General features: G+C 66.4%; 54 protein-coding genes and 1 tRNA gene (2 of these 55 only partly in view). 18 read left to right on the plus strand and 37 right to left on the minus strand.

Going from position 1 to position 55807, the window contains the following annotated elements; all coding sequences use genetic code 11:
• From NF551_RS15870 to NF551_RS15880, 3 genes are all read right to left on the minus strand, one after another.
• A protein-coding gene (locus tag NF551_RS15870) for a catalase (protein ID WP_227896042.1) crosses the window boundary here: on the minus strand, nucleotides 1–1370 show its 5' portion. Its footprint begins 853 nt before the window's first position; the window shows 1370 of its 2223 coding nt (coding positions 1–1370); its start codon is at nucleotides 1368–1370; the stop codon falls past the left edge of the window.
• Between the two features lie 299 nt (nucleotides 1371–1669).
• Entirely contained in the window at nucleotides 1670–1882 is a 213-nt protein-coding gene (locus NF551_RS15875; protein WP_227896043.1) for a hypothetical protein, read from the minus strand.
• 28 nt (nucleotides 1883–1910) lie between these two features.
• Nucleotides 1911–2870 (minus strand): lantibiotic dehydratase C-terminal domain-containing protein, encoded by a 960-nt coding sequence (locus tag NF551_RS15880; RefSeq protein WP_227896044.1) that lies wholly within the window; start codon nucleotides 2868–2870, stop codon nucleotides 1911–1913.
• A gap of 513 nt (nucleotides 2871–3383) precedes the next feature.
• Here NF551_RS15880 and NF551_RS15885 point away from each other — a divergent pair.
• Together NF551_RS15885 and NF551_RS15890 are read left to right on the plus strand one after the other, a co-directional pair.
• Nucleotides 3384–4352 carry a helix-turn-helix transcriptional regulator gene (locus NF551_RS15885; RefSeq protein WP_227896045.1) on the plus strand — a complete coding sequence of 323 codons (969 nt, stop codon included), beginning with the start codon at nucleotides 3384–3386 and terminating at the stop codon, nucleotides 4350–4352.
• 45 nt (nucleotides 4353–4397) lie between these two features.
• A complete protein-coding gene (locus NF551_RS15890) occupies nucleotides 4398–5684 on the plus strand; it encodes an aminotransferase-like domain-containing protein (protein ID WP_227896046.1) in 1287 nt (428 codons plus the stop codon).
• A gap of 35 nt (nucleotides 5685–5719) precedes the next feature.
• On the opposite strand, the gene NF551_RS15895 is transcribed toward NF551_RS15890, so the two are convergent.
• The 5 genes from NF551_RS15895 to NF551_RS15915 all read right to left on the minus strand — a co-directional run bounded on the left by NF551_RS15895 (nucleotide 5720) and on the right by NF551_RS15915 (nucleotide 10957).
• Complete coding sequence (locus tag NF551_RS15895) at nucleotides 5720–5923, minus strand: hypothetical protein (protein WP_227896047.1); 204 nt, start codon at nucleotides 5921–5923, stop codon at nucleotides 5720–5722.
• Between the two features lie 29 nt (nucleotides 5924–5952).
• Nucleotides 5953–7443 carry a dihydrolipoamide acetyltransferase family protein gene (locus NF551_RS15900; RefSeq protein ID WP_227896048.1) on the minus strand — a complete coding sequence of 497 codons (1491 nt, stop codon included), beginning with the start codon at nucleotides 7441–7443 and terminating at the stop codon, nucleotides 5953–5955.
• A gap of 61 nt (nucleotides 7444–7504) precedes the next feature.
• Complete coding sequence (locus tag NF551_RS15905; RefSeq protein WP_227896049.1) at nucleotides 7505–8479, minus strand: alpha-ketoacid dehydrogenase subunit beta; 975 nt, start codon at nucleotides 8477–8479, stop codon at nucleotides 7505–7507.
• Nucleotides 8476–9675 carry a pyruvate dehydrogenase (acetyl-transferring) E1 component subunit alpha gene (gene pdhA, locus NF551_RS15910; RefSeq protein WP_227896050.1) on the minus strand — a complete coding sequence of 400 codons (1200 nt, stop codon included), beginning with the start codon at nucleotides 9673–9675 and terminating at the stop codon, nucleotides 8476–8478. The genes NF551_RS15905 and pdhA overlap by 4 nt, the downstream gene beginning before the upstream one ends.
• 142 nt (nucleotides 9676–9817) lie before the next feature.
• Nucleotides 9818–10957 (minus strand): histidinol-phosphate transaminase, encoded by a 1140-nt coding sequence (locus tag NF551_RS15915; RefSeq protein WP_227896051.1) that lies wholly within the window; start codon nucleotides 10955–10957, stop codon nucleotides 9818–9820.
• Nucleotides 10958–11060: 103 nt separating this feature from the next.
• Between NF551_RS15915 and NF551_RS15920 the strand changes: the two genes are divergently transcribed.
• Nucleotides 11061–11456 carry a phage holin family protein gene (locus tag NF551_RS15920; RefSeq protein WP_227896052.1) on the plus strand — a complete coding sequence of 132 codons (396 nt, stop codon included), beginning with the start codon at nucleotides 11061–11063 and terminating at the stop codon, nucleotides 11454–11456.
• On the opposite strand, the gene NF551_RS15925 is transcribed toward NF551_RS15920, so the two are convergent.
• Nucleotides 11453–12820, minus strand: a complete 1368-nt coding sequence (locus NF551_RS15925; protein WP_227896053.1) for an alpha/beta hydrolase — start codon at nucleotides 12818–12820, stop codon at nucleotides 11453–11455. The genes NF551_RS15920 and NF551_RS15925 overlap by 4 nt on opposite strands.
• Nucleotides 12811–13092, minus strand: coding sequence for a hypothetical protein (locus tag NF551_RS15930; protein WP_227896054.1), 282 nt, complete (start codon nucleotides 13090–13092; stop codon nucleotides 12811–12813). Before NF551_RS15930 ends, NF551_RS15925 begins: the two co-directional genes overlap by 10 nt.
• A gap of 213 nt (nucleotides 13093–13305) precedes the next feature.
• Here NF551_RS15930 and purB point away from each other — a divergent pair, with 213 nt between their 5' ends.
• Complete coding sequence (gene purB / locus NF551_RS15935) at nucleotides 13306–14730, plus strand: adenylosuccinate lyase (protein WP_227896055.1); 1425 nt, start codon at nucleotides 13306–13308, stop codon at nucleotides 14728–14730.
• Between the two features lie 104 nt (nucleotides 14731–14834).
• Nucleotides 14835–15248, plus strand: coding sequence for a VOC family protein (locus NF551_RS15940; protein WP_227896056.1), 414 nt, complete (start codon nucleotides 14835–14837; stop codon nucleotides 15246–15248).
• A gap of 18 nt (nucleotides 15249–15266) precedes the next feature.
• Here the strand turns inward: NF551_RS15940 and rlmN are convergent, their stop codons facing one another.
• On the minus strand, nucleotides 15267–16490 hold the full coding sequence (gene rlmN / locus NF551_RS15945; RefSeq protein ID WP_442860593.1) for a dual-specificity RNA methyltransferase RlmN: 1224 nt from the start codon (nucleotides 16488–16490) through the stop codon (nucleotides 15267–15269).
• A gap of 135 nt (nucleotides 16491–16625) precedes the next feature.
• On the opposite strand from rlmN, the gene NF551_RS15950 reads away from it, so the two are divergent.
• On the plus strand, nucleotides 16626–17180 hold the full coding sequence (locus NF551_RS15950) for a GNAT family N-acetyltransferase (protein WP_227896058.1): 555 nt from the start codon (nucleotides 16626–16628) through the stop codon (nucleotides 17178–17180).
• On the opposite strand, the gene NF551_RS15955 is transcribed toward NF551_RS15950, so the two are convergent.
• Together NF551_RS15955 and NF551_RS15960 are read right to left on the minus strand one after the other, a co-directional pair.
• Nucleotides 17177–17998 (minus strand): DUF1295 domain-containing protein, encoded by an 822-nt coding sequence (locus NF551_RS15955; RefSeq protein WP_227896059.1) that lies wholly within the window; start codon nucleotides 17996–17998, stop codon nucleotides 17177–17179. The genes NF551_RS15950 and NF551_RS15955 overlap by 4 nt on opposite strands.
• A gap of 65 nt (nucleotides 17999–18063) precedes the next feature.
• The gene (locus NF551_RS15960) at nucleotides 18064–18726 is read right to left on the minus strand and encodes a GntR family transcriptional regulator (protein ID WP_227896060.1); all 663 of its coding nucleotides are present in this window, start codon (nucleotides 18724–18726) and stop codon (nucleotides 18064–18066) included.
• A gap of 70 nt (nucleotides 18727–18796) precedes the next feature.
• Here NF551_RS15960 and NF551_RS15965 point away from each other — a divergent pair, with 70 nt between their 5' ends.
• Both NF551_RS15965 and NF551_RS15970 read left to right on the plus strand, forming a co-directional pair.
• Nucleotides 18797–19681 (plus strand): NAD(P)-binding domain-containing protein, encoded by an 885-nt coding sequence (locus NF551_RS15965; RefSeq protein ID WP_227896061.1) that lies wholly within the window; start codon nucleotides 18797–18799, stop codon nucleotides 19679–19681.
• Nucleotides 19671–20645: a DUF6282 family protein gene (locus NF551_RS15970; protein ID WP_227896062.1), complete on the plus strand. Its 975-nt coding sequence runs from the start codon at nucleotides 19671–19673 to the stop codon at nucleotides 20643–20645. The genes NF551_RS15965 and NF551_RS15970 overlap by 11 nt, the downstream gene beginning before the upstream one ends.
• Here NF551_RS15970 and NF551_RS15975 read toward each other — a convergent pair.
• Nucleotides 20626–21096: a nucleoside deaminase gene (locus NF551_RS15975; protein WP_227896063.1), complete on the minus strand. Its 471-nt coding sequence runs from the start codon at nucleotides 21094–21096 to the stop codon at nucleotides 20626–20628. The two genes, NF551_RS15970 and NF551_RS15975, sit on opposite strands and share 20 nt — an antisense overlap.
• 171 nt (nucleotides 21097–21267) lie before the next feature.
• Between NF551_RS15975 and NF551_RS15980 the strand changes: the two genes are divergently transcribed.
• Nucleotides 21268–22107 (plus strand): SMP-30/gluconolactonase/LRE family protein, encoded by an 840-nt coding sequence (locus tag NF551_RS15980; RefSeq protein ID WP_227896064.1) that lies wholly within the window; start codon nucleotides 21268–21270, stop codon nucleotides 22105–22107.
• A gap of 6 nt (nucleotides 22108–22113) precedes the next feature.
• On the opposite strand, the gene NF551_RS15985 is transcribed toward NF551_RS15980, so the two are convergent.
• The 7 genes from NF551_RS15985 to NF551_RS16015 all read right to left on the minus strand — a co-directional run bounded on the left by NF551_RS15985 (nucleotide 22114) and on the right by NF551_RS16015 (nucleotide 30298).
• A complete protein-coding gene (locus NF551_RS15985) occupies nucleotides 22114–23334 on the minus strand; it encodes an MFS transporter (protein WP_227896065.1) in 1221 nt (406 codons plus the stop codon).
• Between the two features lie 178 nt (nucleotides 23335–23512).
• The gene (locus NF551_RS15990; RefSeq protein ID WP_227896079.1) at nucleotides 23513–25231 is read right to left on the minus strand and encodes a CocE/NonD family hydrolase; all 1719 of its coding nucleotides are present in this window, start codon (nucleotides 25229–25231) and stop codon (nucleotides 23513–23515) included.
• A gap of 16 nt (nucleotides 25232–25247) precedes the next feature.
• Nucleotides 25248–26180 (minus strand): MBL fold metallo-hydrolase, encoded by a 933-nt coding sequence (locus NF551_RS15995; RefSeq protein ID WP_227896080.1) that lies wholly within the window; start codon nucleotides 26178–26180, stop codon nucleotides 25248–25250.
• The gene (locus NF551_RS16000) at nucleotides 26177–27109 is read right to left on the minus strand and encodes an alpha/beta hydrolase (protein ID WP_227896081.1); all 933 of its coding nucleotides are present in this window, start codon (nucleotides 27107–27109) and stop codon (nucleotides 26177–26179) included. The genes NF551_RS15995 and NF551_RS16000 overlap by 4 nt, the downstream gene beginning before the upstream one ends.
• A 13-nt stretch (nucleotides 27110–27122) precedes the next feature.
• Nucleotides 27123–28244, minus strand: a complete 1122-nt coding sequence (locus NF551_RS16005) for an FAD-dependent oxidoreductase (RefSeq protein ID WP_227896082.1) — start codon at nucleotides 28242–28244, stop codon at nucleotides 27123–27125.
• A gap of 57 nt (nucleotides 28245–28301) precedes the next feature.
• Nucleotides 28302–29255 carry a phosphotriesterase family protein gene (locus tag NF551_RS16010; RefSeq protein ID WP_489886055.1) on the minus strand — a complete coding sequence of 318 codons (954 nt, stop codon included), beginning with the start codon at nucleotides 29253–29255 and terminating at the stop codon, nucleotides 28302–28304.
• A gap of 44 nt (nucleotides 29256–29299) precedes the next feature.
• Nucleotides 29300–30298 (minus strand): phosphotriesterase family protein, encoded by a 999-nt coding sequence (locus NF551_RS16015; RefSeq protein ID WP_227896084.1) that lies wholly within the window; start codon nucleotides 30296–30298, stop codon nucleotides 29300–29302.
• Nucleotides 30299–30541: 243 nt separating this feature from the next.
• Between NF551_RS16015 and NF551_RS16020 the strand changes: the two genes are divergently transcribed.
• The 5 genes from NF551_RS16020 to NF551_RS16040 are packed head-to-tail and all read left to right on the plus strand — an operon-like array spanning nucleotide 30542 to nucleotide 35488.
• Complete coding sequence (locus NF551_RS16020; protein ID WP_227896085.1) at nucleotides 30542–32266, plus strand: MFS transporter; 1725 nt, start codon at nucleotides 30542–30544, stop codon at nucleotides 32264–32266.
• A gap of 37 nt (nucleotides 32267–32303) precedes the next feature.
• Nucleotides 32304–33476, plus strand: a complete 1173-nt coding sequence (locus NF551_RS16025) for a cytochrome P450 (protein ID WP_227896086.1) — start codon at nucleotides 32304–32306, stop codon at nucleotides 33474–33476.
• Nucleotides 33473–33664 (plus strand): ferredoxin, encoded by a 192-nt coding sequence (locus NF551_RS16030; protein ID WP_227896087.1) that lies wholly within the window; start codon nucleotides 33473–33475, stop codon nucleotides 33662–33664. The genes NF551_RS16025 and NF551_RS16030 overlap by 4 nt, the downstream gene beginning before the upstream one ends.
• Nucleotides 33661–34821, plus strand: coding sequence for an NAD(P)/FAD-dependent oxidoreductase (locus NF551_RS16035; protein WP_227896088.1), 1161 nt, complete (start codon nucleotides 33661–33663; stop codon nucleotides 34819–34821). The genes NF551_RS16030 and NF551_RS16035 overlap by 4 nt, the downstream gene beginning before the upstream one ends.
• Before the next feature lie 52 nt (nucleotides 34822–34873).
• Complete coding sequence (locus NF551_RS16040; RefSeq protein ID WP_227896089.1) at nucleotides 34874–35488, plus strand: TetR/AcrR family transcriptional regulator; 615 nt, start codon at nucleotides 34874–34876, stop codon at nucleotides 35486–35488.
• Between the two features lie 107 nt (nucleotides 35489–35595).
• On the opposite strand, the gene NF551_RS16045 is transcribed toward NF551_RS16040, so the two are convergent.
• The 7 genes from NF551_RS16045 to NF551_RS16075 form a co-directional block, all read right to left on the minus strand.
• Complete coding sequence (locus NF551_RS16045; protein ID WP_227896090.1) at nucleotides 35596–37119, minus strand: GMC family oxidoreductase; 1524 nt, start codon at nucleotides 37117–37119, stop codon at nucleotides 35596–35598.
• A 43-nt stretch (nucleotides 37120–37162) separates the two neighbouring features.
• On the minus strand, nucleotides 37163–38587 hold the full coding sequence (locus NF551_RS16050; protein WP_227896091.1) for an aldehyde dehydrogenase family protein: 1425 nt from the start codon (nucleotides 38585–38587) through the stop codon (nucleotides 37163–37165).
• Nucleotides 38588–38708: 121 nt separating this feature from the next.
• Nucleotides 38709–39668: an AraC-like ligand-binding domain-containing protein gene (locus tag NF551_RS16055; protein WP_227896092.1), complete on the minus strand. Its 960-nt coding sequence runs from the start codon at nucleotides 39666–39668 to the stop codon at nucleotides 38709–38711.
• Between the two features lie 72 nt (nucleotides 39669–39740).
• Nucleotides 39741–40754 (minus strand): NAD(P)-dependent alcohol dehydrogenase, encoded by a 1014-nt coding sequence (locus tag NF551_RS16060; RefSeq protein WP_341482271.1) that lies wholly within the window; start codon nucleotides 40752–40754, stop codon nucleotides 39741–39743.
• Nucleotides 40751–41644, minus strand: coding sequence for a carbohydrate ABC transporter permease (locus NF551_RS16065; RefSeq protein WP_423721792.1), 894 nt, complete (start codon nucleotides 41642–41644; stop codon nucleotides 40751–40753). The genes NF551_RS16060 and NF551_RS16065 overlap by 4 nt, the downstream gene beginning before the upstream one ends.
• A gap of 2 nt (nucleotides 41645–41646) precedes the next feature.
• Nucleotides 41647–42522 carry a carbohydrate ABC transporter permease gene (locus tag NF551_RS16070; protein ID WP_331460470.1) on the minus strand — a complete coding sequence of 292 codons (876 nt, stop codon included), beginning with the start codon at nucleotides 42520–42522 and terminating at the stop codon, nucleotides 41647–41649.
• Between the two features lie 68 nt (nucleotides 42523–42590).
• On the minus strand, nucleotides 42591–43970 hold the full coding sequence (locus tag NF551_RS16075) for an ABC transporter substrate-binding protein (protein WP_227896094.1): 1380 nt from the start codon (nucleotides 43968–43970) through the stop codon (nucleotides 42591–42593).
• 80 nt (nucleotides 43971–44050) lie between these two features.
• Between NF551_RS16075 and NF551_RS16080 the strand changes: the two genes are divergently transcribed.
• The 3 genes from NF551_RS16080 to NF551_RS16090 all read left to right on the plus strand — a co-directional run bounded on the left by NF551_RS16080 (nucleotide 44051) and on the right by NF551_RS16090 (nucleotide 46755).
• Entirely contained in the window at nucleotides 44051–45055 is a 1005-nt protein-coding gene (locus tag NF551_RS16080) for a sugar-binding transcriptional regulator (RefSeq protein ID WP_227896095.1), read from the plus strand.
• Between the two features lie 55 nt (nucleotides 45056–45110).
• Nucleotides 45111–45187: transfer RNA gene (locus tag NF551_RS16085), tRNA-Met, on the plus strand.
• A 164-nt stretch (nucleotides 45188–45351) separates the two neighbouring features.
• A complete protein-coding gene (locus tag NF551_RS16090; protein ID WP_227896096.1) occupies nucleotides 45352–46755 on the plus strand; it encodes an APC family permease in 1404 nt (467 codons plus the stop codon).
• Here the strand turns inward: NF551_RS16090 and NF551_RS16095 are convergent.
• From NF551_RS16095 to pstS, 3 genes are all read right to left on the minus strand, one after another.
• On the minus strand, nucleotides 46752–48248 hold the full coding sequence (locus tag NF551_RS16095) for a mannitol dehydrogenase family protein (RefSeq protein ID WP_227896097.1): 1497 nt from the start codon (nucleotides 48246–48248) through the stop codon (nucleotides 46752–46754). The two genes, NF551_RS16090 and NF551_RS16095, sit on opposite strands and share 4 nt — an antisense overlap.
• A 96-nt stretch (nucleotides 48249–48344) precedes the next feature.
• Entirely contained in the window at nucleotides 48345–48545 is a 201-nt protein-coding gene (locus NF551_RS16100; protein ID WP_227896098.1) for a hypothetical protein, read from the minus strand.
• A 167-nt stretch (nucleotides 48546–48712) separates the two neighbouring features.
• Nucleotides 48713–49828: a phosphate ABC transporter substrate-binding protein PstS gene (gene pstS, locus NF551_RS16105; protein ID WP_227896099.1), complete on the minus strand. Its 1116-nt coding sequence runs from the start codon at nucleotides 49826–49828 to the stop codon at nucleotides 48713–48715.
• A gap of 241 nt (nucleotides 49829–50069) precedes the next feature.
• Between pstS and NF551_RS16110 the strand changes: the two genes are divergently transcribed.
• Nucleotides 50070–50453 carry a DUF1304 domain-containing protein gene (locus NF551_RS16110; RefSeq protein WP_227896100.1) on the plus strand — a complete coding sequence of 128 codons (384 nt, stop codon included), beginning with the start codon at nucleotides 50070–50072 and terminating at the stop codon, nucleotides 50451–50453.
• Between the two features lie 29 nt (nucleotides 50454–50482).
• Here NF551_RS16110 and NF551_RS16115 read toward each other — a convergent pair whose 3' ends face one another.
• The 6 genes in view from NF551_RS16115 to NF551_RS16140 are tightly spaced (at most 49 nt apart) and all read right to left on the minus strand, a layout consistent with a single transcriptional unit that may run on beyond the window.
• On the minus strand, nucleotides 50483–51391 hold the full coding sequence (locus tag NF551_RS16115) for a DNA-3-methyladenine glycosylase family protein (protein ID WP_227896101.1): 909 nt from the start codon (nucleotides 51389–51391) through the stop codon (nucleotides 50483–50485).
• Nucleotides 51388–52074 (minus strand): alpha-ketoglutarate-dependent dioxygenase AlkB family protein, encoded by a 687-nt coding sequence (locus NF551_RS16120; RefSeq protein WP_227896102.1) that lies wholly within the window; start codon nucleotides 52072–52074, stop codon nucleotides 51388–51390. The genes NF551_RS16115 and NF551_RS16120 overlap by 4 nt, the downstream gene beginning before the upstream one ends.
• Nucleotides 52071–52679, minus strand: a complete 609-nt coding sequence (locus NF551_RS16125; RefSeq protein ID WP_227896103.1) for a methylated-DNA--[protein]-cysteine S-methyltransferase — start codon at nucleotides 52677–52679, stop codon at nucleotides 52071–52073. Before NF551_RS16125 ends, NF551_RS16120 begins: the two co-directional genes overlap by 4 nt.
• Entirely contained in the window at nucleotides 52676–53149 is a 474-nt protein-coding gene (locus tag NF551_RS16130) for an RNA polymerase sigma factor (RefSeq protein ID WP_423721798.1), read from the minus strand. Before NF551_RS16130 ends, NF551_RS16125 begins: the two co-directional genes overlap by 4 nt.
• Before the next feature lie 49 nt (nucleotides 53150–53198).
• Nucleotides 53199–54647, minus strand: coding sequence for an AAA family ATPase (locus tag NF551_RS16135; protein ID WP_227896105.1), 1449 nt, complete (start codon nucleotides 54645–54647; stop codon nucleotides 53199–53201).
• 48 nt (nucleotides 54648–54695) lie between these two features.
• A protein-coding gene (locus NF551_RS16140; protein ID WP_227896106.1) for an acyl-CoA synthetase crosses the window boundary here: on the minus strand, nucleotides 54696–55807 show its 3' portion. The gene runs 457 nt beyond the window's last position; the window shows 1112 of its 1569 coding nt (coding positions 458–1569); its start codon lies beyond the right edge, outside the window; it ends in the stop codon at nucleotides 54696–54698.

The raw sequence follows: 55807 nt of genomic DNA on the forward strand, positions 1-55807 counted from the left end.
GGACATCCGCCGTCGAGCGAGTTGGGCTGGTACGGAGCCACGCCGCTGTGCACGGCATCCTGGTGGAAGCCGTCCCGCAGCATGTCGTTGACCGGCGCGTGCGGACGGTTGATCGGGATCTGGTGGAAGTTCGGTCCGCCGAGCCGGGTCAGCTGCGTATCGATGTAGGAGAACAGCCGGCCCTGCAGCAGCGGGTCGTTGGTGACGTCGATCCCCGGAACCAGATGGCCCGGATGGAACGCGACCTGCTCGGTTTCGGCGAAGTAATTCGTGGTGTTCCGGTTCAGTGTCATCGTGCCGATGATCTGGACGGGTGCCAGTTCTTCGGGAACGATCTTGGTCGGATCCAGCAGGTCGATGCCCGCGAACATCTCTTCCTCGGTATCGGGGAAGACCTGCACGCCCAGGTCCCACTCGGGGTAGGCGCCGGCTTCGATGGCATCGGCGAGGTCGCGGCGGTGGTAATCGGGATCCATGCCGTTGATGATCTGTGCTTCCTCCCATACGAGGGAGTGCACGCCCAGCCGGGGCTTCCAGTGGAACTTGACCAGGGACGTCTCACCCTTGGCGTTCACAACGCGGAACGTGTGGACGCCAAATCCTTCCATGGTCCGGTAGGAGCGGGGAATGCCGCGGTCGGACATGTTCCACATCGTGTGGTGCTGGGCCTCGGTGTGCAGTGACACGAAGTCCCAGAAGGTGTCATGGGCGCTCTGTGCCTGGGGGATTTCCCGGTCCGGGTGGGGCTTGCCGGCGTGGATGACATCCGGGAACTTGATGGCGTCTTGGATGAAGAACACCGGGATGTTGTTGCCCACCAGGTCGAAGGTCCCCTCGTCCGTGTAGAACTTCGTGGCAAAGCCGCGGGTATCACGCACGGTGTCGGCGGATCCACGGGAACCGAGCACCGTGGAGAACCGAACAAACACGGGTGTCTGGGCGTCCTTGGCGAGGAACCCTGCGCGGGTAATGCCTTCGGCGGCGCCGTTCGCAACAAAAACGCCGTGGGCTGCCGCACCCCTGGCATGCACCACGCGCTCCGGAATCCGCTCATGGTCGAAGTGGGTGATTTTCTCCCGCAGGTGATGGTCCTGCAGCAGCACCGGGCCGCGGGGGCCGGCCTTGAGCGAATGGTCGGTGTTCTGCAGCCGGGCTCCCTGTGCGGTAGTCAGGTACCGTCCGGACTGCGCGTTTGATGTCTTGGGCGCACCGCTGGGAACACCAGTGGGTGAAACCGTTTCCGGGGCATCCTGATCCGGCTTTGGCGGCAGCGGATCGTGGGGCTCTGTGGGCTCCGTTAGCGATGGTGCCTGGGGTGCTGGTACCCCGGGGATGGGAACTTCGTTGGCGGGTGTGCTCTGATCAGGCATAAGGCCTCCATCTCGTCGAACATGCTGGCCGCGCTTGAGGCGCCGCCCCGCCACCACCTTATCGAAAATTAGTAAGGGTACTTAACACATTGCACGCGGGCCCGCCCGTGTCGGCTGGCCGGGGCAAAATAAAAGGACGGATCTGCCTGTAGGGGGGGGCACAGGCAAATCCGTCCTTACGGGGCGCTAGCCCCTGCCATCCAGCCGAGCCGCAATGGGCACCGCGCCGGATGGACATCCTTAGCCGAGCTCGAGCGGCCCCTGCGCCACTCGTCCCGAAATCTGCTGCTGGGACCGCTTTAGTCCCACAAACCGTCCGCCCATGCCTGATCCCGAAGGTAATCACGGGCCGGGCCGACGCTCCAGAGTTCCCCGCGGGACTCAACGTACCCCATGTCCCGCATGTCCTCGACGGTGTCTTCGCTGCAGCCAAGAACCGTTCCCAAGTCTTTGCCGTCCCCCACCAGAACGACTTCGTGCCGCGCTCCCATGACGACCTCCTGATCCTTCAAGGGCTCCCCCCGGTCCATCCGGAAGGCCTTAGTGCTTATCCAGGAGCATGGCTTCGCGCTCAGTGCTCCACGTCCTGGCGTAGAGGCCCATAGCTGCCTCTTCCCGCAGGGATAAACCAAGGCGGTTCAGGAGCATGTGCGCCTGATAAACCGTCAAGTGCTGGGCACTGCGGCTGACCCTGGCCTTATCTGCCCGGTATAGGTAGGTATCCATGGTGCGGAACCATCGACGGCGCCAGTTCTCCACCGCGGACTCTGCGGCTGTTGCCGCCATCAGCCGGTGCGTGGGCATGACTTTGGCGCTGACCTGGACCGTCATGGCCTGCCTGACGCTTGCGGCACGGGGGCCAAACCCCGCGGTGCAGCTGCGCAGGTGGCTGTCCCAGTAGTAGTCCCAGGAAAGCCGCCGCCGGTCGGGCCAGCTGGAGGCACGGGGACCCTTCATCATGCTGCGCGCCGAATCGAACAGGAGCAGCGAGCCCAGTGCCCACCTGTTCTGAACCTTCGGGAAGCGGGCAGTAGCCCAGGTGCCGAGATCCGATGAGAGTTCGAAAACTTCTTCGGCGAGGGCAAGGCCCTCAACACCGCCATACTTGGCCAGGGCGGCCTCAACCCTCGGGTCCTGCTGTTCAGCTCCCCCGGGGCCGAGGCGATCCGAAGCCGGCTCCCCGAACGCATGCGTAACGGTGAGGTGCCCAATGACTCCGCTTGCCTGTTCCTGCAACGCACCAAGCAGTGAGTGCAGTCGGTCCAGCGTCTCCTGCGGCGCCAGGATCTTCATTTGCACATGGGCGTTGGAGGGTTCGGAGCAGCGGGTGTAGAACCACCGCTGGGCGCCCCAAACCTGCGCCTGCGCCGCCAGCGGGGTAACCAGTTCTCCAATGATGCCGTCCGCTACATCGAAGCCGCCGGTATAGATGGAAAGTGTCCACCAATGAGTGCTTGCATTAGTTCGCGAGGCGTTTCGAACTGCTGTTAGCTGGCTCATGGCTTTCTTCCTCCGGGTTCAAAGCTGGTTACCCCACTGGGGCGGGTCTAGATAGTTGCTACTGGTTGGTCCTTCCCCCCAATACGAGGGGTGAGTACTAGAACCACTCCCAGCTCTTGGTGGAAACCGATGCCGTGGTCTTCTTCATGTCGTATCCCCTCTTATTGTTCGGCTGGTTGCACAGCCGGTCGTGTTTGACTCCGAAAGCTTCCCCCGCCCCGCGGAGGGCTGTCCACAGTTACCAATTTCAGCTTCCTGTCATGTCCGGATGATGCCCGCACGGTCCCCGATGACACTCCAAAACACCCCCGGAAATGACTCTGAACTGCGGTTTTGTGTTCTTTGGGTGCCGAAAAAGCTGGTTTCGGTGGACAATGGCATTAACCTGCCATGTCAGTTTCTCCGGGTTCCAATTTCGACACGGAACGATTTCCACGGGGGCCAGCCATCCCGGCCGGCAGACGGATAAGGTACCAGTTACCAGCGGGGCGAACCGCGGTCCAGGAGGAAGATTTGCTCGATCAGGTGTCGGTTGAGGTCTACCGCTATGCTGTCTCCCACCCGGGCTGGACGCCGGCGGAGGCATCGGATGCGCTCGGATACACAACGCGTGCGATAGACCGTGCCGTTGACGAGCTTCGCTCCCGCTGCCTGCTGTTTATCGAGGGATCGGAGACTCCGATCTACACCGCAGTCTCGCCGGATGTCGCCCTGGCCGAACTCGTGGACCCCGACGAACGGGCCATGCTGGAACTGCGCACCCGCATTGGCGCCAAACGCCGGGAACTCGCCAGTCTGGTGCCTACCTTCGCTGAGGCACGCCGCCAAGTCGAAGCGGATGCTTCCGTCGAGGTCCTGGAGGACCCGGAGCAGGTCCAGCGGGTACTGATTGAGTATGGCCGCTCGGCGTCCGAACGGGTGCTGATTGCACGTCCGGGACAAGGCTCAAACGCCGATTTCCAGGAAGAGAGCGTCCAGAAGGACCTGGACCTGCTCCGGGGCGGGGTCAAGCGCCAGACCCTGTACCATGCCAGCACCAGGGACCATGTCCCAACGCGCAAGGCTGTGGAAATGATCAGCCACGCCGGCGGGGAGTTCCGAACCCTCCCCTACGTTCCGCTGCGCACACTCATCTTCGATGACAAAGTAGCAGTGGTGGCCCGGCAGCTGCACAGCTATGACCGTGCCGGGCTGGTCATCCGCGATCCGAACCTCATCGCCCTGTTTTCCATGCTCTTTGAATTCGCCTGGAGCCTTGCAGATCCCTTCCTCGATGAGGAACCCCGGAAAGCGGTGCTGAGCAGCACCCAGCGTTCCGTCCTGGCCGGACTGGCGGCAGGGCACTCGGATGAGGTCATTGCCCGCCGCGTCGGCATCAGCGTGCGCACCTGCCGCCGCCACATCGCGTGGATGCTCGAGGAGCTGAAGGCGGAAAGCAGGTTCCAGGCGGGGATCAAGGCCCACAAGGCAGGCTGGATCTAGGAAACCTGTGTTGCTTGGCGGTCAACTCGGATGCCATGATGTGGCATGACTTTTGAGGAAACCACGGGGTCGGTGCTGACACCGGAAGCACAGGTTGCCCTGGACCGCGCAACGGGCTCGGCCCACCGGCACCACGAGCTGCTTTCAGACCGGGCCTTCCACATCAAACAGTCGGCGGTGCGGGACGTGTTTGACATCTCCATCCGGCCGGGGCTCATTTCGCTCGCCGGCGGCAGCCCGTACCTCCAGTCCCTTCCCCTCGATGGACTGGCCGACGCCGCGGCCGCCATCATCCGTACCCAAGGGCTGGCCGCCCTGCAGTACGGACCGGGCCAGGGCCTCCAGGAACTGCGCGAACTGGCCTGCGAGGTCATGGCAGCCGAAGGAATCACCGGCGCCGATCCCGAGGACGTGGTCATCACCACCGGTTCACAGTCCGGGCAGGATGTTGCCGCGAAAGTGTTCTGCAACCCCGGCGACGTGGTTCTGTGCGAGGACCCGACCTATGTGGGCGCCCTCAACGCGTTCGAGGCTTACGAAGTAGACATGCAGCCCGTACCGATGGACGCCTACGGGCTCATTCCCGAAGCCCTCGAAGAACGGATCCAGTCCCTGAAGGCTGCGGGCAAACGGGTCAAGATGCTGTACACGATTCCCAGTTTCAACAATCCCAGCGGGGTCACCCTCTCAGCAGACCGGCGGGATGAGGTGGTCCGCATCTGCCGCGAGAACAACATCCTGGTGCTGGAAGATAATCCGTACGGCCTGCTCCGGTTCGACGGCGAGCCGCTGACGCCGCTGCGGGCTGCGCACCCGGAGGACGTGCTGTACCTGGGTTCCTTTTCCAAGATCTTCGCGCCGGGCCTGCGGCTGGGCTGGGCCCTCGTACCGAAGCACTTGTTCCGCCGCTTCTATCTCGCCTGCGAGGCCGTGCTTCTCTGCCCTTCGCCGCTGACCCAGATGATCACCGCGGCCTACCTGCGCGACTTCGACTGGATGGGCCGCATCCGCGACTCACGGAGACTCTATGCCGACCGCTGCGCCGCCATGCTCTCCGCCCTGGAAGACCAGATGCCCGACGGCGTCACCTGGACCGTGCCGGACGGCGGTTTTTTTGTGTGGGTGTCCCTGCCGGAGGGAATCGACACGTACCCGCTCCTCACGGAGGCCATCGAGGCGGGGACTGTGTTCATTCCCGGAGCCGCATTCACTCCCGGAGACGAACCGAGTTCCCGGCTGCGCCTGGCGTTCAGCGCAGTCTCCCCTGACGACATCCGGGAGGGCGTCCGCCGCCTGGCACCCGTGATCCGCCGTGCAGTCGGGGACGGCTGAGCGCACGTCCTGGCCGCGGGACGGCCAGTCCCCTGCTACTTGCGGCGCCGCCGGTCGAAGAAGGGGACGACGATCACGAACAGCAGGGCCATGATCGCCAGCCGCCACAGCATGCCGAGGTTCGGAAACAGGATGATGAGCAGGCTGGACACGATGAACGCGCCAGCCAGGATCCAGGCCGTACGCTTCCAGTCAATCTGCGGGCCGCCGCCGTTGCCCGGTCCGGGATTCATTGCCATGCTTCTCCGATCGTTGTCCTCCTTCGAGACTAGTCCAGAAGCAGTGCGGGTTCTTCCAGGATGGCAGCAACATCGGCCATGAAACGGGCCGAAAGGTCGCCGTCGACCACCCGGTGGTCGAATGACCCGCCGAGGGTGGTGATCCACCGCGGAATGACCTCGCCGTCGAGCACCCACGGCTTTTGCTTGATCGTTCCGAACGCCACGATCGCGACTTCGCCCGGGTTGATGATCGGCGTTCCCGTGTCGATGCCCAGGGCGCCGATGTTGGTGATCGTCAGCGTTCCGCCGCGCATGTCGGCCGGCGGTGTCTTCCCTGCCCGGGCCGTACCCGCCAGGTTGTTCAGCGCAAGCGCGAGCTCCTTCAGCGAGAGGTCCTGTGCGTCCTTGATATTGGGAACCATCAGCCCCCGGGGTGTCGCCGCAGCAATGCCCAGGTTCATGAAGTGCTTGACGTGGATTTCGTCGCCCGCCCAGGTGGCGTTGACCGAAGGGTTGCGGGCGGCTGCCCAGATGACCGCCTTGGCCAGGATCAGCAGCGGGGAGACCTTGATGCCCTCAAAGTCGCGGGAGGCCTTGAGCCGCTTGACGAACTCCATGGTCCGGGAAGCGTCTACGTCCACGAAAATGCTGACGTGCGGCGCGCTGAACGCACTGTCCACCATGGCTTTGGCCGTGGCTTTCCGGACACCCTTCACGGGGATCCGTTCAATCCGGGTGTCTTCGGGACCCGCAGCCGGAGTCCAGAAGGTGTCCGCGGAGTCCACTTCGGACTCACGCTGGGCCTGGTAGCTGATGAGGTCCTGCTTGGTCACCTCGCCGCCGGCACCGGTCGCCGGCACGTCTGCGAGGTTGATGCCAAGATCCTTGGCCGCCTTCCTGACGGGCGGCTTGGCCAAGACCCGCTGGAGCAGCTGGTTGAACCGGTCCTGAACGGCTGCACCCGCCGCGGCAACAGCCTGGCTGCGGGGATCCTGCCGCGGAGGCACGGGCGCAGGTTCCGGCCGGGCAGGCGCAGCGGAAGCAACGGGCGCGCTGGGGGCCACGGGCGCGCTGGGGGCCACGGGTGCGCTGGGGGCCGGGGGCGCGCTCGGGGCAGGCGGCTGTCCGGCGGAGGCACGCAGCCCGCTGCGCCGCGGACGGCGCTTGACGGCGTCGGCCTTCGGGCCGGTCCCGGTCAGGGACGACGCCGGCGGACCGTCCGGCTCGGCGGCCTGCGCCGTGCCCTGGTTTCGCTTGGTGGTCTTGGCAGCCTTTTTCGCCGGCGCCTTGCCCTCGGCGTCCACCGCAACCTGGAAGATGGGCGTTCCAACCTCGACGGTCCGGCCCTCCTCAACCAGGATGCTGCTGACCGTCCCGGCGAACGGTGAGGGAAGCTCGACGAGGGATTTGGCCGTCTCGATCTCGACAATCACGTCGTTCACGGCGACGGTATCGCCCTCCTTGACCCTCCACTGGACGATTTCGGCCTCAGTGAGTCCTTCACCGACGTCGGGCAGTTTGAATGTTTTCTCTGTCATGGAAGTTCTCGATCTGGCGATGGCCGGCGGACCGGCGGGCGGGAATCTGTCAGGGACGCGGTCAGTAGGAGAACACGGTGTCAACGGCGTCCAGGAGCCGGTCGATATCCGGAAGGTAGTGTTCCTCCACGGCAGCCACCGGATAGGGCATGTGGAAGCCTCCCACCCGGATCACCGGTGCCTCCAGGTGCAGGAAGGCCCGTTCACTGACGCGGGCCGCGATCTCTCCGCCGATCCCGCCGAAGGTGGGGGCTTCATGGGTGACGATCAGGCGTCCGGTGCGGCGGACAGAATCCGTGACGGTGTCAAAGTCGATGGGCGAGATGGACCGCAGGTCGATCACCTCGATGCTGCGCCCGTCCTCCGCCGCCGCCTCTGCGGCTGCCAAGGCAACAGGCACCAGCGGCCCATAGGCGACGATGGTGGCGTCGGTGCCCTGGCGCACCACGTGCGCCGAGAAGGGGTCACCTGCCGGGGCTGCGGTGTCCACTTCACCCTTGAGCCAGTAGCGGCGCTTGGGCTCGAAAACGATGACCGGATCCTGGCCGGACATGGCCTGCTGGATCATCCAGTAGCCGTCCTGCGGATTGGACGGCGTGAGGATCCGGATTCCGGCGGTGTGCGCGAAAAGCGCCTCCGGAGATTCCGAATGGTGCTCGATCGATCCGATGCCGCCGCCGTAGGGAATGCGGATGACCACGGGAGCGCTCAGCGCCCCTTCACTGCGGGAGCGCATCTTGGCCAGCTGCGTGGTGATCTGGTTGAAGCCAGGGAAGACGAAGCCGTCGAACTGGATCTCGCAGACGGGCCGGTAACCCCGCAGCGCCAGGCCGATCGCCGTGCCGATAATTCCGGATTCGGCGAGGGGCGTGTCGACCACGCGGTCGGCACCAAACTCCGCCTTGAGTCCTTCAGTGATCCGGTAAACCCCGCCCAGGGAACCAATGTCCTCCCCCATAAGCAGTGCCTTCGGGTTGTCAGCCAGGCCGGCGCGCAGCCCTGCATTGATGGCCTTCGCCATGGTCATGGTGCTCATTCGCCGGCTTCCTCCGCGTCTTCCTCGTCATCGTCGGCAAATCCGTCTTCGTAGGCCTGGTGGAACGCCAGCTCCTCGCGGATCAAGGGGTGGGGGTCCGCGTAGACGTCAGTAAAGGAATCCTCGAACACCGGGGGTTCCATCGCCTGGACATCGGCACGAAGCTTTGCCGCAAGCTCGTCGCCCTCTGCAGCCAGCGCAGCGAAGAAAGCATCGTCGCCGCCGCCGCTGGAACGGAGGTACTTTTCCAGCCGGAGCAGCGGATCACGCGTGGTCCACGCCTGCTCATCCGCAGACAAACGGTACTTGGTGGGGTCGTCCGCAGTTGTGTGGGCGCTCATCCGGTAGGTGAACGCTTCGATCAGCACGGGGCCCTTGCCGGAGCGGGCGTGTTCAAGGGCCCACCGGGTCACGGCATGCACGGCCAGGACGTCGTTGCCGTCCACCCGGATACCCGGGAACCCGTAACCCTGGGCGCGGTTTGCCAGCGGAATCCGTGACTGGACTTCCGTCGGAACGGAGATGGCCCAGTGGTTGTTCTGGCAGAAGAAGACCACCGGAGCGTCATAGGAGGCGGCGAAGACCATGGCTTCGTGGACGTCGCCTTCCGAGCTGGCGCCGTCGCCGAAGTAGGCAACTGTGGCGCCCGCGGGGACCGACGGATCTGCTGCCTGGTCCCTGGCCATGCCCATGGCGTAGCCCACTGCGTGCGGCACCTGTGCGGCGAGGACCAGTGTGTACAGGTGGAAGTTGGATTCCCTGGGGTCCCAGCCGCCGTGGGAGATGCCGCGGAAGCGGCGCAGGAGGTGGGAGAGTTCAAGCCCGCGGGTCAGGGCAACGCCGTGCTCGCGGTACGTGGGGAAGACGTAGTCCTGGGCGGCGAGGGCACGGCCGGAACCGATCTGCGCCCCTTCCTGCCCGGTCAGGGGAACCCACATGACCAGTTCGCCCTGCCGCTGGAGGGCGGTTGCCTCGATATCGAAGCGCCGGATGAGGAACATGTCCCGGTAGAAGGACCGGAGCACTTCGGCGTCGACGTCCAGGGCGTACTGCTCATACAGCTGGTGGCCAACCCGTTCGCCGTCCGGCGTGAGGAGCTGGACCATTCCCTCGGGCGCGCTGCCGGCAGCACGCATGAGGGTTTCGTCCAGCTCCGCCGAATCGAATTCGCTGGCGGGCAGGTGCTCCAGGGCCATACTTCTCCTCGCCGGGCGGGCCGTTGCCCTGCCCCCGCTAGAAATATGCCACACCAGGAATACATACCTGTCATGACATATACGTGGAAGTTACTTCCCACAGCCTAACGAGGGCAGTGCCCCAACAAGCACTTAAGACACGCTAGGAAACCCGGGGGCCTTTTGTATAGGTTGCACATAAAGCGAGGAAACGGGAGTTGGCTTCCGCCTCGCCGATCGTTACCCGGACGCCTTCGGTTCCGAAAGCCCGGACGGACAGTGCCTGCTGCTCCGCCAGCACTGCAAACTCGGGAGTATTCTCGCCGAGGGCCAGCCAGACGAAGTTCCCTTCAGCCTGCGGAATGTCCCATCCCAACGCCTTCAGCCCGTCCACAACACGGGTCCGTTCCGCGACGAGCGCTTGTATTCTTTCCACAAGTTCGCTGTGGTGGCGCAGGGAAGCGACGGCGGCCTGTTCGGCAATTTGCGACACGGCAAAAGGCACGGCTGCCACCCGCAGGTACTGGGTCAGGTGGGGATGCGAGATGGAATAACCCACCCGCAGCCCTGCCAGTCCGGCACCCTTGGAGAAGGTGCGCAGGACCACGACGTTCTGGTGCCGGCGGTACACATCGACACCGTTGACCGCCTCCGGGTCGCGGACGAAGTCCTCGTATGCCTCGTCGATCACGACGATGACGTCCTCGGGGACCTTCGCCAGGAAACCTTCCACTTCATCCCGGGTCAGCACCGGCCCGGTGGGATTGTTCGGGGTGCACAGGAGAACCATCTTGGTCCGGTCGGTCACCGCTGCCGCCATGGCGTCAAGGTCATGGTGCCCGTCGCTGCGCAGCGGAACCTGGACATCCCGTGCTCCGGAGAGACCGACGGAAATGGGATAGGCCTCGAAGGAGCGCCAGGGATAGACCACTTCATCCTGGACACCGTCCTCGTTCTGGCCCGTGAAAGTGGCCAGCAGCTGGTTCAGGGCACCAAGGCTGCCGGCGCCGGTAACGATGTCTTCGGCGGGAACATCAAGGAAGGACGCAAGCTCGGTGCGGAGCGCAGTGGCCAGCGGGTCCGGATAGCGGTTGACGTTCGGGTGGGCACTGATGGCCTCAAGCACCGACGGCAGCGGCGGGAAGGGATTCTCGTTGGAGGAGAGCTTGTAGCTCTCGAGCCCTTCAATCACCACGGGCGGCTTCCCGGCGGCGTAGCGCGGCAACCGGTCTACGACGGGGCGCGGGCGGATACCGGGCGCCGGAACGGACGCAGCGTTGATGTCATTCTCGGTAGTGGTCATGGCTTAAGACTAATGCTCAAATGGTGGTGCCATTGTGACGTGCTCCACAGCCGGCCGCTCCACGGTCTTGGGAACAGAACACCGGCTGTGCCAGCATGGGAGCATGCGCCTGCTGCTGCAAATCCTCGTTAATGGCCTGGCCCTCTGGGTAGCCGGCTGGATCCTGCCCGGAATCACCGTCAGTGAATCAGGAACCATGACCGGAAACGAGACGCTGGACGTAGTGCTGGCGTACCTGTTCATCGGCCTGGTCTTCGGCGTGGTGAATGCCCTGGTCCGCCCCATCGTCCGTCTGCTGGCCTTGCCGCTGACGATCCTGACCCTGGGACTCTTCTCCATCATCATCAATGCCGGCATGCTGATGCTCACCTCCTGGCTCACCAGTTTCACGCCGGTGCATTTCGCGGTCGATTCCTTCTTCTGGACCGCAATACTCGCCTCGATCATCATCAGCATCGTGTCCATGGTGGCGGGTTCCCTCACCGGATCACGCCGCTAGCCTTTCCTTCCTGCAGCTTTGCCATCCGCCCCCGGCGGTGCCTGCTGCTGCGCCGGCTTGTGCGCTTGCTGCGGCGCTCCCTTCGGCACAACCGCCGCAAAGGGAGGCGCCGCCCGGCTGAGCCGGTACAACTGCCGCGTTGCCGTGCCGCCTGCTCCCATCACTGCCGCCAACCCGTCCAAGGACTCCCGCAGGGACGGATCCGTGCTGGCATCGGCGGCTGCCGCGCCCGCGGTGTAGACCGGCAGCTTGTGTGCCGGCCCAAGCCCCTGATCCTCGACGGCCACTCCCGGAACGGGGCCGCCCAGGGTCATGGTGACACGATTGGGGCGGTCCGGGTTGGAGGTACCGTCAGCTCCCGGAACCCAATCCAGCACATGCTCCAGGTGCAGCGCCTGGGTCCCGGCGGGGATCTCGGCGTCACCAGCCGGAGCGGCGGCTGTGAGAAGGTACCGAACCTCCGCGCCCGTGGTGTCCTGGATCGGTCCGACGGCATTGGCGGCATGGATTCCGCCCTGGCTGTAGCCGACCAGGATCACGGCGTCCCCGGCCTCCAGTTCCGCCTGGCGCAGTGCCTCCGCGACGGCTGCCGCAAGATACCGGCTCTGATGGGCGCGGCTTTCAACAACGCCGTAAGTGTCGAAGGGGTTTTCTCCGGCGGTGAGCCCGCCTGCCTGGGTTCCCGGGAGCGTCACCACGAAGACCGGGCCCTCCGGACCTTCCAGCCGCAGCACCTCGATCACGCCGGGATCATTCTCCTCCAGCAGGACGGCACTCCGCTCAAGCAATCCGGCAGCGGTTGCTTCCACGTACACCTGCTCACCGGACCGGCCGGATTTTTCGACCTCGATCCTGCGCAGCCCCCTCCGTCCGGGAGAAACCGCTCCCGCCAGCACTTTGAGGACACCCTCGTCGAAGACCCGCAAAGGCAAGGTTTCGGCGACGGCGCGTTCAGGGAACCCTGCGGCTCCCCGCCCCAGGGCGAGCAGGCTGAGAGCGGTGACCAACGGAAGCCGGTCCGTCCGCTCCATCTGGCCCTCAACCTCGCGGTAGCGCGCAACCGCGGTCATCAGATCCTGTGCGGCCTCGTCGACCATGAGCCGGCACCGCTCCAGCTGTGCGGCTGCCTCGGAGAGTTTCTCCATGGCAGCAGCAGCGGCCGGAGTGGCGCTGTTCCGGATATATCCGTCCTCCGCATACTGGCTACGCCGGAGCTCCCGCGAGATCCCCTCCATCCGTTCCACTGCGCCCCGGAGGACCGCTGCCCGGGATTCGAGGGACTCGAATTCCACCATGACCGACCCGGCACCGCCCCGCACCCGGTATTCCGTGGCCGGGGCGCTGCCCTGCATGCCTAATTCCATGCCCACGCCTCCTCCTCGGCTGCGGCAGCCACTTCCCGGCGGGCCTGCACCGAAAGTGCCAGCGATTCAAGGCACGAGGCGAGCGTCCGTGCACCCTGCTGCACGCACTGCTCGAACTGCCGGCCAGCCGGCGAGCGCCAGGCGTTTTCGTCGACGGAGACCAGGCTGCGCTGTATGTCCCGCAGTTCTTCCGCCAGCCCGTCCAGCTTCAGCGCACCACGCCGGATTTCCTCCCCCTGTCCGGGAAGGCATCTTTCCCACGGTTCGTCCATCCTGTTTGCCTTCCTCTTCCTGCCGCCGGCGCCCCGCCCGCCAGCCAGACGCCGCATCCTGGCCCCAGAGGCAAAACTAAGGACGGGTGCCGTTGGACAAACCGCCGGAACCACCAGCTGTGGACAGGGAGCCCGTCATCACGGCACTGTGGGGGAACATCCGGCCCGCCGTCACAGAGCAGGCCGCCAGGCCGAACGTGGAAGAATTGCCCTATGGCCGATTCTGCTTCCGCACCCCGCGTCCCCCTTGCCTCCGTGACCCCAGCGATCGCGCTGGGCCCGCTGGACGGGCGCTACCGCTCCGCGACCGCCCCGCTGGTCGATTACCTCTCCGAAGCCGCCTTGAACCGCGACCGGACCCACGTTGAGGTGGAGTGGCTGATCCACCTGACCTCGAACTCCGTACTTCCCGGCACCTCGCCGCTCACCGCCGGACAGCAGGCCGCCCTGCGCGAAATCGTGTCCGGCTTCGACGGCAGCTCCGTCAACGAACTGGCCGAAATCGAGCAGGTCACCGTCCATGACGTAAAGGCCGTCGAGTACTTCATCGGCCGCCGCCTGGCCGCTATCGGCATCGAAGACCTGACCAGCCTGGTGCACTTCGGGTGCACCTCCGAGGACATCAACAACCTCTCCTACGCCCTGGGCGTCAAGGGCGCCGTGGAGAACGTCTGGCTGCCCGCAGCCCGCGACCTGGTGAACCGGATTGCCGCCATGGCCGAAGACACCCGCGCCGTGCCGATGCTCTCCCGCACCCACGGCCAGCCCGCCACCCCCACCACTTTGGGCAAGGAACTGGCGGTGACGGCCCACCGCCTGACCCGGCAGCTGGACCGCGTTGCCGGCACCGAGTTCCTGGGCAAGATCAACGGTGCCACCGGAACCTTCGCCGCGCACTACGCCTCTGTTCCCGGAGCGGACTGGCAGCAGGTCGCCAAGTCCTTCGTGGAGCACCTGGGCCTGACCTGGAACCCCCTCACCACCCAGATCGAATCCCACGACTGGCAGGCTGAGCTGTACGCCGACATGGCCCGTTTCAACCGGATCCTGCACAACTTCTGCACGGATGTCTGGAGCTACATCTCCATCGGCTACTTCGCCCAGATCCCCGTGGCCGGAGCAACCGGCTCCTCCACCATGCCGCACAAGGTTAACCCGATCCGCTTCGAGAACGCTGAGGCCAACCTGGAGATCTCCAACGGGCTGCTGGACACCCTTGCCTCCACTCTGGTGACCTCCCGCTGGCAGCGTGACCTGACGGATTCCTCTTCCCAGCGCAACATCGGCGTCGCCTTCGGCCACTCCCTTCTGGCCATCTCCAACGTGGCCAAGGGCCTGGAGCGCCTGAACGTCGCCGAGGACGTCCTCGCAGCGGACCTGGACACCAACTGGGAAGTCCTGGGAGAAGCTATCCAGATGGTCATGCGCGCCGAAGCGATTGCCGGCGCACCGGGCATGGAGAACCCCTACGAACGGCTCAAGGAACTGACCCGCGGCCACCGCGTGGATGCCGAGCGTATGAAGGAGTTCGTCTCCGGCCTCGGCCTGCCCGCCGAAGCCGAGGCACGCCTGCTCGCGCTCACCCCGGCCACCTACACCGGCATTGCCGACGCGCTGGTGGATCACCTGAAGAAGTAAGCCTTAACGCACGACGGCGGGAGGCCGGGTTGAGTACCCGGCCTCCCGCCGTCGTTGTTAAGCGGTCATCGTCCTGCCGGCCCGGGGAACGTTAGGGTGGGCCCATGACAGGATTTCCCCAGCTGCTCCAGCCGGTTCTGGACACTCCCGATGTGCGGGGGCTGGCGGAGTTCTACCGCCATCTCCTCGGGCTCCGGTACCGCCCGGGAGACGAGCCTGTCCCTCAGGGCACGGCGGACACCTCTGACTGGCTCGTCCTCACGGATGATCAGGGCAACACAAAGCTGGCTTTCCAGGAGGCTGAGCAGCTTCAACCCACCACCTGGCCCAGCCCGGAGGTGCCCATGCAGATGCACCTCGACCTCACCGTTCCCGACCGGCAGGCCTTGGAAGACCAGCACGCCAGGGCCCTGGCTTTGGGGGCGAAACTGCTCCTGGACCGCACGGAAGATCCCGATGAGCCCCTATACGTCTACGCCGATCCTGCGGGGCATCCGTTCTGCATCTTCGTTGGCTGACGCGGTACCAGCCGAAGGCTAGTCCGCTGCAGCCAGCTGGCCGCAGGCGCCGTCGATTTCCTTGCCGCGGGTGTCGCGGACCGTGGTGGGAACACCGGCGTCGATCAGGGTGTCGATGAACTCCTGGATCACCTCGGGTTCCGGGGACGTCCAGATCGAGCCCGGGGTCGGGTTCAGCGGAATCGGGTTCACGTGGACCCAGCCGCGGCCGCGGGAGTTCAGCTTCTTGGCCAGCAGGGCGGCACGCCACGGGTGGTCGTTCATGTCCTTGATCAGCGCATATTCGATCGAGACGCGGCGGCCGGTGGTGCGGTAGTAGTGGTACGCGGCGTCGAGCGCTTCGTCGACCTTCCAGCGGCTGTTGACCGGAATCAGGTCATCACGCAGCTCGTCATCCGGAGCGTGCAGGCTCAGTGCGAAGGTGACCGGGATGTTCTCATCGGCCAGCTTCTTGATGGCGGGAACCAGGCCCACCGTGGACACGGTGATGTTCCGGGCGCTCATGCCCAGACCCTCGGGGGCTTCGGCAGCCATCCGGTGGACGGCGTTCATGACCCGCTTGTAGTTGGCCAGGGGTTCACCCATGCCCATGAAGACAATGTTGGTGACGCGCTCGGCGTCGTGGCCGCCGTCGCGCCGCTTGCCGCCCAGTCCGCCTTCGGCGATGACCCGGTTGGCCTGGACAATCTGGTCCAGGATTTCCGCGGCGGACATGTTGCGGGTCAATCCGGCCTGGCCGGTGGCGCAGAACGGGCAGTTCATGCCGCAGCCGCACTGGCTGGACACGCACAGGGTGATCCGGCCCGGGTAGCGCATCAGCACGGATTCCACGAGCGAGCCGTCGAAGAGCCGCCAGAGGAACTTGATGGTGTCCCCCTTGTCCGTGGTCAGGCGCTTCACCTCGGTGAGCAGGGTGGGGAACATTTCCTTGACCAGCTCATCGCGACGCTCCTTGGGGAGGTCGCTCATCTTCTCGGGGTCGGTGGTGTAGTGCTGGAAGTAGTGCACCGAGAGCTGCTTGGCGCGGAACGCCGGCAGGCCCAGGGACTTCAGCTTCTCCTGGCGCTCCGCCAGGGTCAGGTCCGCGAGGTGTTCCGGCGGCTGGGATACGCGCGGCGACTTGAACTGCAGCAGGGGCCGGCCGTCGGGTTCTTTGGCCTGCTCCCAGCCTTCAGTTGCGGGACGCACCTGCGGCACGGCGCCGGCGCTCGGGGCAGCGGGAAAATTCTTGGGGGAAGTCATCCCTTCCATTTTTGCACGCCTCGCGGAATCCCGTTTTTGGCTTAGCCCAGTTCTCACACAGCGGAAACACGCAGGAAACCGGCGCTTCGTAGATTGAGGTGAACCAGTCCGGCAGCCTTGCCCCAGGAGGAACATGTGCAGTTCCCGCTAACCCCGAGCCTGAGCATCCGAGAGGTGCCGTGGTCCAACCCGGTGGGCGCCGACCTGCGGCGGGCGCAGCAGGCTGAGCTGGATGCCCGGTTCGGCGGGATCGACCATGATCCCGCTCCCCCGACGGAGGCGGATACGGCGGTCTTCGTGATTGCCTACGAGCGCAGCTCCGGCCAGCCGCTGGGCTGCGGCGGGCTGCGGCGGCTCGACGAGTCCACCGCCGAGGTCAAGCGGATCTATGTCCTGCCCTACGCCCGGGGCTCCGGCGTCGCGACGACGGTGCTGTCCGCACTGGAATTCCGTGCCCGTGCAGCGGGCTACAGGGTCATCACCGCGGAGGCCGGATCAGCCCAGTCGGACGGCAGGAAGTTCTACGAACATGCCGGTTACACGCTGGTTCCGAATTTCGGTCCGTACACCGGCCTGCCGCATTCCACCTGTTATGCCAAGGTGATTGAGCCCGGACTGCGGTCGACGGCTCTGAGCACCTCTTTCCCGGGGACCGGGAAGTCCCGGCGGATTTCTCCGGATGCGTTCTAGCCGGCCTCGAGCGGGCGGGCGTGCCCGCGCGGCGGCAGGGGAACAATCGGGGACGTCCTCTGCTGGTACTGCGCGTACGCAGGGTAGCGGCTCCTCGAAATGCTCTCGGTAAAGACAGTGGACCCGGCAAAGAGCAGCGTGAGCAGCAGCGGGCCGGTGATCGTGACGTGCAGCCAGGTTCCGGAAGCCGCAATCGCGAAGCCGTAGAACAGCCACCACTGGGCCTGTTCGAAGAAGAAATTGGGATGCCTGGAATAGTGGAAGAGGCCGGTCTGCACGAAACCTGTTTCCGGCTTTCTTCCGGCGGCCTTCTCCGCTTTCTTCCACTGCTGGAAGTTCCACTGCTGCCGGTCTGCCGTCGTCTCGCCCGCCAGGGCAGCGAGAAAGAGGGCAGCCAGGATCCAGTCCCAGGGACCAAGCGGACGCGGGTTCTCGTACGCTGTCAGCGCCGGCAGCGTCATCAGCCAGATGATGAGGTTCTGGTAGAGGCTGATGAAGCCCAGGTTGAACAGCTGGAACTGCCAGGGACGCATACGACGGCGGAGGATGCCCCAGCGGTAGTCTTCCCCGCCCGGCGCGTACCCGCCCTTGCGCGCGAAATTGAAGGTCAGCCTGGCGCCCCACAGGCTAACCAGCACGGCCATCAGCACCAGCCGCGCATCCCAGCCGGACGCCGCGGCGAAGACCCACACGTAGGCCACGGGCGTCAGCGACCAGATGCGGTCGGTCCAGGAGTATTCGCGGGTGATCAGCGATAGCACCCAGGTGGCCAGGGCGGTTGCGGCAAAGATCCAGAGACAGACACGAACCGGGTCCATCCTTGGAGAATACGGCGGTACCGGCGCCGGCGGCAGGCTTTGCCGGCCTTCCGCCGTTACGGGCGCTACATCCGTGCGGAGTCGTCAGAGCCTTTGATGGCCCGGGCGACGCTGGCCAGGTGGGCTGCCATCGCTTCCTCCGCCCTCCGGCGGTTCCGGGAGCAAATGGCGTCGACGACGGCGAGGTGTTCGGGGAGCGAGACGGCCGGGCGGCCGGGCTGCATGGCCAGCCGGAACTGGTACCGCACACTCTGTCCGCGCAGCCGCTCGATTGTGGCCGCGGCGGTGCGCTGGCCGCTGATGTCGATGATCCTCTGGTGCAGTTCCTGGTTGGCCTTCGAGTAGCTGAGCAGGTCCCCGGCAGCCACGGATTCTTCCATCCGGCGTGCGAGGCCGCGAAGCTCGGAGATGCCCTCCGCGGTAATCCTCTCGGCGGCCTTGCCCGCGCACAGGGCTTCGACGGCGGAGCGCACTTCGACGATCTCGATGGCCTCTTCTTTGGAGACAGCCCGGACGCGTGCTCCGCGGTTCTGGATCCGTTCCACCAGTCCTTCGACCGTCAGCTCGGCCAGCGCCGAGCGCACCGTGGACCGGCTGGCGTTGTAGTCGCCGCAGAGGTCGGCCTCCACGAGGCGCTGGTTGGGTGCGAGCTCACCGGCGCGGATAGCCGAGCGGATCGCGGCAACCACCGCTCCGATGTCCGTGGATACCGCAGAAGTACGAGCCATCACTCTCCAGGTTTCACAACTATCTTGTTGACAAAAAGGTAGCATCTGCAGGAAACGGTGGCCCTGCCGGGTGCGCGGGTCGTTGCACTTGGCCGGAATCCGGTGGAGTATTCGGGAACACTCTGAACCTTTTGAAGGACCATCAATGACAACGGCTACTGTTCTGGGTCTCGGCGAAGCCGGGCGGATCTACGCGGCTGGTCTCGCCGCGGCGGGGTTCCGGGTGTTGGCCTACGATCCCTATACCGACGCACGGGCGGAAGGCATAGACCAGCGCAGCACCCTGCGCGAAGCCCTTGCGGGGTCCGATGTCGTAATCAGCCTGGTGGGTGCCGCGGCCGCCGAAGCCGTAGCCGCCGACGCACTGGAGCTTGCACCGCCGTCGGCCGTGTATGCGGACTTCAACACGGCCTCTCCGCTCGCCAAAAAGGCCATGGCTGCAGCCGCGCAGGTGCTCGGCATCCGGTTCGCGGACGTCGCGGTGCTGGCACCCGTTCCCCGCAGCGGGATCCACACTCCCCTGCTGGCCAGCGGAGACGGTGCGGAAGCCGCCGTCGAGCTCTTTTCCCGCCGTGGTGTCCCCATCGAGCCGATCGGAGCCGAGGCCGGCGACGCCGCTGCCCGGAAACTGGTTCGCAGCATCTTTATGAAGGGGCTGGCTGCCCTGGTGATCGAGACCGCGCAGGTAGGGGACATCGCCGGCGTCGGGGAATGGATCCGCAAACAGATGGCAGCCGAATTGGGGCCCGACGGCGATGCGATGCTGGAGCGGCTGTTTTCCGGTACGGCTGCCCATGCCCCGCGGCGCAGGCACGAGGTGCAGGACGCGCTGGACTACGCGCGGGAGGTGGGCGCCAGGTCTTCGATGACCGAGGGGACCCTGGACTGGCTGGCCTGGATCGAAGCGAACGGGCTTCCGGTTGGCGGACAGGAAGGAACGAACGATGCGCCGTGAGCTTACTGAACCGTCGGCCCGCGCCCGGGAGCTGGTGAAGGGCGGATACGACGTCCACGTCCACATTGCCCCGGACGTGATGGAGCGGAGGATTGATGATGTGGATCTCGCCGTGAGGTTCCGCGACCTCGGGATGGCCGGCTTTGTCCTGAAGTCCCACTACGTGCCGACGGCGGAGCGGGCGGCAGTGGTCCGCAAGGTGAGCCCGGATGTCGACGTGCTGGGCGCCATCACCCTCAACGCCTCGGTGGGCGGGATGAATCCCATAGCCGTGGAAGTGGCAGCGCGGAGCGGAGCGCAGTTTGTCTGGCTGCCCACCGTGGACAGTTCCAACCAGCGCAGCTGCCTGGCCGAGGAGCCCGACGGCGCCACCCCGCCCATGTGGGCGCAGCTCCAGGAGGACCTGCGGAACGCCGGCATGGCGGCTGACGCGGTGGAGCCGCTGGCCGAAGACGGGTCCCTGCGGACCGAAACGCTGCAGGTGCTGGACCTGATCGCCAAGCATGACCTCACCCTGGCCACGGGGCACCTGCATGCGGCTGAGTCGGCGGCGGTCGTTCCCGCTGCCCTTGAGCGCGGTGTACGGCGCATCGTCATCACCCACCCGGAATTCACGTCCCAGCGCATGGCCCTGGACCGGCAGGTCGAGCTGGCGGCCCAGGGTGCACTGCTGGAGCGCTGCCTGACCACTCCCCTCACCGGCAAGGTCGACTGGGACCTGTGGTTCTCCAATATCCGCTCCGCCGGACCGGAGCACTCCGTGATCAGCAGCGACCTGGGCCAGCCGTTCAATCCTCCGGTAGAGGACGGCCTGGCGATCGCCGCGGACCTGCTGCTGCGGGAGGGGTTTACCGATGAGGAGGTGAGGATCATGACCGTGCACAACAGCCGGTGGCTGGCCGGAGCCGATCCGCTCCCCGGCGCGCCCGCCCGGAAGGACCCGGCTAGTAGTCGATCCGGCTGACCGCAGCGTTCCACGCTTCGAAGGGCGCGGTGCGGGTGTCTCCGGAAACCTGGACCACCGGCATGGAGCGCTCCTCGAGCGGAGTGTCGAAGTATTCGTAGAAGACTGCGTCATCGAAGCCGGCGCGCGCGGCGTCGTGCCGGTCCGCGGCGAAAACGACGCGGCCGATCCTGGCCCACAGGGCGGACGCGAGGCACATGGGGCACGGCTCGCAGCTGGTGTAGAGCACGGCCCCGCTCAGGTCGAACGTCTCCAGCGCAGCGCAGGCGTTGCGGATCGCCGTGACTTCGGCGTGGGCGGTGGGGTCGTTGCTGGAGGTTACACGGTTCACGCCGTCGAAGGTCTGTCCGTCCGCCGTGAGGATAACGGCCCCGAACGGTCCGCCGCTGTCGGCGACGTTTGCGGTGGCCAGGTCGATGGCCCGGGCCAGGTAATCGGCATCAGTTCTCATGGGTACTGCCCCCTGCGATCAAAGCCCCGGCGGTCTTTCCGCACGGGAAAATGCCAGGTTGTTAGCACCTGTTCGTGCCCGCCTTCGCAGTGATCAGACTAACATCCCGGCGTGTGCCGGCTTCAGTTGGCGTGTTAGTTTGTCGCTGGTTCGACCATCGGAAGGAACAGCATGGCCCACGAAGCATGGACGCCTGTCAGCACGCACGCCCTGGCACTGGGCGAAGGACTGCGCCCAGCCCCGGGCGGGGTCCGCTGGGTGGACCTGATGGCCGGAGAGCTCTATGCCTGGACGCCGGGAAGCAACGGCGGGCCGGTGCTCACCCACAAGCTGGACCGGCCCCTCGGCGTCGCTGAGCTGGACCGTGCGGGCCGGCTCATCGCCGCCGCCGGCACCGGCATCACCGAGCTTCTCGACGGCGGCGGGGAACGTGTCCTGGCCGATACCGGACTGGATCCTGCCCGCTACCGCGTGAACGACGGCGCTTTCGCCCCGGACGGTTCCTTCTGGTTCGGCACGATGGTGCACGACGGGTCGGAGCCCGCCGGCGCCGTCTGGCGCTGGGACCCGGCGAGCAACGACGTCGTGAAACTGCTTGAGGGCATCAGCACCCCCAACGGCCCGGCGTTCCTTCCCCAGGGTGCCGGCGTGCTGGTGGCGGACTCGGACGCGGGCCGCATCCTGCACACCACGGTGGCCGATCCGGCGGCGGTCACGCCGTTTGCGGATGTAGCCGGCGGGTCTCCGGACGGCATGCACATCGACGCCCGCGGGCGGATTTGGAATGCGGTGTGGGGAGCAGCCCGCCTCGACGTGTACGCCGAAGATACCCAGTTGCTGGGCTCTGTCCCGCTGCCGGTGAGCCAGCCAACCAGCGTGCTCGTCACTACGGGCCCGGATCCCCTGCTGCTGGTCACCAGCGCGCTGACGGGACTGAAGGAACCGGCCGCGCTGGACGGCTTTACGCTCGGAGCGCCGCTGTCCCGGGTGCTGCCGGGCTTCGTGGCGTAAGCCCGCCTAGCTGCCGACGAACCGGCTGCGTCCGGCGAGGAAACCCATCCCCGCCGCGGCAGCACCGATGCCCAGGAACATCAGCGCAGCGGGCGTAAAGGATCCCGTGGCCGTGTAGAGGACCCCGACCAGGAGCGTACCGGAGGACCCGATTCCGTACCCGAGGCACTGCATCATTCCCGACACCCGGGCGGCGGTGGGAGCATCGCGGGTCCGCAGCACAATCATGGTCAGGGCCAGTGCGGTCAGGCTGCCCTGCCCCACGCCCAGCATCACTGCCCACACCCAAACCAGGTCCAGCGGTCCGAGGATCGTGAGCGCGAACCCTGCTCCGGTGAGCAGGGCGATGCCGGCATTCAACCAGCCCTGGCTGCGGAGCCGGGCGGCCACCGGCGGGGCGAGGAAGGAGCCCAGCACCTGGACCACGATCGAGCCCGCCACCACGTAGCCGGCCGCGGCGCCGTCGATCCCCCGTTCCCGCAGGATCGGCGCCAGCCAGGCGAAGACGCTGAAGGACATCATGGCCTGCAGGGCCATAAAACCGGTGATCTGCCAGGCCAGCGGCGAGCGCCAGACGGAAGGGCCGGCGTCGTCCTGTTTGCGGTCCGGCGCGGGACGGCGGCGCAGCGCCAGCGGGGCGAACAGCAGCACGACCACGACGGCAGGCAGCGCCCAGAAGCCCAGCGCTGCCTGCCACGATCCGGAGGCTCCAAGCAGCGGCTGGGTGAATCCGGCCCCCAGCGCGGCGGCAGCGCAGATGGATCCTGTGTACAGGCCGCTCATGAGGCCCAGGCGGTGCTGGAAGTCGCGCTTCACCAGGGTTGGGAGCAGGACGTTCACGATGCCGATGCCCGCACCGGCGGCGACGGTTCCGGCGGCCATCGCGGCGAAATCGCCGGTGCCGCGGACTGCCAGCCCGGCGGCCAGGACGATCATGGCGATGAGGATGGTCCGTTCAATGCCCAGTCTCCGGGCCAGCGCGGGTGCTGCGGGGGCCACCATTCCGAGCAGCAGGACCGGCCCGGTGGTCAGGGCAGTCACCAGGACGGCAGGCATTCCCGAAGCGACAGTGATCTCCGGAAGGATCGCGGAGAAGCTGGAAAAGACGGTGCGGAGGTTCAGGCCAATGAGCACAATGCAGACGGCCAGCAGAACGGATGCGGTCCGCCGGGTTGGTGCCTGCGAGGGCGCCGTGCGCTCCGGTGCCTGCATCAGGGTGTTGTCCATGTCTTCGGTGTCCTCTCCCGAGGACAAGCCCCGTACGTTCGCAGGACAACGGTACGAGCAACCTTGTGGCCTGACCAAAACGCCCCCTCCCGCCGAGAGGACAGTTACGGCTGGTTTGAGCGCTCAAACCAGCCGTAACTGTCCTCTCGGTGGAAGGGAGGCTCGGCGAAGAAGCCGGCTAGGACACCGTGAAGGGCAGCACCAGCCGGGACGGATGCTCGGCGTCGCGGTAGACCTTGTGCGTCACCGGGCGGCCCACCGGCAGGTGGAAGGCATCCGGCGGCAGCAGTGCGTTGTGCTCGTCGGCCAGCGGCTCGTTGTTGGAGAGTTCCGCGACCAGCTTGTGGCCGGGCAGGAACGTGTTCGCAAACGGGTAGAGCCGCACCACGTACTCTTCGACCTTCCCCGGTTCCACTGGCACTGAACGGGTGTGCGGGTGGTACGGGTTGCCCTCGGTGGTGCGCTCTTCGTCCAGCTCCCGGTGCGAGGCCTTTAGGTACCCCGTAGTGATGAGCTGGCGCTTGCCGTTCGGCGCCGCATCCCAGAGCCGCAGGATGAAGTTGGTATCCGGCTGGTCAATTTCCACGAACAGGTGCGCGGCTCCGGTGCCGATCATTTCGACCCGCTCCTCAAACACGTCGGTGTTCCAGGAGAGGATTTCCACCTTGTCCGTCACGGTCAGCGGGGCCTGGTAGAAGCCGTCCGGTGCCGCGTATTCCGTGCCCATCAGCTCGGGTTCGACGCCGAGCTTGCGGCGGGTGCGCAGGTACAGCGGCTTGTACTCCACTTCCTTGGGCGGCCAGGCATCAGCAGTGACAACCTCGCGGGAGCCTTCCACGAACACGCTGACCGCGGGCTCGTCCATGACACCGTTGTCGATGCCCTTGATCCAGTAGTCGTACCAGCGGAACATCTTGTCGTGCTCTTCGATGAAGGGCCGGGACTGCATGGGCGGGTAGGGCCCAATGTCCAGCTTCTTCGGACCCTTCAGGGCGTCGAAGAGCTCGATTGTGCCGTCCAGCGTCCAGCCGCGGCCCTGGTCCAGCTGCAGCCAGACCGGGATGTCGATGTTCGGTGCCAGGGTGATCGGATTGCGCTCTTCGTACCACTCGCCGTCGACGTCGTTCATCACAATGTCGAACCAGGCTTCGTGGTTCACGGGGTAGTTCAGCACATGGACCAGGTTCGGCCAGGCCGCAATATCGGGATCGGCCAGGCGCTCGGCGACCAGCTTCTTCAGCTCTTCCGGGGAGTACTTTTCCACCATCCGGGACTTCACCCGGTCGGTGAACGCCCAGCCGGAGTCACCGCCGCGGCCTTCCCGGGCGGCCCGCGGCATAAACCACATCACGCCGCCGTGGTAGGTGGTCTCGTAGAAGTCGTAGTGCCCGCCGGAGACGAAAATCGCCTTCAGGTGCGGGGGCCGTTCGGCGGCGGCAAGGACCTGCATGGAGCCGAAGTAAGAGATGCCGACCATGCCCACGTTGCCGTCGCACCAGGGCTGCGCGGCCACCCACTCGATGAAGTCGTACGCGTCCTGGCCCAGGGAGACCCCGCCGGCGTTGTAGTTGCCGATGTGCTCGCCGCCGGAGTCGCCGGAACCGCGCAGGTCGCCGATGACGTGGACGTAGTCTTCCTTCACGATCCTGGCTATGTCCCCGGCCTCGATGCAGCCATCCCACATGGGGCTGGGCCGGCGCTGCGGCGGCATGGTCAGCGCCATGGCCTGCAGTTCCTTGCCGTACGGGCTCAGCGCAACCAGTGCCGGACGCGGTTTGTCCCCGGCACCCTGGTACGCGTCGGCAGCGAGTTCGACGCCGTCGCGCATCGGAACGCGCAGGTCCTTCTGGACCGTGATGGGCATGCCGCCGGCATTAATCGTCTGGAAAGTGGCCATGAGTGGTGCGGCTCCTCTAGGAAATCTGCTGGGTGTACCGGCTGCGGTAGCCGTCGAGGGTAGTGAAGAAGGGCGAGGGCTCAAGCGTGGGGTCGGCGGTGTAGCCGAGCTCCGCGGCGACCTTTTCGAAGGGCGAGTAAACCGAACCGGTTTCTTCCAGCCCGGCGTCGAGCGCCCCGGTGACGCTGGCCCGGATCCGTGCTTCCAGCGCCAGGGACTCATCCAGTGCGCGCCGTGCCTGCGCCGCATCAAGTTCGACGCCGTAGGGCTCACCGTCCGCTCCGCGGTACGGGTGGCCCAGGTACAGGCGTTCCGGCCGGACCTCATCCCGGAGGTACAGGAGGCTGGAACGGTACGCGGCCGGATCCGTGTAACCGGGGAACCGGTTGGCGGCACCGTGAATCTGCACGGCGTCGCCCACGAAGACGGCACCGTCCAGCTGGTACGCCACGGACCCCGCCGTGTGGCCCGGAACGGAATGCACCTGTACCCGCACGTCTCCGCCGAGGGACAGGGTTTCCCCGCCGCGCAGCAGCACATCCGGTTCCATCTCGCCGGAAATCACGGCCTGGGCGGACCTGGCCTGCTGCTCCACGCCGTCGGGCGCGTTCAGGTACCGGTGACGGCCGTGGACGTACTCCTCCACGTGCGCCCGGCGCGAGCGCAGCAGCGGCGCGTCCGCCTCGTGGATGACGACTTTCGCCTTGCCCCCGGTGAGGTCGTAGAGTGCCTGTGCTCCCCCCAGGTGGTCGATGTGCCCGTGCGTGAGCAGGATCCAGCGGACCTCCTCGATGCTTCGTCCCAGCGCTTCCAGGGCAGGGAGCAGTCCTTCCGCCGGGGAAGAAGCGATGCCGGTGTCCACAATGGCCGGCTCCGGTGCGTCGATGAAGTAGCTGTACAGCCCGAACCGGCCCCAGGGCGAGACCAGCGGATGGACTGCGGCACTCACTGTGAGGCTCCCCCGCGGAGGAACTTTCCGGCTTCCGCCAGGGCACCGTAGAACTCCGGAATCCAGGAGAAGTTGGCGACGAACCCGTGGTTCGCGCCGTCGTACCGGCTCAGCACGGTCTCGACGCCGGCGCTGCGCAGGCGCTGGGCGTAGAGCTCACCTTCATCGCGCAGCGGATCAAACTCCGCGGTAATGACCAGCGCCTTGGGCAGGCCGCTGAGGTCCTCGCGCTTGATCGGTGAGACCAGCGGGTCGGAGGGGTCGGCCCCGCTGTCCAGGTAGAACGCGTTGAAGGGTTTCAGCCCTGCGGTTTCAAGCCCGTAGCCCACGGCGTTTTCCCGCATCGAGGCATAGCGGTCGGCGTCGAAGTCCAGGTCCAGCGACGGGTAGAAGAGGATCTGGTGCGAAATCGCGCCAAGTCCTCGATCCTTGGCCATGGCGGTAACGGCGGCGGCGAAGGTGCCGCCGGAGCTGTCGCCCGCGACCGCGAGGTCCTTGCCGTTCCAGTCCAGTTCCCCGGCCTGCTCCGTGACCCATTCCACGACGCCGTAGCAGTCTTCGAGCCCGGCCGGAAAAGCGGCTTCCGGTGCCAGCCGGTAACCGACCGAGATGACCTTGTAGCCGCTCTCATTTGCCAGCGCACGGGCCACGTGGTCGTGGGTGTCCAGGCTGCCGAGGAAGAACGCGCCGCCGTGGAAGTAGACAAGCACACCGTAGGAATCGGCATCCTCCGGGGTGTAGATCCGCACCGGCACGTCACCGGCCGCAGTTGCTGCCACGGTGTCCTGGACATGGTGCACCGGAGTACGGTCTGCCAGGGGCGGAACCTGCACCTCCTCGCCGGCACGCATGGCTGCAGGATTCAGCGGTCCCTCCGGGGGCGCCGGAATTGTGGCAAGGATCTTGGCAATTTCGGGATGAATAGGCATATCTGATTTTCGCTTACTTGGCCGCAGCCTGCTCGGGGAAGGCGTTCTCAACGGCGTTGGCGTTCCAGCCCATCCGGGAAAGACGCTGCAGCTCGTCGGTGGCCGGCTTGCGGGTGGCCTGGTAGAGGGCCAGTGCTTCCTTTACGGATCCCGCTTCGAGGAAGGCATCGGCAAGGCCGCCGGCATCCTGGATCGCAGAGTTTGCGCCCTGGCCCTGGTGGTGCAGCATGGCGTGCGCGGCGTCGCCGAGCAGGGCCACACTGTCCGTGTGCCAGTTTGCTACCGGATCGATGTCGAAAACGGAACGGCTGGTGACCTGGCTGAGGTCCAGGTTCCGGGCAATCTTCACGATCCGCTCGTCAAAGCCTTCGAGCAGGGACACCAGGTAATCGTTGGTGATCTCCGGTGCCCAGGAGCCGTCCTCGGACGGGGCGGTGATGTCGTAGGAGAGCTGGCCGCGGTGCGGCAGCGGGAGGTTGTAGGCAATGGTGCCGTTCTGGCCCATGTAGAAGCGCGGGTTGTTGTCCTCGGTTCCCAGGCCGAAGGCATCGTCCAGGGAAATGACGGCACGGTAGGCATGCTCTCCGGCGAAGACCGGCTCCTGGTCGGAAAACAGCTGCTTGCGGACCAGGGACCGGATGCCGTCGGCGCCGATGACTACATCCGCGGTAACCGTGTTGCCGTTTTCGAAGGTCAGCTTGGCCTGCCCGCCCAGGTCCTCGATGGAGGTGAGCTTGTGGTCCAGGTGGACCACCTCAGCCGGGAGCACGCCGAGCAGGGCTTCAATGAAGTCCCCACGGTGGATGATGCGGGTGTGGTTGGGCTGTTCGAAGTCGTTTAGCTGCGGCCAGACTTCCTGGGCCAGGACCTGCCCGCCGTCCGCACTCAGGATTTCCAGGTAGTCGCTGGGCGAGCTGACTGCAGCGATCTCCTCGAAGATGCCCCACTGCCGGAACAGCTCCACTGTGATGGGCCGCAGGCCAATACCGGCGCCAACCTGGCCCAGCGCGGGTGCCTGCTCGTAGACATGTACGTTCTGGGCACCGATGTTCCGCAGTGCGATCGCGGCGGCAGCGCCGCCGTAGCCGCCGCCTACGACGGCGATGGACAGGTTCTGGATTTCTGAAGTCTTCATGGCTGGATCACTTTCTGACAGGACGGCGCGTCGCTGCGCCGAGGAAGGGATGCTGGATCAGGCGTGGATGGAGAGGAAATCGGCGGGATTGTCGATAAAGAGAGCCTTGATGGACGCTTCGTCCAGGCCTGCCCGGCGCAGGTCCGGGATCAGGTCCTCGAAGATGTAGTTCACGGTGTGGCCCTTGACGCCGGGCCAGCCCAGCGGGCTGCAGTTGGCGTCGGCGGAGGCCAGCAGCTGGTTCAGGTGGCCTTTTTCCACCAGGTCCATAAAGTGGTCCAGGCGCTCCTTGCGCGGCCGGGCCCAGAACGGCGGATCCGGAAGTTCGGTCTCATACCCGAAGGTGTCGAAGCCGATTCGCCCGCCCTGGCTCATGATCCATTCGCTGGGGGTGTTCGGGGCGTTCAGTCCATCGTCGGCGTGGCCGAAGAGCACGCGGTCCAGCGGCAGCCCTTCCTGGTTGAAGATCTCGATTGCCGGCTGCGGGTCGATCGCCAGGTGGGTAAGGATCGGAACGCCGGTGGCCGCTGCAGCCCGCGCTGCAGCACGGTAGATGCGCTTGTCGAGTTCGGTCATGCGGCCGCCGCGGCTGACGCCGACCTTGATCACGCCGGCCTTGGCGCCGGTGTCCCCGATCCCAACGGTGATCTCATGGACGAAGACCTTCGCCAGGTACTCCACGGAAGCGCGGGCGAAGTGCGGCAGGGCGGTGTCGCCGCCCACGAATCCGGTGCAGGCAACAATGTGCACGCCGGTCTTCTTTGACAGGGACTTGTAGTAGTCCACGTCGCGGCCGTTGCAGATGCCCGTGGCGTCAACGAAGGTGCCGCCGCCGTATTCGTGGAACTGCCGCAGCTTCGGCACGGTCTCCGCGTACCGTTCTTCCGGCGTCTTCCACCATTTTGAGTCCAGCTCGCTGCCCGGCATGCCGTAGCCAATGTGCTCGTGGACCGCCACGATTCCCAGCTCTTCGGCCGGGATCGTGCCCAATACTGTGTTTACCTTCGACAAACCAACACCTCGAAAAATTAGTTGAAACCTGTGGGAGGCCCGCTCTAGCGGACGGAAAGAAGCCGCTGGGGATTCTCGGCGGTGATGAGCCGGGCATCCGCCTCGGAGAGACCCTGCTTCTGGAGGAACGGCAGGAAGCTGGTCAGCACGTGGCCGTAGGGAAGGTCATAGTCCGGCTGCCCAAAGGCGGCGCCAATAGCGTTGGAAGAGAGCAGAATCCGGTCTGTGCAGCCGGCATCCACGAGTTCCAGGACTAAGGCGGCGCGCTCGGAATCGTTCAGGTAGCTGGCGTCGTCGTTCAGGCCCACATGGTCGATCCCCACGTAGGCTCCCAGGCGGGCAATTTCGACGGCGGTGCCTGCCGCGTCTTTGCGGTCCAGCCCGCCGACCACCACGCGGTCCGCCGGAAGTCCTTCATCCAGCACCAGTTCGAGTTCGCGTACGGGCTCGGTGCCGAACCGCAGGGAAACGGGAACACCGGTAGCCAAGGCCGTGCGGGCCGCACCCCGGAAAAGGCTCTCCTCGGTGGGCGTGATTCCGGAGCGGTCCGCTGCCGTGGCAACCAGCCCGGCAGCTGCCCGGCGTTCCAGGCGCGGAATCACCATGCCCTCACTCACTTCCCTGGAGAACAGATCCGCAAACTTCTCTGCCGGCCACGGCGTGGGAGGGTTGGTCTGCGGGGTGAGGAAGTACCCGCCCAGCATCTCCTCGGGGCCCATGCCGGTGGAAGCGACAATGTGGACGCCGGTGGCCCGGGACAGCGCCTCGTAGAGCGGCAGGTCCCGTCCGTGGAACATGCCGGTGCTATCCACTACGGTGTCGCCGCCGGCACTGCGGAAGTCTTTCAGCTTTCCGGCCAGCACCTCGAAGATCGCCGCGCGGTCCAAAGTGATGTCCGGGGCATATTCGGCTCCGGGAATGACCGAAAGCAACGCTTCATGGATAGCTGTGACTCCCAGCTCGGATGCGGGGACCGGACCCAGGACAGTGTTTACCCGAGGGCCGGAAGGGGTGCTGGCGTCGTCGCCGGCGAAGTCGCTCACGTGGCGTCTCCTTGGAAGATCGGGGCGGAGGCGGGATGTGACCTGGGCCATGCCCCGCTGCTGTGTGGCTATCCTCACAGTTTTCTTTACACGATGTCAAGCAAAACCTTTTCAATGCGTTTGTGACGCAGTCGCCCTGTTGTTGCTATTGACACGCTGTAAAGGTTCACCCACACTGTCTCCTGTGACGCCGGTCACCGACACCCCCTCCGTCTGACCACACGAAACGAAGGAGTTTCAGCGATGAGCCAGAACATGCCGACGGCGGGTGGTGGCTCCGTTCGGGCAACCTTCCTTGCCGCCTACAGTGCCGTCACCCTCGCCCAGATGACCAACGCACTGCCCGGAGCCCTGAACGGCACGTTTGCGGCCGAGTTCCACACCTCGGGCGCCGGACTGACCTGGATCGCCGGGGTCTTTATGATCGGCGTCGTTGTATTCGAACTCAGCTGGGGCGTCCTCGGAGACCTCTTTGGCCGGAAGAAGCTGCTGCTCGCCGGGGCAGGGCTGACCATCGCCGGAGCCGTGCTCGCTGCGCTGGCGCCGGTGACCGGCGTAATGATTGCCGCCCAGGCTATTGGCGGCATCGGCGCCGGCATCCTGTTCCCCATTTCGCTCTCGATGATCGCCGCCATCACCCCGGACCCGCGGGCCCGCGCCAAGGTGATCGCCACCTGGGCAGGCTTCCTCTCCCTGGGCGCCGTCATCTCCCCGGTGCTGGCCGGGCTGACTTCGCAGCTCTTCACCATTCCGGGCGCCGCCCCCGGCGACCCCAATATCTACAGCGGCTGGCGGGTGGCCTACTTCGTAGCCGCCGGACTGGCAGCGGTGCTGCTGCTGCTCTCACTGAAGGCCCAGGACTCTGCGGCTCCGCAGGGCCGCAAGCTGGACCTTCCCGGCCAGGCAACCCTGGCCCTGGGGCTGATCGCCGCCCTGTTCGCAACGGTCACCGCCGTGGATTCCGGCTTCGGCGCACCGGTGGTGATCGCGGCCTACGTTGCGGGGGCCCTGCTGCTGGGTCTGTTCATCCTGATCGAGTCCCGCACCCCGCAGCCTCTCATCCACCTGTCCCTGTTCAAGAACCGGGCCTATTCGATCACCGGCATCGTGGCCGTGACCGGCATGTTCGCCTTCCTGGCCGTCTGCTTCAGCACCTCCGTGGCCGTCGGCGGCCTGGCGCTCACCGAAACCTGGAAGGTCGGCGTACTGTTCGTCTTCATCCAGGGACCCGCGTTCATCTTCATCCCCGTGGTGGGCTGGCTTATCCACCACGCTGCCCCGCGCTGGGTGCTCACCGCAGGCTTCGCGCTGATGGCCGCCGCCGGGTACTGGCTCTCCGGGTTCTCCCTGGGCACGCCCGAAGCGTTCGGCGGCACGCCCTGGACGGCGTTCATCCCGCCGCTGGCCCTGCTGGGCACCGGTTTCGCGCTGACCGTTGGATCCGTCACCGCCGTCGCCATCAACACCGTGGCACCGCAGGAAATCGGCATGGCCTCAGCCACCACCAACCTGCTGCGGGACCTGGGCTTCGCACTGGGTCCGGTCATCGGCTCCGCCATCGCCTTCAGCGTCGGCGCTTCCCTCTTCGCCGCCCCGCTGGCCGGGATCCTCGGCGGCGCCGGCCTCCCCGCCGAAGCAGCGGAAGGACTCTCCCAGATCCCTCCGCTCGCCTTCCTCTCCGGCTGGCCGGACGTCATTGCCGGCTTCACCGGCCAGGCCGCGGCGTCCGGAGCACCGCAGGCAGCCGTGGACAGCATGGTCCAGGCCCTGAACGGCGCCCAGCCCGCCATCCAGGGAGCGGCCGGCTCCTCGCTGGGCCAGGGCTTCCAGACCGTCTACCTGGTAGCAGGCATCACCGCGACCATCTCCGCCATCCTGACGCTCTTCGTCCCGGGCCGGTCCTCCTCCGCCCCGGCGCCCGGAACCGAGACCCCTGCCGCAGCCGCAACCGTGCCCGCCGGCAGCTGACCCACACTCCCCCACCACCACCGAAGGAGACTCTGCCGTGAACACACGCGCTGAATCTGATATCGACATCTGGGACGACGCAGTCCTGCTGGATCCCTACCCGGCCTACACCGCGCTGCGCGAGCAGGCGGGCGTGGTTTACCTGCCGAAGAACGACCTGTACGTCCTGACCCGCTATGACATCATCCGGGACGCGCTGAATGACCCGGAGACCTTTTCCTCCACCTCCATGGGATTCAATCCCATGGTCAACGAAGCCCTGCAGGGGACGTCCCTGGCCTCGGATCCGCCCGTGCACACGCAGCTGCGCGCCACGCTCTCCGAAAACCTGACCCCGCGTGCCCTGCGCGGACTGAAAGTCGTCATCGATGAGAAGGCGGAAAAGCTGGTGGCCGAGCTGGTCGCCGGCGGCAGCTTCGAAGCCATCGACGCGCTGGCGCGGGCCTTCCCGCTGGAAATCGTGGCCGACCTGATCGGCTTCACCGGCGGAGTGAAGGAGAACATGCTCCGCTGGGGGCAGGCCGCCATGCAGGTCCTTGGCCCGCTGAACCAGCGCACCCAGGAGAACTTCCCCATTGCCGGGGAGCTCTACGGCTGGTGTGCCTCCGTGACTGCGGAGGACCTGGCACCGGGGTCGATTGGCCGCGGCATTTTCGACGCCGAAGCACGCGGCGACATTCCCGCCGGCACCGCCGGGCACATCATCCACCAGTACCTCGGTGCGGGGGTGGACACCACGATCGCTGCGATTGGCAACGCCGTCGCGCTCTTTGGCCGGCACCCCGAACAGCTGGCGCTGCTCCGGGAGAACCCGGACCTGGTCTCCTCGGCGTTCGCCGAGGTGCTGCGGTTCTGGCCGCCCATCCATGTGTGGGGACGGACCGCCACCCGGGATACCGAGGTTGACGGAACGCTGATCCCGGCCGGAGCGCAGCTGGGCATCCTGTTCGGCGCCGGCAACCACGATCCGCGGCATTACGAAGACCCTGATACCTTCGACATCACCCGGAATCCGGTGGACCACCTCTCCTTTGGTTACGGCCCCCACGGCTGCGCCGGCCAGGGCCTGGCCCGGCTGGAAGGCCACGCCATCATCAGTGCCCTGGGCCGCCAAGTCGCGGAAATCCAGCTGGGTGACGAGGTCCGGATTCCGAGCAACATCACCCGCAGCATTGAGGAACTGCCGGTCATCAAGGTGGTGGCGGCATGAGGATCGAACTGGACCGTCCGCGCTGCGAAGGCCACGGACTGTGCGAAGAAGCAGCCCCGGAGCTCATGCACCTGGACGATGACGGCGAACTGGTGATCGACGTCCCGGACGTCGAGGGAGCGGACCTCGCGGCTGCGAACGCCGCCGTGCGCATCTGCCCCGTGGCCGCCCTCCGGCTGGCATCGTGACGCTGCGCCGCATCGTCGTCGTCGGCAACGGCATTGCGGGCCTGACCGCCTGTGATGCGCTCCGCTCCGGCGGATTCGACGGCGGCCTCACGGTCGTGGGTGCCGAGAAACACCAGCCGTACAGCCGGCCGGCGCTGTCCAAGGCACTGCTGCACGGCGACGACCAGCTCAGCGCCCACCAGCTGCCGGACCCGTCCCATGGGGCGGAGGAAATCCTCGGTGTTGCCACTGCCGGGATCGACGTCCAGACACGCCGGGTGCGCCTGGACGACGGGACCGAGCTGCCCTACGACGGACTGGTGATTGCATCCGGATCCTCTGCCCGCCGGCTGGGCGGGGCGGACTCACCCGAGCTCACGCTGCGCACGATCGAGGATGCCGTCGCCCTGAAGGACCGTGTGGCTGCGGGAAGTCCCAGCGTGATCGTGGTGGGCGGCGGTGCCCTGGGCATGGAAATAGCCTCCGGTGCGCTGCACCAGGGATGCCGGGTCACACTGGTTTCCGACGTGCAGCCGCTGACCCGGCAGCTGGGCAGCCACCTCTCCGGCGTTTTTATTGACGCTGCCCGGCGGCAGGGCCTGCGCTTCGTCACCGCGGGGAAGGCCCGGCTCGCCGGGACTGCGCAGGCTCCCGCCGTCGCGCTCCAGGACGGGGTGGTGCTGAGCGCCGACGTTGTGGTCAGCGCTGTTGGTGATGAGCCGAACACGGCCTGGCTCGAAGGGTCAGGCGTGCTCACCGGAGGACGCCTGCTGGCGGACAGCCGCGGGCGGGTACGCCCGGGGATTGTGGCAGCGGGCGACGTCGCTGCCTTCCCCTCCGGCAGCGGGTACGCCCGGGTGCCGCTGTGGACCAGCGCCATCGAGCAGGCCAAGACCGCTGCGCTGGGCCTGCTGCACGGGGATGCCGCACCCGAGCTGTCCTTCCAGCCGTACTTCTGGACCGAGGGATTCGGCCTCTCCCTGAAGGCCGTGGGGCCAACCCCCGTGGACGGTGCTCCGGACTTCCACGAGACCGGTCCCGCGGAGCATTCGGCACTGATGCGCTGGGAGCATCCGGACGGCTCCGGAACGGCGGTGGCAGTCAATTACCGCATCCCGGTTCCACGCCTGCGCCGCCTGGCCAATACAGGCGCCGCAGCACCGGTTCCGGCAAACTGATGAAGCGGGACGCCTGCGGTTGCAGGCATCCCGCTTCAGTTAGGGTTATTCCATGTCGTCGCTGAGAGAAGCCCAGAAACAACTCACGCGGGACACCATCGTGGAACGGGCCCTGGAGCAGTTCACCGCCAAGGGCTACGCGTCCACCACCATCGACGAGATCGCGTCTGCTGCAGGCACCACCCGGGTCACGTTCTACGCCTACTATCCTTCGCGCACGGACCTCATGCGGGAGTTCATGGGCCGGGTCAATTCATTTCTGGACCGGGCCAGCGGACCGGACAGCACGTCCACTGCTTCGGACCTGGTGGACGTGGTCCGTGAAGGCGAGCTCTCCGGTATCCGCGCCTGGCTGGAATCGCGCGCTGCGCTCTGGCCGGTGTTCCGCCCCTACCTCGACGTCCTGGACGAGGCTGCGGCCGTGGACCCCGAGGTCCGGACCATGGTGGAGGCCTGGCATGAGGAAGTCATTTCGGACATCGTCACGGGGATGCAGCAGGCCGGACGTTTCCCCGAAGAAACACACCACGTCCGCGGTTCGCTCGCGTACACGCAGCTGGACTACGTCGCCACACTGTGGACCCGCCGCAAGCTGGAACCGAACCGCGAGCACGCGATCGAGGTGCTGGCGGACAGCTGGTACCACCTGCTCTGCGACGAACGCTGATCTGCAGAACTCGGCAACTTCTACCGTCGCTCCGCGTCCCCAGGACCCGCCGAAAGGCCAGTTACGGCCGGTTTCAACGCTCAAACCAGCCGTAACTGCCCTCTCGGCTAGCCCAGGATCATCCCCGCAGCACGTTCAGCGATCATGACCGTGGGGGCGTTGGTGTTTCCGGTGGTCACGAGCGGCATAACCGAAGCATCGGCGATTCGAATTCCGGAGAGCCCGCGCACCCGCAGGTCAGCGGGATCGACGACGGCCAGGTCATCGGTTCCCATCCGGCAGGTGCCAACCTGGTGGTGGTAGGTGACCACGGAATCGCGCACGTACCGGGCCAGGTCATCATCACTGTCCGACACCGCCGGTCCGGGATGCAGTTCCTTCGGTTCCCACCCGGCCAGCGCCTCAGTGCGGCCAATTTCCCGGCACTGCCGGACGCTGGCCACCAGAGCGTCGACGTCGGCCTGTTCACTAAGCGCACCGAGGTCGATCCGGAGCGGATCTTCCGGAGCAGGTCCGGTAAGGGTGATTTCCCCGCGGCTGGCCGGACGCACCAGTCCGCCGAGCATGGAGAAGCCGTTTGCAGGTCCGGTCATTTCCCCCAGGCCGTAGTCCTGGGAGTACATGGGCACGGAGAAGAAGATGGGCTGTGTGTCGGGCACCGGCAGGTCCGGCCGGGACTTGGCGAAAAAGTGCACTTCCGCCGGGGCCACCTCGCCGTCGGGCACCTCGCGGGCGCCGGTGGAGAAGATCACCGGAGCGAGCAGATGGTCCTGCAGGTTCTTGCCCACCCCGGGCAGGTCCAGGACCGGTTCGACGCCGATTTCCGCCAGCTCTGCAGCCGGTCCAATTCCCGAACGCAGGAGCAGTTCGGCGGAGTTAATGGCCCCGGCGCACAGGATGGTCTCCCCTGCCCGCACGGTGCGGAGTTCGCCGTCGTACTCGAATTCAACGCCGGTGACCGAGCCGTCCTCAACGATCAGCCTCCGCACGTGGGCACCCGTCACCAAAGTCAGGTTCGGGTGGTCCATGACGGGCTTGAGGTAGGCGTGCCAGGTGTTGAACCGCCTGCCGTCCCGCACATTGAGCTGCATCCGGGAGACGCCCTCAACGCTGCCCGAGTTGTAGTCCGGGTTCAGCGGGAGGCCAATTTCCTGTGCCCCGGCCAGCATGTCTTCCTGCACGGGATTACGGGGAAAGTCCGCCACGACGTCCAGCAGGCCGTCGGTGCCGCGCGTATCGGAGGCACCGCCGTCGAAGTTCTCAATCTGCTTGAACACCGGAAGCACGTCTTCCCAGGACCAGCCTGCACAGCCGGCTTCGGCCCAGGAATCATAATCCCAGCGGTCGCCCCGGACCCAAATGGACGCGTTCAGGGCATGCGATCCGCCCATCACCTTCCCGCGAGGCAGGTGCATGCGGCGCCCCGATGCACCGGCCTGCTCAGTGGTGTAGTAATTCCAGTCCTGCGGGCTGTGCCAGAGCGCGCCGAGGGTGTTCAGGTGGGCGATGTCGGGATTGATGTCTTGGTCCCCCGCTTCGAGGACAGTGACCTGCTTGCCGGCGTCGAGGAGCCGGCGGGCCACAACATTGCCGGCTGACCCGGCGCCAATCACAAGGTATTCGGTTTCCATGTGCTGCTTCATTGCTTTCGTTCGTTCGTTCGCTGGAAGGGGTTCAGTAGCTGAGGACCTGCGGGGCGCCGAGGCCCTTGAGCCCTTCGACGCCGAACTCGAGCCCGTATCCCGACTGCTTGGCGCCGCCGAACGGCATCCGCGGGTCCACGGCGCCGTGCTTGTTGATCCAGACGGTGCCGGCTTCGATCCGCGCGGCGACGGCCAGGGCCGCATCCTTGTCCGCGGACCACACCGACGCCCCCAGGCCAACATCCAGCCCGTTGGCCATTTCCACGGCCTCATCCACGGAGGAGTACTTGATGATTGGCAGCGCCGGGCCGAACTGCTCCTGCACCACCAGCGGATTGTCATTGTCAATGTCCGCCACCAGCGTGGCCGGGTAGAAATACCCGGGCTGGTCCGTCTGCGGGTTGCCGCCGGTGACGATCCGCGCGCCGGCATCCTTCGCAGCCTGCACCAGGTCGGTAACAATCTGGAACTGGGCCTTGTTCTGCAGCGGGCCCAGGACGTTGTTTTCGTCCAGGCCGACGCCCATCGGCATAGCCGCGGCCACCTTGGCCAATGCGTCGACGACGGCGTCGTAAATGTCCTCGTGCACATAGAGGCGCTTCAGCGCCGCGCAGGTCTGGCCGGTGTTGATGAACGCACCCCAGAACAGGTCCTCGGCGATCGCGGCGGGATCGGCGTCGGGCAGCACAATACCGGCGTCGTTGCCGCCGAGCTCCAGGGTCAGCCGCTTCACGGTGTCCGCGGAGGAGCGGATGATCGCCTTGCCTGTGGCTGTGGAGCCGGTGAACATCACCTTGTCGATGTCCGGATGTCCAGCGAGGGCCTCCCCTACGTCCCGTCCGCCGGAGACTACGTGCAGCACGTCAGCCGGCAGCGCCTGGTTCAGCACTGCGGCAAGGGCCAGTACGGAGAGCGGGGTGTATTCGGAGGGCTTCATCACCACGGTGTTGCCCATCCGCAGCGCCGGCGCCAGCTGCCAGACGCTGATCATCATCGGCCAGTTCCACGGGCCAATCGCCCCCACAACGCCGAGCGGGCGGTAGTGCAGTTCGGCGCGGCCTCCCTCGTCATCCACCAGCACCTCGGGTTCCAGTTCGAACGACGCCGTGGCGCGCAGCCAGGCAGCGCAGGCGCCCACTTCGAAGCGTGCGTTCGGGCCGTTCAGGGGCTTGCCCTGCTCCCGGGACAGCAGTTCGGCGAGTGCCTCGGCAGCGGCTTCGACGGCGTCGGCGGCCTTGAAGAGGAACGCGGAGCGTTCGGCGTGGCCGAGGGCCGCCCAGGACGGCTGCGCTGCGCGGGCCGCGGCAACGGACTTTTCCAGGTCATCGACGGTGTGGATGGGAGCTGCGGCCACTACCTCACCGGTGGCGGGATCAAGGATGTCCCGGGACTCTCCGGCGGCGGCGATGGCTCCCAGCAGGTCCTGGTAGCTGGTGAGGGATTCGGTGGTGTGCATGATTGCTCCTTTGCAACGGCGGGACGGATCACTGCTCCAACTGTGCGCCAGATCACTATTGTTCTGCTTGGCTTTGCGCGTGCGGCAATTGTCTTCCCGTGCACGGATGCCCGGGCGCGGCTCAGCGGCCGGAGCGGTACGCCGACGGTGACTGCCCGTAGGCGGCGCGGAAGACACGGCTGAAATGTGCCGGGTCCGGCAAGCCCCACCGCGCACCGATCGCCCCCACCGGAACGTCGGCCTGCAGGGGGTCAGCGAGGTCCCGGCGGGCTCCGTCCAGGCGGCGGGCACGGATCCAGGCTGCTGCCGTGGTGCCGGAGTCCTCGAAAAGCTTGTGCAGGCTGCGGACAGACATGAAATGGGCGGCCGCAATGTATCCCGGTGACAGGTCCGGGTTGGCGAGCTGGCCGTCAATGAAGTGCTGCACGCGGCGCAGCAGGCGTTCCTGGCCGCCCGCTTCCGTGTCCGGGAGGGCATGGGCCTCGTCGGCGAGCAGGGTGGAGAGCAGGTCCACCGTGTTCATGGCCAGCCGGTGCCCGATTGGGCCGTCCAGTTCCGGGAGCATTCGCCCGATCTGGGTCAGGAAGGGGACGACGGCGCGGCCCAGCCGGTGCCCGCGGCCCAGGCGCACGGCGGTCATCTCTGCCATGTCCTCCGGGGCGAGCCCGAGCAGCTGCTTCGGGAACATCAGCACCAGTGTGGTGAACTGCTTGTCGAAGCTCAGGGTGTAGGGGGTGCCGGTGTCGTAGATGGCCAGGTCACCTGGTTCCAGCACCGCCTCCCGGCCGTCCTGGAGCAGGATGCCGCGGCCGGAAAGCTGCAGGCTGAGCTTGTAGAAGCCGCCATCGGCACCGTTGATCAGTTCGGGTGTGCGCTCCACGCAGTGCGCCATGGCGTCAACCTGCACAATGGCCAGTTCACGCAGCCGGCGGCCGGTCAGCCGGCCGGAGAAAACAGTGTCCCCGGGGTGGACGGGGGAGGCCTCCAGCGGCACGAAGGAGTCCGAGACGATTTTTTTCCACTCCGGAAAGCTCGAGGCGTGAGCGGTGTCCGGCGCTGCTGCTTTCACTGCCTGGGCCATGCCTGTCCTCCCCGGTGAGTCTGGCGCATTGAGGTTGAACCTATCACCGGCGGCGGGATTGGGGCGGCCTCGTTACGGCGTGACGACTGCCTTCAGCGCACCGTCCCGGGCCCCGGCAACCAACGCGGCCTCGACGTCGTCAAGCCCGTGCCGCGAGGTGACCAGACCGTCCAGGTCGATGAGCCCGCGGGACGCGATTTCCACGGCGAGCGGCCAGGTGTTGGCGTACCGGAAGGTCCCGGTGATGAGCAGTTCCCGGCCCTGGATGAGCGGAACGGGGACCGCGATGGTGTCCGACCCCATCCCCACGAGGACGCAGCGGCCGCGGGGAGCAAGGCGGGACAGCCCGGACAGGACGGCGGATTCCGCCCCGGTGGCATCGATGAAGACCTGGTATTCCGGAGCCGGAACAGGCGCGTCTGCTGCCGTAAAAGTGCCGGAAGCCCCGTAGCGCCGGGCCTGCTCCAGCCTTTCCGCGCGGACGTCCGTCAGCGTGACCTCCGCCCCCGCCAGCGAGCATACGGCGGAAACGAGCAGCCCAATGGGCCCTGCGCCCGCCACCAGCACCCGGTTTCCGAGCTGCACCTTCCCGGCGGCTCGGGCAGCCAGCGCAACGCCCAGCGGCTCGAGAAGCGCAGCGGCGTCGTCGGACACGTGCTCCGGAACCGGGTGGCTGAAAGCCGCCGGGTGCACCGCGTACTCGCTGAAGACGCCGTCCACCGGCGGAGTGGCGAAGAAGCGGACCGCGGGGTCCAGGTTGTAGTGCCCGGAGAGCGTCTCGGCGGAGTAGGGCTGCGGGATCCCCGGCTCCAGCGAGACCCGGGTGCCAACCCGGGCGGGGTCGACGCCGTCGCCCACTGCTTCCACGCGGCCGGACGCCTCGTGCCCCAGGACCAGCGGCGATTCCACCACGTAGGGCCCGATCCGTCCCTCGCGGTAGTAATGCGTGTCCGAACCGCAGACCCCCACGGAAGCGATCCGCACCAGGACTTCACCCGGGCCCGGCACCGGCACGGGCCGCTCCTCTAGCCGGAGCTTGCCCGGAGCATCGAGTACGGAAACGCGCATGGTCGAAGGCAGGCTCACTTGACCGCACCCATCGACAGGCCGCGGACCAGCTGTTTCTGGGCAACCCAGCCGGCAATGACCACGGGCAGGGACGCCAGCACCGATGCCGCGGAGAGCTGGGCCAGGTACAGTCCTTCACTCGTCATCTGCGAGACCAGGAACACCGGGACGGTGGAGGATTTCGCGGCGGTGAGGTTCAGCGCGAAGAAGAACTCGTTCCAAGCGAAGATCACGCAGATCAGCGCGGTTGCGGCGAGCCCGGGCGCAACCATGGGCATCAGCACCCGCCACAGGGTCTTCAGCAGCCCGGCGCCGTCCATCTGCGCCGCTTCGAGCACCTCCGAAGGGACCTCCTGGAAGAAGGAGCGCATCATCCACACCGCGATTGGCAGGTTCATGGACGTGTACAGGACCACCAGGGTCCAAATGTTGTCCAGGACCTTCAGCTGCCCGGCGATGACGTAGATCGGCATGATCACGGCCACCACCGGCAGCATCTTCGTGGAAATGAAGAAGAACAGCACGTCCTGGGTCTTCTTCACCGGCCGGATGGACAGGGCGTAGGACGCCGGAACGGCCATGACCACCACCAGCAGGGTGGAGACGCCGGTCGCAATGAGCGAGTTCACGAAATAGGTGCCGGCGCCGGCGTCGAGCACCGCCCGGTACTGGTCCAGGGTGGGGGTGAAGAAGAACGACGGCGGGTTGGAGGCGGCCGCCGATTCCTGTTTGAAGGAAGTCAGCACCATCCACAGCACCGGTGAGAAGAACGCGATGGCCAGGATCCAGGTCAGCGTGGTCAGCAGGGAGGCGCCGGCGCGGGGCTTGCGCTTGCGGCGCGGCGCGGACGAAGTACCGGTGGTGGAAGGCGTGCGTTCGGCCGGAGCCGGTTGTATCTGCGTGGCCACGGCTAGTCCTTTGTGTCGAAGCTGCGGAAGATCAGGCGGAGGGCGAAGGTGGCAACGATGATCGTGGCAATCACGACCACCACGCCCATGGCGGCAGCCTGGCCGATGTCGAAGCCGAGGAACGCCCGCTGGTAGATGTAGAACGGCAGGTTGGCGCTGGCTGTCCCCGGACCGCCGGCCGTCATGAGATAGATCTGGTCGAACGTGTTCACCACGTAGATGGCTCCGAGGAGGACACCCAGTTCTATGTAGCGGCGGAGCTGGGGAAGGGTCACCGAGATGAACGTGCGCCACCATCCGGCGCCGTCCACCTGCGCTGCTTCCAGCACGTCCTTGGGCTGTGCCTGCAGTCCGGCCAGGACCAGCAGCATCATGAAGGGCGTCCACTGCCAAACCAGGGCCATCAGGATCGAGGCGATGGGATGGGCGGAGGTCCAGTCCACCGGAGGGATGCCGACCAGCCCGATCAGCCAGTTCAGCAGCCCGTAGCTCGGGTTCAGGATGGAGACGGACCACAGCAGTGAGCTGGCCACCGGCATGATCAGGAACGGTGTGATCAGCAGGGTCCTCACGATTCCCCGGCCGGCGAAGGAGCGGTCCAGCAGCAGAGCGAAGACGATCCCCAGGATCATGGCGAAGAAGACGCAGCCCACCGTGAAGATCACGCTGTTCAGTGCCGCCTGCCGGAAGGTGGAGTCAGCGAAGATCTCGATGTAGTTGGAGAACCAGACAAACCGGTCACCCTCGGGATTGAGCAGGTTCCAGTTCTGCAGCGAATACCAGATGGTGAACAGGAACGGGACCTGCGTAACGATCAGCGTGAAGATGAGCGCCGGCAGCAGCGGCCCGCGCCGCCGCCACCCTTCGGCCCGCGACATTCCTCCGGCCTGGCGCTGTGCGACGTCGCGGCGCGCTTTTTGGTTATGCCGCTCGAGAAGTGTGGCCATCAGCTCTCTCCTGACTGGTAGCTCTCCGCGACGGTTTGGGCGTAGCGCTGGGACTGTTCAAGGGCTTCCTCTACGGTTTTCTGGCCCGCGATGGCCGCGGAAATCTGCTGTGCCACCCGGGTTCCCAGATCCTGGAATTCCGGGATGCCGACGAACTGCAGTCCGGGATACGGAACTGGTGCTGCCATCGAGGTGTCCTGGGACGCACCGGCCATCGCCCTCAGGGTTGGTTCCGCGTAAGCCTGGGCGACCTCGGCGTATTCGGGGATCTCGTAGGTGGAGAGCCTGCTGCCGGGCGGAACACGTTCCCAGCTGATCTCTTCTCCCACCAGCTCGATGTACTCCTTGTTGGTCATCCAGGACACGAAGTCCCAGGCGGCGTCCTTCTCCTCACTGGTTGAGGGGATGGCGAGCGACCAGCTGTAGAGCCACCCGGCGGACTCGGTCTCCTGCACGGGAGCGGGTGCATAGCCCGTTTTCCCGACGACCAGGGACGACGCCGGGTCCTCGACTGAGGACACCATGGCCGTGGCGTCGTACCACATCGCCGCGTTGCCCTGCGAGTATCTCGTGAGGCAGTCGCCGTAGCCGCTGGTGGCAGCGCCGGGCTGGCCTGAGTTCCGCACCAGGTCCACGTAGTCGGTCACGGCCGCCTCAACCTCAGGGGAGTCAAGAGTGGCGTTCCAGTCTTCGTCGAACCAGCCGCCGCCGTAGGTGTTCATCATGGTGCTCAGCGGAGCCATGACTTCGCCCCAGCCCGCCAGCCCGCGCAGGCAGATCCCGGAGAAATCATCGTCCGGCCTGTGGAGTTTTTCGGCGAAACCGGCAATGTCATCCCACGTTGGCTTCTCCGGCATGGTCAGCCCAGCCTCTTCGAACAGGTCCTCGCGGTAGGCCAGGAAGGAAGACTCACCGTAGAAGGGCACCGAGTACAGGTCCCCCTCATAGCTAAGGGCCTCGCGGATGTTGGGGATGAAGTCGTCCGGATCGTAGCCCTGCGTGCCCTCGGCGTAGTCCTGGAGGTTGGTCAGCCAGCCGTTTTCCGCCCACATGGGGGTCTCATAATTGGAGACCATGACGACGTCGAATTCCCCGCCGCCGGTGGCGACGGAGGCGGTAATTTTGGCGCGTGCCTCATTCTCGGGCAGCGACACGAACCGGACGTCTATGTTCGGATGCTCTTCCTTGAAGCGGTCCTGCAGCGAGATCGCGTCGGTCATCTGCGGGTTGGAAACGATCGCCACCACGATTTCCTGACGGCCGTCAGCGCTGTCTCCGGCGCAGCCGGTGAGGAACAGTGCCAGCGACGCTGCGGCAGCTGCAACCCCCTTACCGAAACGGCGGCTGCGGCCCCGTGGCCTGCTGCGTTGTGATCTCATCCGACCCCTCTGCTCATTTGAGATTTCTCGTGCGCTCATTTGGGGAGTGACTCTAGTCAGATAGGATCAAATGAGCAACAATGAGTTGCTCATTCGGGAACAGGCAGGGTCGAATTATTACCGGAACAGGCAGGTCCCACGAGGAACTCCTGGCCAGGATTGGCCGGGACTATTACGTCCATAACCACTCCAAAGTGGAGATTGCCCGAAGTTACGGGATTTCACGCTTTCAGGTGGCCCGTTACCTGGATGAAGCACGGGCGCTGGGCATCGTGCACATCGATGTCCGCTTCCCCTCCACCGCCACGGACCTGGACCCTGCCCGCCTGGCTTCCTCACTCGGCGTCGAGCATGTCCGGATCACCCCGACGGGCCAGGATGACCGCGCCACCCGCGATGCCATGGCCCGCGGCGCTGCTGCCGAACTGGCCTCGGCTGCCTTCCCCGGAGCCACCGTGGGCATCTCCTGGTCCCGGACGCTGGATCTGGCGGCGCAGCACGTGACCAGCCTGCCGCCCTGCGACGTGGTGCAGCTGACCGGAGCCCTGCCTGTTCCAGGCAGCGGCAATTCGCTGGAACTGATCCAGGGACTGGGCAGGCACGACGGCGTGAGGACCTGGCCGCTCTGGGCGCCCCTTGTGGTCGAGAACAAGCAGACGGCAGACAGCCTTCGGCGCCAGCCGGAGATCGCAGACACCCTGAGGAAGGCGGACACCCTGGACGCGGCCGTCGTCGCCGTCGGGGCCTGGATGCCGGGACTGTCGACCGTCTGGAACCGGGTGGACAACCGTCTTCGGCTGGAATCTGCCCGCGCCGGCGCCGTGGCTGAATGCTCGGGACGGCTGCTGGACGCTTCAGGCAACCCGGTGGACTCAGAACTCGACGAGCGGGTGCTGGCGGTAACCGTGGCCCAGCTGCAGCACACCCCCAAGGTAGTGGCGGTGGCCCAGGGTGCAGCGCGCGCCGAAGCCGTGCGGGCCGTCCTGGCCGCTGGGTTCGTGACCACCCTGCTGATTGACGAAGAACTTGCCGTTGCCCTCTCCGGCACCGCCGGGCGTGATCCGGAAGCCACCGCAAAGAGGTGACGGGGACCACGAAATTAGCAGCTCCGGCAGGCGTACGGTAGAGTTCTAAGCACGACGCGGGGTGGAGCAGTTCGGTAGCTCGCTGGGCTCATAACCCAGAGGTCGCAAGTTCAAATCTTGCCCCCGCAACCAATAAGAAGGTCCTGGTCCGGTTTTCCGGACCGGGACCTTCTGCTTTTCCCGCCACCGGCCGGACACCGTGTGTGACACGCGTGTGACGGGGCCAACCCGGCGGTTTTACTAATATCGGCTCTGTGCTGGCTGGAGATAGATCGGCCACAGAGCTAAGGAAACCGTTGGAAACCACTCTCACCCGCAGGCTTGGCGTGCCCGGAATCGTCCTGATGGTCGTCGCCGCTGCGGCCCCCATCACCGTTGTTGCGGCTAACTTCCCCCTCATCCTCACCGTATCCGAATCAGTCGGCATGCCCCTGATGGTGCTGGCCGCCACGGCCATCCTGCTGCTGTTCTCGGTCGGCTACGCCTGGATGACCCCTCACGTGCCGGATGCCGGCGCCTTCTACTCCTACGTCGACCGGGGGCTCGGCCGCCGGGCCGGGCTCGGCACTGCAGGGCTGGCGCTCTTCGCCTACGTCCTGCTTACGGTCTCGATGACCTGCTACCTGGGCGTGCAGGCAGGAAACCTGGTTGAGCTCTGGACCGGGGTCCAGGTTCCCTGGTGGGCGATCTCGGCTGCCATGATCGCCGTCGTTGGCTTCCTGGGCTACCGGGACATCAACCTTTCCGCCAAGGTGCTGGGGACCGTCCTGGTCCTGGAGGTTGCCGCCGTCCTGGCCATCGACCTCGGCGTGCTCTTCTCCGGCCGGGAACTCAGCTCCGTCCCGTTCAGTCCGGCCGAAGCCATGTCCGGTGCGCCGGGCCTGGGCCTGCTGTTCGCCTTCCTCGGCTTCTTCGGCTTCGAGGCGACTGCGGTGTTCCGCAACGAGGCCAAGGATCCGGAGCGCACCGTCCCCCGGGCCACCTACATAGCTGTCCTCTCCATCGGCGCCCTGTACATCCTCTCCTCCTGGCTGATCATCAGCGGCCTCGGGGCCGGCAACGCCGTGGCCCTGGCCACGGACAGCCCTGACAGCGTGGTAGTCGGCTTTGCCGGGGAAATCCTCGCCCCGATCATGACGGACATCGTCCAGGTCCTGGTGGTGACGAGCATGTTCGCCTGCGTGCTGGCCTTCCACAACATCGTCTCGCGCTACCTCTTCACGCTGGGCCAGCGCGGGGTGCTGCCGCCCGGCCTGGCTGCTGTCCACCCCGCCCACCGGGCACCCTCCCGCGCCTCCTTCTGGGTTACCGGCGTGACCGCCGCCGTCGTGCTGGTCTCCGCCGTCGCCCAACTGGATCCGGTCCTGGAGATCTACACCTGGTACTCCGGCGCAGGGGCCATCGGCGTGATCGTCATGATGACCCTGACCAGCTTCGCGATTGTGGGCTTCGGTACGCGCGGCGGCGGAGTGTCCGCTCCCGGCATGGTGCGGGCCGCGGCAGTGGCCGGCGGGATCGGCCTGCTCGGTGTGCTGGCACTCTCTCTCTGGAACTTCCCGTTCCTAGTCGGCGGCAACCTCGCTGCCGTCATCTGGGGTGCGGCCCTCGTACTCGTTTTCGTGCTGGCCGCTGCCCTGCCGGCCAGCACCCGCCCGGCGCCGGCTGACACGCCGGAACCGGCGGACGCCTCCCGGCGCTAGCTGCCTTCCCGGTTCCCAGGCCCGCGGACGAGTTCCTCGACCGTAGCCCGGGCGCCGGCGTCGTGCAGGGAGGCCAGGGCCCGTGTGTAGGCCTGGACAAAACGGTCATTCGAGGCGAGGTCCCCGAAGAGCTCGGGCTGGGACACAAAGGCCAGCGGATCTTCACGGTTCCGGGCAGCGGCGGTCATCAGCGGCCCGCGCAGGCGGTCCACCACGGTGATCGCCTCATCCTGCTCATCAGTTCCCTCGTCATAGCGTGCCCAGCTGGCCACGATTGCCGCGGACCGGTGAATCTCGCCGCCGGCCTCGAGGTTCTCGCGGATGACGGGCAGCAGCCACTTGGGGATCCGGTCGGAGCTTTCGGCGCAGAGCCGGGCCAGGGTATCGCGGACATGCTCGTTGGAGAAACGTTCAATCAGTTTGTGCCGGTATTCATCCAGGTCCACACCGGGCAGCGGCTTGAGCGTGGGCGTGGCCTCGCGCTCCATGTAATCCAGCAGGAACCGGGCAAAGACCGGATCCTGGCAGACCTCGTGGGCGTAGCGGTAGCCGGCCAGGTACCCGAAGTAGCAAAGACCCTGGTGGCTTGCGTTGAGCAGGCGCAGCTTCATGAGTTCGTAGGGCTCGACGTCGTCCACCACCTGCACGCCGGCATCTTCGAACGGCGGCCGGCCCAGTGGAAAATGGTCTTCCAGGACCCACTGTTCGAAGTCCTCGCTCACCACCGGCCAGGAATCCTCTATGCCGAAGTCCTCCGCGACCATGGCCCGGTCCGCATCCGTGGTGACGGGGGTGATCCGGTCCACCATCGAGTTGGGAAAAGCCACGTTGGTCCGCATCCACTCCCCCAGTTTCGGGTCGCGGAGGTCCGCGAAGGCGGTGAACATCCTGCGGGCTACGTCTCCGTTGCCCTGGATGTTGTCGCAGGACATCACGGTGAACGGCGGTACGCCTGCATCCCGGCGTCGGGCGAGCGCCTCGGTGACCAGCCCGAAAACGGTTGCCGGAACGGCTCCGGGAGCCAGGTCCGCCTGCACGTCCGGGTTGCCGGCGTCGAATTCCCCGGTGACGTGGTGGAAGTTGTATCCGCCTTCGGTGATGGTCAGGGAAACGATCCGGGTCTGCGGGGAGGCCATCTTCGCGATGACGGCTTCCGGATCCTCCGGTGCCAGCAGGTATTCAGTGATGGAACCGATCACCCGGCCTGCGCGGGTGCCGTCCGGGTTCTTCAGCACCAGGGTGTACAGGCAGTCCTGGGCATCCATGACGGACTTCATCGCCGCATCGGCGGGCAGCACTCCGACGCCGCAGATACCCCAGTCAAGGGCCTTTCCGGCGTTCATCAGCCGGTCCAGGTACATGGCCTGATGGGCACGGTGGAAACCGCCGACACCAAAATGGACAATCCCGGTGCTCACCTGCGAACGGTCGTACTGCGGGGCGGACAGGGCCCGGGGAAGGCTCGCCAGGGACGTCGTGCTGAGCTTGCTCATGAGTCACACCTGTCGGAAGAACGGATAGGTGCGGCTCAATTTATCATGTGAGCGCAGCAGTTCTACTCAAATGAGCGGGCTCAGGTGCCGCAGACGCTAATCGACCAGTTCGGACTGCGTCTCGATGAAGTCCCAGTCCCGCATATCCAGGATGGGATCGATGACCGGGCCGCCCGCTTCGGCGATCCGGTCCTGAATTTTGTTGGGAATACCGTCCTGCCGCAGGTTCTCCCTAAGCCACTGCTTAGCCGTGGTGTCGAGGTACGGCCACCACCGTTCGATCTTGATGGGCTGCATGTCCTGCCCCTTTCCTTCACGGTAGGTCCACGGTGCCACCGGTCCCCAGAGCGCGCAAGAGGCGTGCCGAAGACCGCCCGCGGCGGACTGTAAAGGCAGCGGCGACCTGAACTGCCGCCGGGATGAACCCCCTTGTCAGAGGGGTAGGGTCAGGCTTCGCCGAGCGGCTAGGGAAGCGTGGTGATGCTCTCGATGGAAGCCCGTGCGTCTTCTGCGAGCGTCGGCGGGATGGGCGCGCTCTTGGCGGCGTCGGCCGATGCCTGCTGGCCTTCATCGCTGATCACGTACTGGCCGAAGGTCTTGACGAGCTCAACCGTGTCCGCATCCTCGTAGCCGCTGCAGAAGATCTGGTAGGACACCAGAATCAGCGGGTAGGCTCCGGGCGCCGTCGTCGTGCGGTCAAGGTGCAGGGCAATGTCATGCTCGCCGCGTCCGGGCACACGGGTGCTCTGCTCGACGGCGATCGCCGCACCCTCGGCGCTGATGGGGACGTACTCTTCACCGACCTTGAGATTGACGGTACCCAGGGATTCATCCACTACCGAGTCATCCGAGTAGGCCACGGCGCCCTCGGTCCGGGTAACGGTGCTGATGACGCCGGCGCTGCCCTGAGCGTTTTCGCCGCCGAGGCCGCCGGGCCAGGAACCGGACGGATCCGTGGGCCACGCTTCGGGGGCCGCCTCATGCAGATACTCGGTGAAGTTTTCGGTGGTACCGGAATCGTCCGCGCGGCTCACGGCCGTGATCCGGGTGGCGGGCAGCTGCACTCCGGGGTTCTGGCCTGCGATTGCCGGATCGTTCCAGGCGTCGATTTCGCCGCGGAAGATTTTCGCGATGGTGGCAGCGTCGAGATTCAGCGTGTCGATGCCGGGAAGGTTGAACGCCACTGCAATGGGGGAGATGTAGGCGGGAATATCCAGGGCGCCGTCAGGTCCGCAGACTTTCCGGGCCTCCTCCAGTTCCTCGTCCTGGAGATAGGCGTCCGATCCGGCGAACTGCACGGCACCGGCCAGGAGTGCGTTGCGTCCGGCGCCCGAGCCATCCGGGGAGTACTGGACCTGGACCTTGGGATGCAGCACGCGGAAGCCGCCGATCCAGGCATCCATGGCAGGGCCCTGTGCCGTGGACCCGGAACCGGAGATGATCCCCTCCAGCTTGGAGGTGCTGTTTTCCGCGGCTTTGCGCTGTTCCTCACCCAGGGGGTAGTCAGAACCGCAGGCAGAAAGCGCCAGCGCTGCGGCGGCGGCCACTGCCAGGGCACGAAGGGAACGGGAACTGCGCACGGTGGGGTGCTCCTTTGGGGGAAAGCGGCATCAGGCGGCCCGGAGTTCAATGCCTTGGAATCGGCACGTCCGGTTGCAACTTCAAGGCTAGCCGCCGATTAGTCCCCACCGCCAACTGGGAGCTGCCCCTGCCCTTGGCTGCCCCTGAAGGTAGTGGAAGGATGGGCTCACTCCGGACCACAGCGCGGCCACGAAGGCGGAATCGCCCAGGTGCCCCCGGTCCCTGCCCCAAGGGGGTTCAATGCTGGTTGCTGCAGCGATACTGACCGTGGTTTCCGCCGCCGTGCACTTCTATTTCTTCTTCCTGGAATCCCTGCGCTGGACCGCAGCCGAGACCATGGGTGTGTACGGAATCACTTCTGAGCAGGACGCGGAAACCACCCAGCCGCTGGCCTACACGCAGGGCTTCTACAACCTGTTCCTGGGGGTGGGTGCTGTCCTGGGGGTCCTGCTCATCGGCGTCGGCAATCCCGCAGCCGGACTGACCCTGATGAGCTTCTCCACCGCCTGCATGGTCCTGGCCTCGGTGGTGCTGCTGGCCGGCCGGTGGCCGCTGGGGCGGATTGCCCTCATCCGCGGGATTCCGGCGCTGCTGGCGCTGCTTCTCACCCTCATTGGCGCGTAACCCTGCCATCGCCCCGGAATAGACAGGCGCTAGGCAGGCGCGGGGACGATGTCGTACGCCGCCTCCGTCCACAGGTGGAACAAGGCATAGGCGCGCCAGGGCCGCCAGTCTTCGGCCAGACGTGATGCCTCCTTCGCGGTGGCAACCCCCAGGGCCCGCCGAAGGACCAGGTCCCCGGGAATGAACGCGTCCCGGTCCCCCGCAGCGCGGACTTCCAGGTAGTCCGCGGTCCAGGGTCCGATGCCGGGAAGGGCCAGCAGCGCCGGACGGACCGCCTGCCAGTCACTGTGCCGTCCCAGCTCCAGCCCGCCGGCTGCAGCTTCTGCAAGGGCATGGATGCTTCCCGCGCGGGCGCCGGTGATCCGCACTGCCGCCTGCAGGTCAGCGGGCGCGACGGCGGCCAGTTCGCCCGGCGCGGGGAAGGTCCGGAGTCCGCCGGGGCCGGCGGTTCCATAGGCAGCGACCAGGCGGGCGGCAAAGGTACGGGCCGCAGCAAGCGACACCTGCTGCCCGAGGACGGTCAGCACCGCTGTCTCAAACCCGTCCACCGAACCGGGGATTCGGAGTCCGGGATAGCGTTCGACCAGCGGGGCCAGCCGGGGGAAGCCAGCCAGCGCGGTGTCTACGGCGTGCGTATCGGCGTCGAGGTCCAGCCAGCTGCGGACCGCACCAAGGCAGCCTGCGTCGTTCTCCTGCCGGCCGCCGTTCAGGCTCACGGAGACCCCGTCCGGTGCACCGATGCCGATCTGCGCCAGCACCGGTCCGCCGGGGGCAGGCCACAGCCGGGTAAGGACTGCGCCCGACGGCGTCACCTCCACTGTTTCCAGCCCCGGCACGGCGTGGGCGGCCAGGCTGCGGACGAGCGGCTGCCACGGAAACGGGCCGGCCGCGGCCAGCACGTACATGCGGTCCGGCTCCCCCGCCTCCGCCGGGCTCATTCCATTCCCGTCATCCGGAGGGTGATGTTGATCCTGCCCTTGCTCAGTCCGTTCTCAGGATCGGCGGTCCCGGCCAGCGTTTTGGGCACCCCGTGGTACGCGAAACGGGAAGGACCGCCGAAGACGAACAGGTCACCGGAGGACAGCTCGATGTCGGTGTAGGGCCGGGTGCGCGTTTGTGTATTCCCAAAACGGAATATGCAGCTGTCGCCGATGCTGAAGGACACCACGGGGGCCGAGGACTTTTCGTCCTTGTCCTGGTGCATGCCCATATGCGCCCCTTCGGCGTAGTAGTTGATCAGGGCCGTATCCGGGGTGTAATCCTCGGGATCGATGATGTCCGGAGCGTAGCCCGGTTCCCCTTCAGTGCAGTAGGCGGCACGGATTGCCCGGCGGCCCAGCTCCACCAGCCAGCCGGGAACTTCGGCCACGCGGCCGCCGCCGGCGTCGTCGGCCGTGCGCGTGTATTTATAGGGCTGCCAGTGCCAGCCAAGGCACACCGTCTGCACCGACATTTTGTGCCCGCCCGGCAGGACCGCCGAACGCATCGGGACGGGTCCAATGGCCCAGGCCCTGCAGGCCTCGACGATGCTGCGCTGCTGCTCGGCAGTCAACCAGCCCGGCACGTGGACCGCACCGGCGGACGGGGTGTTGCGTTCGCGCGGGAAGAGTTCGCCGCTCATGCGGCGGCTTCCATGGTGAGCAGGGTGCGCTTGGCGTCGCTGCCACCGAGGTAGTTCCCGATTTTTCCGTCCGAGCGGACCACCCGGTGGCAGGGCACAACAACGGGCAGCGGATTCCGGGCGCAGGCGGTTCCGGCGGCACGGACGGCACCGGGGTTCCCCGCAAGCGCGGCCAGGGCAGCGTAGCTCGCGGTGGCACCGTAGCCGATGTCGGAGAGGTGTTCGATGACGGTGCGCCGGAAACCGGTGGCCAGGCGCAGGTCCAGCGCCAGGTCGAAGGTTTTCCGCGAGCCGGCGAAGTACTCCCGGAGCTGGCGGACGGGTTCAGCCAGGCGGGCGGCGTCGGCCAGGATCCGCGGACTGACGCGGACGGCGAGCTCTGCCAGCACAGCGTCATGCCCTTCCACGGCGAAGCCGACCCGGACCAGCCCGGCCGGCGTTGCGGCGAGCAGCAGTCCCCCAACGGGTGAATCCATCACCGTGTACGCAACATCGAGCAGGTCCTGTCCGGCGGCGTCGGCAGTGAGCCGGCCATGCAGCCGGGCCAGCGTCTCGCTCTCGGCCTCCGGCGCGTCCTGCGCGGCAGCTTCTGTGTCCAGGGTCATCGGAGGTCCTCCACATCCAGTGATCGGAGCTTCTTCATTCCATCAGCAGCGGAGCGGCGGCAGGCCGCTTCAGTGCTCTCGAGCAGGAGCGCCACGTCCGCGAAGGGCAGCCCGGCCAGATGGTGGTAGGCCAGGGCTTCACGCTGGCGCTGCGGCAGCGTCCGCAGGGCGGCCCACAGCCCGTCGTGCTCTCCCGGTCCGGGGTCCGCGCCTCCCGCAGCTTCGGGGAGGTCAGGCACTGTGACCGGGCGCCGGGCAGCGGCCCGGCGGGAATCTATGGCCTTGCGCTTGGCGATTGTCACCAGCCAGGCCTGGACGTTGGCCGCGGGATCGAGCGAGGGATAGGCGCGCAGGGCGGAGAGGAACGTTTCCGACCAGGCGTCCTCCGCGTCGTCGGGCCCCAGTACGGCACGGCAGACCCGCAGCACGACGGCGCCGTGTTCCCTGACGATCGCTTCGAACGGTTTCACTTCCACATACTGTAAACGCGCGGCAGCTCTCTTTTGTGAGCCTGCGGCCCTAGAGCCAGGCGATTCCCGGTGCAGGAGCTCCCCGTCCGTCGCCGGCGTCCCCGTTCGCAGTGAAGCCGGCAGTCGGATCCGCTCCGCCCAGCAGTGAGCGGGTCATGGCTTCACGCTGTCCGGAGAGATCCTCCGCGGCCGCGAGCAGATGGACATCGCCGGGATCCTCGCCGGCCTCCGCTGCCGCCAGGATTGCCCGGCGCACCAGCTCCCGCGCGAACGACGCCGTCGCGCCGTCCGCCTGCTCCGCCACCGCAGCCAGCGCCGCCGCGGAAAACACTCCGGCCGGAGCGTAAAGCTCCATGAGCCGGACCCGGTCCCCTGCGTCCGGCAACGGAATTTCGACGGCAAGGTCCACCCGTCCGGGACGCTGGGCAAGGGCAGGCTCCAGGACGTCCACCCGGTTGGTGGTCATGACAAAGGCAATATCGGCGTCGGCATCGAGCCCGTCCAGGGCGTCAAGGACCTGGAAGAGCAGCGGCTGCGGGCCGTGGCCCATGTTCCGGTCTTCGGCCACCAGGTCAATGTCTTCGAGGACCACCAGGGACGGAGCCATGGCCCGGGCAAGGCTCGCCGCCTGGGAGATCGCCCCCAGCGAAGCGCCGGTGAGCAGGACCGCCGTCGTGCCCGGACTTTCACTGAGCAGGTGCCGTACAGTGTGCGTTTTACCCGTTCCGGGCGGACCGTAGAGCAGGACCCCGCGTTTGAGGTGCTGGCCGGCGGCCTGCAGGCGGCCGCGGTGCCCGGCGATGCCCAGGACGTGGCTGCGGACCCGCTCGAGCACACCGTCGGGCAGGATCACTTTCTCCCGCGGCAGCGAAGGACGTGTCAGGAAGTTCACCCCGGCACCGCCCGGTCCGTAGGGATCGAAGCCGAGCGAGATGACCTGTCCGCGCAGGATGCTGTGGACCCGCAGGTGTTCCTGGACTGCTGCCAGGACGGCCGCCGCCACTGGACGTTCTGCGGCCATGACCGCCAGCTGCACGTCAGGGCTGCCCGTCTGCGGGTCACCGTTCCGCTGCAGGACGGCCACCGGCACCCCGTCGTGGCGGAACAGCCGGATTCCCAATCCGACCGCTTCCCGGCTGCTGTCTGGCCCGACGGCAATGTTGACGAAGTCCGGCTGGCCAACCGGGATATAACCGTAGCCCTCCTCCTGCACAATGTCGGAGAGACCCAGGTGCTGGCGCTGCTGTCCCCCGCCCAGGCCGATCAGCGTGTTCCCGGGGTCCTCCCCCGCGATCTGCTCCATGGCGATGTCCACGTCGGCGAAGCGGTGGAACGGGATCGCTTCCACGACGATCGGCACGTCCTGGGCCGGCAGCCCGAGGTAGGCACTGAGGGCATCCCGCAGCCGCGGCCGGGTCGAGGACGCGGCACGGTGCTGCTGGGCCAGTTCAACGGCGGCGTTGAAACTGGCCAGGAAGTCCGCGAGGTTTTTCTCCATGGCGCCAGACACTATCAGCGCAGGCGGCCTCCGGCCTGCTGTTTGGAGTCAGGCTCTCAGCGCGTTCTGCCGCAGGTCCGCCTTGCGGATCTTGCCGCTGGCAGTGGTGGGCAGGGACTCGCGGAACTCCACGGATTTCGGGACCTTGTAGCGGGCCAGTTTCCCTTCGAGGTGGTCCAGGACCGCCTTCTCATCGAGTTCTGCGCCTTCCGCGCGGACGATCACCGCGTGCGGCACTTCCCCCCAGCGCTCGTCCGGGACGCCGATCACTGCAACGGCGGAGACCTCCCGCAGCTCCATGATCAGCTGTTCCACCTGGGCCGGGTAAACGTTCTCGCCGCCGGAAATAATCATGTCCTTGATCCGGTCTGAGATGTACAGGAAGCCGTCGTCGTCGAAGTAGCCCATATCCCCTGAATTGAACCAGGCGCCGTCGGAGAAGGCCGCCGATGTGGCGTCCGGGCGGTTCCAGTACTCGCGGATCACATTGCCGCCGCGGATCTGGATTTCACCCACTTCCCCAGGGCCGGCCGGGGCTTCCCCGCTTCCGGCGATCCGGACATCGGTGAAGAAGTGCGGCAGTCCGGCAGATCCGGCCTTGGCCCGTGAATACCTGGCCGGCAGCGCAGTCGCACCGGGCGAGGTTTCGGTCATCCCGTAGCCGCCCGAGAAGGACAGGCCCCGCTCTTCATAGGCATCGAGCACACGCGCCGGGACGGGTGAGCCGCCGCAGGTGAGCATGCGGAGGCTTGAGAGGTCCGTTGACTCCCAGCCGGGATGTTCGGCCAGCATCTGGTAGGTAGTGGGAACCCCGGAAAGTGAGGTGATCCGGTGTTCCTCGATCGCGGCGAGGGTCGCACCGGGTTCGAACCTGCTGTGAAGAACGAGTTTCCCGCCCTTGAGCAGCACCGGCAGGGCGCCCATGCCCAGGGAGGCGACGTGGAACAGCGGGGCGATCATCAGGGCAACGGTTTCAGAGCTGACGTCGTAGTCGACCAGTACGTTCACGCTGTTCCACGTCATGTTTCCATGGGTGAGCAGCGCGCCCTTGGGGTTTCCGGTGGTGCCTGACGTGTACAGAATGATGGCGGGGTCCTCAAGACCGACCTCCACATCCCGCGGCTCAGCGTCCGCATCCTGCAGCACAGCCTCGTAGGGCT

Origin of the sequence: Arthrobacter caoxuetaonis, assembly GCF_023921125.1 — a bacterium.
In the GTDB taxonomy this organism is placed as follows: domain Bacteria; phylum Actinomycetota; class Actinomycetes; order Actinomycetales; family Micrococcaceae; genus Arthrobacter_B; species Arthrobacter_B caoxuetaonis.

Coding starts and splice junctions, on each gene's coding strand:
- NF551_RS15880 (WP_227896044.1), bottom strand. CDS start 2,870: ATGAGCCAGCTAACAGCAGTTCGAAACGCCTCGCGAACTAATGCAAGC.
- NF551_RS15890 (WP_227896046.1), top strand. CDS start 4,398: ATGACTTTTGAGGAAACCACGGGGTCGGTGCTGACACCGGAAGCACAG.
- NF551_RS15895 (WP_227896047.1), bottom strand. CDS start 5,923: ATGGCAATGAATCCCGGACCGGGCAACGGCGGCGGCCCGCAGATTGAC.
- NF551_RS15900 (WP_227896048.1), bottom strand. CDS start 7,443: ATGACAGAGAAAACATTCAAACTGCCCGACGTCGGTGAAGGACTCACT.
- NF551_RS15905 (WP_227896049.1), bottom strand. CDS start 8,479: ATGAGCACCATGACCATGGCGAAGGCCATCAATGCAGGGCTGCGCGCC.
- pdhA (WP_227896050.1), bottom strand. CDS start 9,675: ATGGCCCTGGAGCACCTGCCCGCCAGCGAATTCGATTCGGCGGAGCTG.
- NF551_RS15915 (WP_227896051.1), bottom strand. CDS start 10,957: ATGACCACTACCGAGAATGACATCAACGCTGCGTCCGTTCCGGCGCCC.
- NF551_RS15920 (WP_227896052.1), top strand. CDS start 11,061: ATGCGCCTGCTGCTGCAAATCCTCGTTAATGGCCTGGCCCTCTGGGTA.
- NF551_RS15925 (WP_227896053.1), bottom strand. CDS start 12,820: ATGGAATTAGGCATGCAGGGCAGCGCCCCGGCCACGGAATACCGGGTG.
- NF551_RS15930 (WP_227896054.1), bottom strand. CDS start 13,092: ATGGACGAACCGTGGGAAAGATGCCTTCCCGGACAGGGGGAGGAAATC.
- purB (WP_227896055.1), top strand. CDS start 13,306: ATGGCCGATTCTGCTTCCGCACCCCGCGTCCCCCTTGCCTCCGTGACC.
- NF551_RS15940 (WP_227896056.1), top strand. CDS start 14,835: ATGACAGGATTTCCCCAGCTGCTCCAGCCGGTTCTGGACACTCCCGAT.
- rlmN (WP_442860593.1), bottom strand. CDS start 16,490: ATGACTTCCCCCAAGAATTTTCCCGCTGCCCCGAGCGCCGGCGCCGTG.
- NF551_RS15955 (WP_227896059.1), bottom strand. CDS start 17,998: ATGGACCCGGTTCGTGTCTGTCTCTGGATCTTTGCCGCAACCGCCCTG.
- NF551_RS15960 (WP_227896060.1), bottom strand. CDS start 18,726: ATGGCTCGTACTTCTGCGGTATCCACGGACATCGGAGCGGTGGTTGCC.
- NF551_RS15970 (WP_227896062.1), top strand. CDS start 19,671: ATGCGCCGTGAGCTTACTGAACCGTCGGCCCGCGCCCGGGAGCTGGTG.
- NF551_RS15975 (WP_227896063.1), bottom strand. CDS start 21,096: ATGAGAACTGATGCCGATTACCTGGCCCGGGCCATCGACCTGGCCACC.
- NF551_RS15980 (WP_227896064.1), top strand. CDS start 21,268: ATGGCCCACGAAGCATGGACGCCTGTCAGCACGCACGCCCTGGCACTG.
- NF551_RS15985 (WP_227896065.1), bottom strand. CDS start 23,334: ATGGACAACACCCTGATGCAGGCACCGGAGCGCACGGCGCCCTCGCAG.
- NF551_RS15990 (WP_227896079.1), bottom strand. CDS start 25,231: ATGGCCACTTTCCAGACGATTAATGCCGGCGGCATGCCCATCACGGTC.
- NF551_RS16000 (WP_227896081.1), bottom strand. CDS start 27,109: ATGCCTATTCATCCCGAAATTGCCAAGATCCTTGCCACAATTCCGGCG.
- NF551_RS16005 (WP_227896082.1), bottom strand. CDS start 28,244: ATGAAGACTTCAGAAATCCAGAACCTGTCCATCGCCGTCGTAGGCGGC.
- NF551_RS16020 (WP_227896085.1), top strand. CDS start 30,542: ATGAGCCAGAACATGCCGACGGCGGGTGGTGGCTCCGTTCGGGCAACC.
- NF551_RS16030 (WP_227896087.1), top strand. CDS start 33,473: ATGAGGATCGAACTGGACCGTCCGCGCTGCGAAGGCCACGGACTGTGC.
- NF551_RS16040 (WP_227896089.1), top strand. CDS start 34,874: ATGTCGTCGCTGAGAGAAGCCCAGAAACAACTCACGCGGGACACCATC.
- NF551_RS16045 (WP_227896090.1), bottom strand. CDS start 37,119: ATGGAAACCGAATACCTTGTGATTGGCGCCGGGTCAGCCGGCAATGTT.
- NF551_RS16050 (WP_227896091.1), bottom strand. CDS start 38,587: ATGCACACCACCGAATCCCTCACCAGCTACCAGGACCTGCTGGGAGCC.
- NF551_RS16055 (WP_227896092.1), bottom strand. CDS start 39,668: ATGGCCCAGGCAGTGAAAGCAGCAGCGCCGGACACCGCTCACGCCTCG.
- NF551_RS16070 (WP_331460470.1), bottom strand. CDS start 42,522: ATGTCGCGGGCCGAAGGGTGGCGGCGGCGCGGGCCGCTGCTGCCGGCG.
- NF551_RS16075 (WP_227896094.1), bottom strand. CDS start 43,970: ATGAGATCACAACGCAGCAGGCCACGGGGCCGCAGCCGCCGTTTCGGT.
- NF551_RS16080 (WP_227896095.1), top strand. CDS start 44,051: ATGAGTTGCTCATTCGGGAACAGGCAGGGTCGAATTATTACCGGAACA.
- NF551_RS16095 (WP_227896097.1), bottom strand. CDS start 48,248: ATGAGCAAGCTCAGCACGACGTCCCTGGCGAGCCTTCCCCGGGCCCTG.
- NF551_RS16100 (WP_227896098.1), bottom strand. CDS start 48,545: ATGCAGCCCATCAAGATCGAACGGTGGTGGCCGTACCTCGACACCACG.
- NF551_RS16110 (WP_227896100.1), top strand. CDS start 50,070: ATGCTGGTTGCTGCAGCGATACTGACCGTGGTTTCCGCCGCCGTGCAC.
- NF551_RS16115 (WP_227896101.1), bottom strand. CDS start 51,391: ATGAGCCCGGCGGAGGCGGGGGAGCCGGACCGCATGTACGTGCTGGCC.
- NF551_RS16120 (WP_227896102.1), bottom strand. CDS start 52,074: ATGAGCGGCGAACTCTTCCCGCGCGAACGCAACACCCCGTCCGCCGGT.
- NF551_RS16125 (WP_227896103.1), bottom strand. CDS start 52,679: ATGACCCTGGACACAGAAGCTGCCGCGCAGGACGCGCCGGAGGCCGAG.
- NF551_RS16135 (WP_227896105.1), bottom strand. CDS start 54,647: ATGGAGAAAAACCTCGCGGACTTCCTGGCCAGTTTCAACGCCGCCGTT.